The sequence below is a fragment of the Nocardia sp. SYP-A9097 genome (assembly GCF_009649815.1).
In the GTDB taxonomy this organism is placed as follows: Bacteria; Actinomycetota; Actinomycetes; order Mycobacteriales; family Mycobacteriaceae; genus Nocardia.
On sequence record NZ_WJIC01000011.1, the window covers coordinates 171,335 to 217,072 of the forward strand.

At 64.9% G+C, this 45,738-nt stretch carries 53 protein-coding genes and 4 pseudogenes (1 of these 57 running past the window's edge); 29 read left to right on the top strand and 28 right to left on the bottom strand.

Annotation, left to right across the window (positions count from 1 at the left end; genetic code table 11):
* Positions 1–529: the 5' portion of a molybdopterin-dependent oxidoreductase gene (locus GFY24_RS22830; protein ID WP_309231202.1), read on the bottom strand. The gene continues 206 nt to the left of window position 1, outside the view; only the first 529 of its 735 coding nucleotides appear in the window; the start codon lies at positions 527–529; the stop codon falls past the left edge of the window.
* 96 nt (positions 530–625) lie between these two features.
* Here GFY24_RS22830 and GFY24_RS22835 point away from each other — a divergent pair, with 96 nt between their 5' ends.
* The 4 genes from GFY24_RS22835 (at position 626) to GFY24_RS22850 (ending at position 2,902) form a co-directional block, all read left to right on the top strand.
* Positions 626–823: a hypothetical protein gene (locus GFY24_RS22835; RefSeq protein WP_153807103.1), complete on the top strand. Its 198-nt coding sequence runs from the start codon at positions 626–628 to the stop codon at positions 821–823.
* 58 nt (positions 824–881) lie between these two features.
* Positions 882–1,604 carry a hypothetical protein gene (locus GFY24_RS22840; protein WP_153807104.1) on the top strand — a complete coding sequence of 241 codons (723 nt, stop codon included), beginning with the start codon at positions 882–884 and terminating at the stop codon, positions 1,602–1,604.
* 153 nt (positions 1,605–1,757) lie between these two features.
* On the top strand, positions 1,758–2,402 hold the full coding sequence (locus GFY24_RS22845; RefSeq protein WP_153807105.1) for a DedA family protein: 645 nt from the start codon (positions 1,758–1,760) through the stop codon (positions 2,400–2,402).
* Between the two features lie 59 nt (positions 2,403–2,461).
* Positions 2,462–2,902, top strand: coding sequence for a T6SS immunity protein Tdi1 domain-containing protein (locus tag GFY24_RS22850; RefSeq protein WP_153807106.1), 441 nt, complete (start codon positions 2,462–2,464; stop codon positions 2,900–2,902).
* Positions 2,903–2,914: 12 nt separating this feature from the next.
* Here GFY24_RS22850 and GFY24_RS22855 read toward each other — a convergent pair whose 3' ends face one another.
* Positions 2,915–3,733: a class I SAM-dependent methyltransferase gene (locus GFY24_RS22855; protein WP_153807107.1), complete on the bottom strand. Its 819-nt coding sequence runs from the start codon at positions 3,731–3,733 to the stop codon at positions 2,915–2,917.
* A 75-nt stretch (positions 3,734–3,808) separates the two neighbouring features.
* Here GFY24_RS22855 and GFY24_RS22860 point away from each other — a divergent pair, with 75 nt between their 5' ends.
* A complete protein-coding gene (locus GFY24_RS22860; RefSeq protein ID WP_309231203.1) occupies positions 3,809–4,396 on the top strand; it encodes a TetR/AcrR family transcriptional regulator in 588 nt (195 codons plus the stop codon).
* Between the two features lie 70 nt (positions 4,397–4,466).
* Complete coding sequence (locus GFY24_RS22865) at positions 4,467–4,880, top strand: nitroreductase family deazaflavin-dependent oxidoreductase (RefSeq protein ID WP_153807109.1); 414 nt, start codon at positions 4,467–4,469, stop codon at positions 4,878–4,880.
* Between the two features lie 3 nt (positions 4,881–4,883).
* Here the strand turns inward: GFY24_RS22865 and GFY24_RS22870 are convergent, their stop codons facing one another.
* Genes GFY24_RS22870 through GFY24_RS22880 form a run of 3 tightly spaced genes read right to left on the bottom strand, consistent with a single transcriptional unit; the run spans position 4,884 to position 9,198 of the window.
* Positions 4,884–6,335: an NAD-dependent succinate-semialdehyde dehydrogenase gene (locus tag GFY24_RS22870; protein ID WP_153807110.1), complete on the bottom strand. Its 1,452-nt coding sequence runs from the start codon at positions 6,333–6,335 to the stop codon at positions 4,884–4,886.
* Between the two features lie 32 nt (positions 6,336–6,367).
* On the bottom strand, positions 6,368–7,711 hold the full coding sequence (gene gabT / locus GFY24_RS22875; protein WP_309231204.1) for a 4-aminobutyrate--2-oxoglutarate transaminase: 1,344 nt from the start codon (positions 7,709–7,711) through the stop codon (positions 6,368–6,370).
* Between the two features lie 50 nt (positions 7,712–7,761).
* Positions 7,762–9,198: a gamma-aminobutyraldehyde dehydrogenase gene (locus GFY24_RS22880; protein ID WP_309231205.1), complete on the bottom strand. Its 1,437-nt coding sequence runs from the start codon at positions 9,196–9,198 to the stop codon at positions 7,762–7,764.
* A 161-nt stretch (positions 9,199–9,359) separates the two neighbouring features.
* Between GFY24_RS22880 and GFY24_RS22885 the strand changes: the two genes are divergently transcribed.
* A complete protein-coding gene (locus GFY24_RS22885) occupies positions 9,360–10,868 on the top strand; it encodes a PucR family transcriptional regulator ligand-binding domain-containing protein (RefSeq protein ID WP_309231217.1) in 1,509 nt (502 codons plus the stop codon).
* 6 nt (positions 10,869–10,874) lie between these two features.
* Here the strand turns inward: GFY24_RS22885 and GFY24_RS22890 are convergent, their stop codons facing one another.
* On the bottom strand, positions 10,875–11,627 hold the full coding sequence (locus GFY24_RS22890; protein WP_153807111.1) for a TetR/AcrR family transcriptional regulator: 753 nt from the start codon (positions 11,625–11,627) through the stop codon (positions 10,875–10,877).
* A 103-nt stretch (positions 11,628–11,730) separates the two neighbouring features.
* Here GFY24_RS22890 and GFY24_RS22895 point away from each other — a divergent pair, with 103 nt between their 5' ends.
* Together GFY24_RS22895 and GFY24_RS22900 are read left to right on the top strand one after the other, a co-directional pair.
* The gene (locus GFY24_RS22895; protein WP_153807112.1) at positions 11,731–13,230 is read left to right on the top strand and encodes an APC family permease; all 1,500 of its coding nucleotides are present in this window, start codon (positions 11,731–11,733) and stop codon (positions 13,228–13,230) included.
* Positions 13,227–14,855, top strand: coding sequence for an amidohydrolase (locus GFY24_RS22900; protein WP_153807113.1), 1,629 nt, complete (start codon positions 13,227–13,229; stop codon positions 14,853–14,855). The genes GFY24_RS22895 and GFY24_RS22900 overlap by 4 nt, the downstream gene beginning before the upstream one ends.
* 154 nt (positions 14,856–15,009) lie before the next feature.
* Here the strand turns inward: GFY24_RS22900 and GFY24_RS22905 are convergent, their stop codons facing one another.
* The 3 genes from GFY24_RS22905 to GFY24_RS43005 form a co-directional block, all read right to left on the bottom strand.
* On the bottom strand, positions 15,010–15,204 hold the full coding sequence (locus GFY24_RS22905; protein WP_153807114.1) for a hypothetical protein: 195 nt from the start codon (positions 15,202–15,204) through the stop codon (positions 15,010–15,012).
* 652 nt (positions 15,205–15,856) lie between these two features.
* Positions 15,857–15,979, bottom strand: coding sequence for a hypothetical protein (locus GFY24_RS22910; RefSeq protein WP_194852985.1), 123 nt, complete (start codon positions 15,977–15,979; stop codon positions 15,857–15,859).
* 14 nt (positions 15,980–15,993) lie between these two features.
* Complete coding sequence (locus GFY24_RS43005) at positions 15,994–16,125, bottom strand: hypothetical protein (protein ID WP_255458715.1); 132 nt, start codon at positions 16,123–16,125, stop codon at positions 15,994–15,996.
* Between the two features lie 80 nt (positions 16,126–16,205).
* Here GFY24_RS43005 and GFY24_RS42190 point away from each other — a divergent pair, with 80 nt between their 5' ends.
* From GFY24_RS42190 to GFY24_RS22935, 8 genes and pseudogenes are all read left to right on the top strand, one after another.
* Entirely contained in the window at positions 16,206–16,442 is a 237-nt protein-coding gene (locus GFY24_RS42190) for an SDR family NAD(P)-dependent oxidoreductase (RefSeq protein ID WP_309231206.1), read from the top strand.
* Positions 16,421–16,723, top strand: coding sequence for a hypothetical protein (locus tag GFY24_RS43010; protein ID WP_255458716.1), 303 nt, complete (start codon positions 16,421–16,423; stop codon positions 16,721–16,723). Before GFY24_RS42190 ends, GFY24_RS43010 begins: the two co-directional genes overlap by 22 nt.
* Entirely contained in the window at positions 16,629–16,853 is a 225-nt protein-coding gene (locus tag GFY24_RS43795; RefSeq protein WP_375336082.1) for an SDR family NAD(P)-dependent oxidoreductase, read from the top strand. The genes GFY24_RS43010 and GFY24_RS43795 overlap by 95 nt, the downstream gene beginning before the upstream one ends.
* A pseudogene (locus tag GFY24_RS43015) lies at positions 16,807–16,947 on the top strand (SDR family oxidoreductase); the annotation flags it as partial. The gene GFY24_RS43795 and the pseudogene GFY24_RS43015, both read left to right, overlap by 47 nt.
* A gap of 68 nt (positions 16,948–17,015) precedes the next feature.
* The gene (locus tag GFY24_RS22920; protein ID WP_194852986.1) at positions 17,016–17,525 is read left to right on the top strand and encodes a hemerythrin domain-containing protein; all 510 of its coding nucleotides are present in this window, start codon (positions 17,016–17,018) and stop codon (positions 17,523–17,525) included.
* Positions 17,522–18,973 (top strand): MDR family MFS transporter, encoded by a 1,452-nt coding sequence (locus GFY24_RS22925; protein WP_153807117.1) that lies wholly within the window; start codon positions 17,522–17,524, stop codon positions 18,971–18,973. Before GFY24_RS22920 ends, GFY24_RS22925 begins: the two co-directional genes overlap by 4 nt.
* 573 nt (positions 18,974–19,546) lie before the next feature.
* Complete coding sequence (locus GFY24_RS22930; protein WP_153807118.1) at positions 19,547–19,798, top strand: hypothetical protein; 252 nt, start codon at positions 19,547–19,549, stop codon at positions 19,796–19,798.
* 81 nt (positions 19,799–19,879) lie between these two features.
* On the top strand, positions 19,880–20,260 hold the full coding sequence (locus tag GFY24_RS22935; protein WP_153807119.1) for a putative quinol monooxygenase: 381 nt from the start codon (positions 19,880–19,882) through the stop codon (positions 20,258–20,260).
* A gap of 150 nt (positions 20,261–20,410) precedes the next feature.
* Here the strand turns inward: GFY24_RS22935 and GFY24_RS22940 are convergent, their stop codons facing one another.
* Positions 20,411–21,856, bottom strand: coding sequence for an MFS transporter (locus tag GFY24_RS22940; protein WP_309231208.1), 1,446 nt, complete (start codon positions 21,854–21,856; stop codon positions 20,411–20,413).
* Positions 21,857–21,910: 54 nt separating this feature from the next.
* Between GFY24_RS22940 and soxR the strand changes: the two genes are divergently transcribed.
* A complete protein-coding gene (gene soxR / locus GFY24_RS22945) occupies positions 21,911–22,375 on the top strand; it encodes a redox-sensitive transcriptional activator SoxR (RefSeq protein ID WP_153807120.1) in 465 nt (154 codons plus the stop codon).
* Between the two features lie 355 nt (positions 22,376–22,730).
* On the opposite strand, the gene GFY24_RS22955 is transcribed toward soxR, so the two are convergent.
* Positions 22,731–23,618, bottom strand: coding sequence for a LysR family transcriptional regulator (locus tag GFY24_RS22955; protein WP_309231209.1), 888 nt, complete (start codon positions 23,616–23,618; stop codon positions 22,731–22,733).
* 132 nt (positions 23,619–23,750) lie between these two features.
* Between GFY24_RS22955 and GFY24_RS22960 the strand changes: the two genes are divergently transcribed.
* Positions 23,751–24,677, top strand: a complete 927-nt coding sequence (locus GFY24_RS22960; protein ID WP_153807121.1) for an SMP-30/gluconolactonase/LRE family protein — start codon at positions 23,751–23,753, stop codon at positions 24,675–24,677.
* 49 nt (positions 24,678–24,726) lie between these two features.
* On the opposite strand, the gene GFY24_RS22965 is transcribed toward GFY24_RS22960, so the two are convergent.
* Positions 24,727–25,617 (bottom strand): hypothetical protein, encoded by an 891-nt coding sequence (locus GFY24_RS22965; protein ID WP_153807122.1) that lies wholly within the window; start codon positions 25,615–25,617, stop codon positions 24,727–24,729.
* A gap of 98 nt (positions 25,618–25,715) precedes the next feature.
* On the opposite strand from GFY24_RS22965, the gene GFY24_RS22970 reads away from it, so the two are divergent.
* Entirely contained in the window at positions 25,716–25,970 is a 255-nt protein-coding gene (locus tag GFY24_RS22970; protein ID WP_153807123.1) for a hypothetical protein, read from the top strand.
* Positions 25,964–26,335: a hypothetical protein gene (locus tag GFY24_RS22975; protein ID WP_153807124.1), complete on the top strand. Its 372-nt coding sequence runs from the start codon at positions 25,964–25,966 to the stop codon at positions 26,333–26,335. Before GFY24_RS22970 ends, GFY24_RS22975 begins: the two co-directional genes overlap by 7 nt.
* Before the next feature lie 212 nt (positions 26,336–26,547).
* Here GFY24_RS22975 and GFY24_RS22980 read toward each other — a convergent pair whose 3' ends face one another.
* The 5 genes and pseudogenes from GFY24_RS22980 to GFY24_RS23000 all read right to left on the bottom strand — a co-directional run bounded on the left by GFY24_RS22980 (position 26,548) and on the right by GFY24_RS23000 (position 31,163).
* Complete coding sequence (locus GFY24_RS22980; RefSeq protein WP_153807125.1) at positions 26,548–27,075, bottom strand: ATP-binding cassette domain-containing protein; 528 nt, start codon at positions 27,073–27,075, stop codon at positions 26,548–26,550.
* A 91-nt stretch (positions 27,076–27,166) separates the two neighbouring features.
* A pseudogene (locus tag GFY24_RS43800) lies at positions 27,167–27,739 on the bottom strand (ABC transporter transmembrane domain-containing protein); the annotation flags it as partial.
* Between the two features lie 11 nt (positions 27,740–27,750).
* Positions 27,751–28,755: a cytochrome d ubiquinol oxidase subunit II gene (gene cydB / locus GFY24_RS22990; protein ID WP_153807127.1), complete on the bottom strand. Its 1,005-nt coding sequence runs from the start codon at positions 28,753–28,755 to the stop codon at positions 27,751–27,753.
* A gap of 33 nt (positions 28,756–28,788) precedes the next feature.
* Positions 28,789–30,228 (bottom strand): cytochrome ubiquinol oxidase subunit I, encoded by a 1,440-nt coding sequence (locus tag GFY24_RS22995; RefSeq protein WP_153807128.1) that lies wholly within the window; start codon positions 30,226–30,228, stop codon positions 28,789–28,791.
* A gap of 56 nt (positions 30,229–30,284) precedes the next feature.
* A complete protein-coding gene (locus GFY24_RS23000) occupies positions 30,285–31,163 on the bottom strand; it encodes a LysR family transcriptional regulator (RefSeq protein ID WP_153807129.1) in 879 nt (292 codons plus the stop codon).
* Between the two features lie 95 nt (positions 31,164–31,258).
* On the opposite strand from GFY24_RS23000, the gene GFY24_RS23005 reads away from it, so the two are divergent.
* The gene (locus GFY24_RS23005; RefSeq protein WP_153807130.1) at positions 31,259–32,455 is read left to right on the top strand and encodes an NAD(P)/FAD-dependent oxidoreductase; all 1,197 of its coding nucleotides are present in this window, start codon (positions 31,259–31,261) and stop codon (positions 32,453–32,455) included.
* Positions 32,456–32,776: 321 nt separating this feature from the next.
* Here the strand turns inward: GFY24_RS23005 and GFY24_RS43805 are convergent.
* The 4 genes and pseudogenes from GFY24_RS43805 to GFY24_RS23025 all read right to left on the bottom strand — a co-directional run.
* A pseudogene (locus GFY24_RS43805) lies at positions 32,777–32,860 on the bottom strand (integrase core domain-containing protein); the annotation flags it as partial.
* 5 nt (positions 32,861–32,865) lie between these two features.
* Positions 32,866–33,807 (bottom strand): hypothetical protein, encoded by a 942-nt coding sequence (locus GFY24_RS23015; protein WP_153807132.1) that lies wholly within the window; start codon positions 33,805–33,807, stop codon positions 32,866–32,868.
* A 219-nt stretch (positions 33,808–34,026) separates the two neighbouring features.
* On the bottom strand, positions 34,027–34,839 hold the full coding sequence (locus GFY24_RS23020; protein ID WP_153807133.1) for an SGNH/GDSL hydrolase family protein: 813 nt from the start codon (positions 34,837–34,839) through the stop codon (positions 34,027–34,029).
* Positions 34,840–34,871: 32 nt separating this feature from the next.
* Positions 34,872–35,351, bottom strand: a complete 480-nt coding sequence (locus tag GFY24_RS23025; protein ID WP_153807134.1) for a hypothetical protein — start codon at positions 35,349–35,351, stop codon at positions 34,872–34,874.
* A 156-nt stretch (positions 35,352–35,507) separates the two neighbouring features.
* Between GFY24_RS23025 and GFY24_RS23030 the strand changes: the two genes are divergently transcribed.
* The 3 genes from GFY24_RS23030 to GFY24_RS23040 all read left to right on the top strand — a co-directional run bounded on the left by GFY24_RS23030 (position 35,508) and on the right by GFY24_RS23040 (position 37,431).
* Positions 35,508–36,077 carry a MarR family winged helix-turn-helix transcriptional regulator gene (locus tag GFY24_RS23030; RefSeq protein WP_309231210.1) on the top strand — a complete coding sequence of 190 codons (570 nt, stop codon included), beginning with the start codon at positions 35,508–35,510 and terminating at the stop codon, positions 36,075–36,077.
* Between the two features lie 321 nt (positions 36,078–36,398).
* Positions 36,399–36,821, top strand: a complete 423-nt coding sequence (locus tag GFY24_RS23035; protein WP_153807135.1) for a nuclear transport factor 2 family protein — start codon at positions 36,399–36,401, stop codon at positions 36,819–36,821.
* A 301-nt stretch (positions 36,822–37,122) separates the two neighbouring features.
* Positions 37,123–37,431: a hypothetical protein gene (locus GFY24_RS23040; protein WP_153807136.1), complete on the top strand. Its 309-nt coding sequence runs from the start codon at positions 37,123–37,125 to the stop codon at positions 37,429–37,431.
* A 198-nt stretch (positions 37,432–37,629) separates the two neighbouring features.
* Here GFY24_RS23040 and GFY24_RS23045 read toward each other — a convergent pair whose 3' ends face one another.
* Positions 37,630–38,256 carry an NAD(P)-dependent oxidoreductase gene (locus GFY24_RS23045; protein ID WP_194852989.1) on the bottom strand — a complete coding sequence of 209 codons (627 nt, stop codon included), beginning with the start codon at positions 38,254–38,256 and terminating at the stop codon, positions 37,630–37,632.
* A gap of 137 nt (positions 38,257–38,393) precedes the next feature.
* On the opposite strand from GFY24_RS23045, the gene GFY24_RS23050 reads away from it, so the two are divergent.
* Entirely contained in the window at positions 38,394–39,161 is a 768-nt protein-coding gene (locus GFY24_RS23050; RefSeq protein ID WP_153807138.1) for an SDR family NAD(P)-dependent oxidoreductase, read from the top strand.
* A gap of 121 nt (positions 39,162–39,282) precedes the next feature.
* Positions 39,283–39,876 carry a TetR/AcrR family transcriptional regulator gene (locus GFY24_RS23055; RefSeq protein WP_153807139.1) on the top strand — a complete coding sequence of 198 codons (594 nt, stop codon included), beginning with the start codon at positions 39,283–39,285 and terminating at the stop codon, positions 39,874–39,876.
* A 78-nt stretch (positions 39,877–39,954) separates the two neighbouring features.
* Here the strand turns inward: GFY24_RS23055 and GFY24_RS23060 are convergent, their stop codons facing one another.
* Complete coding sequence (locus GFY24_RS23060; protein WP_153807140.1) at positions 39,955–40,587, bottom strand: TetR/AcrR family transcriptional regulator; 633 nt, start codon at positions 40,585–40,587, stop codon at positions 39,955–39,957.
* An 86-nt stretch (positions 40,588–40,673) separates the two neighbouring features.
* Between GFY24_RS23060 and GFY24_RS23065 the strand changes: the two genes are divergently transcribed.
* Positions 40,674–41,072 carry a nuclear transport factor 2 family protein gene (locus tag GFY24_RS23065; RefSeq protein ID WP_153807141.1) on the top strand — a complete coding sequence of 133 codons (399 nt, stop codon included), beginning with the start codon at positions 40,674–40,676 and terminating at the stop codon, positions 41,070–41,072.
* Positions 41,073–41,185: 113 nt separating this feature from the next.
* On the opposite strand, the gene GFY24_RS23070 is transcribed toward GFY24_RS23065, so the two are convergent.
* The 5 genes and pseudogenes from GFY24_RS23070 to GFY24_RS23090 form a co-directional block, all read right to left on the bottom strand.
* Positions 41,186–41,575, bottom strand: coding sequence for a transposase (locus GFY24_RS23070; RefSeq protein ID WP_153807142.1), 390 nt, complete (start codon positions 41,573–41,575; stop codon positions 41,186–41,188).
* Positions 41,576–41,657: 82 nt separating this feature from the next.
* Positions 41,658–42,981: pseudogene (locus GFY24_RS23075) on the bottom strand (IS256 family transposase).
* Positions 42,982–43,043: 62 nt separating this feature from the next.
* Complete coding sequence (locus GFY24_RS23080) at positions 43,044–43,277, bottom strand: hypothetical protein (protein ID WP_153807143.1); 234 nt, start codon at positions 43,275–43,277, stop codon at positions 43,044–43,046.
* Between the two features lie 316 nt (positions 43,278–43,593).
* Positions 43,594–44,040, bottom strand: a complete 447-nt coding sequence (locus tag GFY24_RS23085; RefSeq protein WP_153807144.1) for a hypothetical protein — start codon at positions 44,038–44,040, stop codon at positions 43,594–43,596.
* An 805-nt stretch (positions 44,041–44,845) separates the two neighbouring features.
* Positions 44,846–45,157: an EthD family reductase gene (locus GFY24_RS23090; protein WP_153807145.1), complete on the bottom strand. Its 312-nt coding sequence runs from the start codon at positions 45,155–45,157 to the stop codon at positions 44,846–44,848.
* A gap of 131 nt (positions 45,158–45,288) precedes the next feature.
* Between GFY24_RS23090 and GFY24_RS23095 the strand changes: the two genes are divergently transcribed.
* Positions 45,289–45,738, top strand: a 450-nt coding sequence (locus GFY24_RS23095) for a LysR family transcriptional regulator (protein ID WP_309231211.1), incomplete at its 3' end; no start/stop codon positions are given.

Here is a 45,738-nt window from a genome sequence, read left to right on the forward strand (position 1 = left end):
CCAATGCGACGAGCACATCATCGCGGCGCGCCTGGGCGAGAGTGAGGCTCTCGGTATAGGTGCCGTCGAACGAGATGAATCGCACCGCCGTCGCCGTGCTGTCGACTTTCGCGTGGTCCAGTAGGTCGGCCAATCGCACTCCGCTCCAACGTACTTCGGGTACCCGCCAGCCGGTGACGCATTGGAAGTCGCGGACCAGGGTGGTCTGCGGCATGGCTTGCAGTTCGGGGAGGGTAAGACTGTATGGGGTCCCGACCAATCCGGTGATATCGAGCCGATAGTTGCTCGCATCCCGCCGTGGCGCACCTCGGGTGACCGAATAGAAGCGGAAGGTATTGCCCACCGGCAACAGTCCGACCAGACCGGTCGGATCATGATTGCCGATCGGACCGAGCACCGCCGACAATCCGCGCTGAATCGACGCACCGCCCAGCACCCCAGCCGCCGCGGCGGCGAGCAATCCCAGCACCACCCGTCGTCCGACAGGCACGCCCGGATCCTCGAAGTCGGAAGCCTTGTCTGCGGGCACGACTCCACTATCCACGGTGTTCGGGTGCTCGCCCACCCTGGACGGTTACCGTTGAGTCGGAACCGCCCACAGGCGGTATGACTGAAAGGCCCCGCTATGCGCAGTCCCAGGCGAGTCGCGCTCGGCGTCATCTTCGCCCTACTCGGTCTGCTCTGGTCGCTCCAGGGCTTCGGAGTGCTCTCGGGCAGCTCGATGAGCAATACCGTCACCTGGTCGATCATCGGTCCGATCGTCTTCCTCGCCGGAGTCATCGGAGTGGTGCGCGGCTGGCGTGGCGGTACCCCTCGGCACTGAAACCATGTCGATACCACGGCGAGCCGCCGGTTAACCGTCGGCGACTATTCTCGCGATCATGATCGACCGCGAAATCGTCGACCGCATCGATCGCCTGGTGGGTGAGCAGCTCGCGGCATATGAGAATCGGTCCGGGTATGACGCGAATGTGAATCAGGAGCGGTGCCCGCGCTGCGGGCGCGAATGGCATGGATTGGCCATTACCGAGCGCATGGAACAGATGCGCCTGGTGCGTACCTTCGACGACAACTACCGGCACGCCCGCGACACCAGCCGGGTGCTGTGCCCGGGGTCGATGTTCGTCGGACCGACACCGCTGGAATCGGCGGCGCACACCGGATTCGATGTGCTCGCGGCCTGGCGGGACATGGTGTGGGCGGCCCGGGAGGCCGACCCGCGACGACCACATCTACCGGCCGAGCAGGCCGGCGGTACCGCACCCGCCGTCGGGGTAACCGGCGGATGCGATCGCGCGTCATGGCATTGCGCCCGCTGCGGGGCATGGGCGACCATCGTCGAGACCGTCGGTGCGGCAAACGCTTTCGCCAACGCACTACAGGGGTATGCCGCCCATATCGCGCGCACCCACGAGATCGAATTGGCGACACCCTTCGACGTCGAAGAATTCGCCGCCCGATTCGGACTGCCCGTGTACGGAGTCCTGTGGGATGCCGACCACACTGTGATCGGCAGCTACGGGCCGGGCGGCTCCACCTTCGAAGCCGACCACACCCCACGGGAATTGAAGGGCTTCGGCGCTATACCGCCCCCCGGCGCCTAGCGCACGAGCCCACTCGGAGGCGTGGTACGCGCCCAGGTTCGGGAAAGCGGAGATGCCGATGCCGGAGACCTGCTGACCGGGATTACTCGATCGGATTGGGGCTGTGGGCATTCGGTATCCGGCCCGGCGCGGGGACTGGGTACCGTGGCGGGCATGAACTCGCTGCTGCACCGGATCCTGGACATAGCCCCGGTGTGGGTCTACCTCATTGTCACCGCGCTGGTCTTCGTCGAGGACGCCATCTTCGTCGGCTTCGTGGTTCCGGGTGAGACGGCGGCGGTGCTCGGTGGCGTCGCGGCAAGCCAAGGGCACGTACAGCTTTGGGCCATGATCGTGCTGGTGGTGGTGGCCGCCATTGTGGGTGACAGCGTCGGTTACGAGGTCGGTAAGAAGGTCGGCCCGCGCCTGCTGGCCGTGCGCATGCTGGACAAGCATCGCGGCCGGGTCGAACAGGCCCAGGATTTCCTGGCCAAGCGGGGTGGCTGGGCGGTCTTCCTCGGTCGTTTCACCGCCTTCTTCCGTGCCATGATGCCCGCCCTCGCGGGCACCTCGAAGATGCCGTACCGCCGCTTCCTGGCCTTCAATGCCTTCGGTGGAATCGTGTGGGGCGCAACATTCGTGGTGCTCGGTTATATCGCCGGTAATTCCTACGAGCGGGTCGCCAAGACCGTGGGCCGCGATATCGCCATCGGTGTCGCGATCCTGATCATTGTCGGCCTGATCCTCTGGAAGCTGCGTGAGCGTCGCCGTGAGCGCAGCTTCGAAGCGGATTACGAGGCCGTCCACGAACTCGACTGAGCAGGGTCCGAGGGACACCACCTGCGGTGACGCCGGACCACTCTGGTTGGATAGGGCCAGTGACTAGCGTGCACTTCAAACTCGTCGGACCACATCACCTCGACCAGGTGATGCCCGCGTGGGCACCCCAGTTCCCCCAATTCGATCGTGTCGTCGGCTACACCGATCTCGGCCACGCCTTCCTCATGAGCACCCGCACCGGCGAATACGGCGTCCTGGACCCGTACTTCCCCGGCACCAAGGACTACGGCGTCTTCACCGATATCTCCGCCTTCGTCGACCGCGTCCTCTTCGACCCGGATTTCATCACCTATATCCTGCAGCCCAAACATGTTGTGGCCATTCGCCGCCGCCTCGGACCCCTGAACGACGAAGAGGTCTACATCGCCACCCCCTATCCGTTCCTGGGCGGTTCGGAGCATCCGGACTCGTATCATAAGGGCGGTGTCTGGGTCTTCTACGACCTGGTGGCCCAGGCGCACGGCTTCGAGAGCGAGTAGGCGCGAACGCGATCAGGCGAGGGTCGCGGTAACCACCACGGTCGCGTACCGCACGGTGCAGCTCCCGCCGAGCGCGTCGATCGCCGCTCCGACTTCATTCAAGACGACCCCGAGCGGTTCCGGCGCGAGCCGCGTGAGCCCGCCCTGCGTGGGTAGGACATCGAGCCATTCGGCCCGGGTGTAGGACTGCTCCCAGTCGAATCGCCACAGCTCCGGGTCGGCGAACAGCCCGGACGTGCGGATGCCGTCGGCGGCCCGATCGGTCAGCGCCGGATATCCCTTGCGGCCCAACCGCATTGCCTCGACCTTGAACGGTGACTCGGGTAGCACGCGCTGAAAGGCCGTGATGAAGGCGTCGGTGATCGCCGCCGGCGGCTCGGAGGCATTCCAGAAGGCGGCGAACCTGCCGCGGGGACGCAGTACCGCCGCAGCCTTTCCGGCCCCCACGACTGGATCGACCCAATGCCAGGCTTGCCCGGCAATGACCGCATCGAATTCCCGCCCGGCCGGATCCCAGGTCTCGAAGGTGCCGAGTTCGACTGGCACCCTCGTGGCCCGGGCGAATTCGGCCATGCGCGTATCGGGTTCCACACCCAGGACCCTGCACCCCGCCGCTAGAAATTGGCGGGCCTCTATGCCTGTTCCGCAACCGATATCGAGCAACTCCGGCCCGGGGCTCTCGGCCACGATGCGCGCCACCATGGCCTCGGGATAGTGCGGGCGGGTGCGGTCGTACCGTGCGGCGTCCACGCCGAATGATTCGGCGACCTGGCGGTGCAAATGTGGCTCCGGCCTGGGCTGACCCGCCGGTTCATACGGTATTGTGGGCATGTGCCCACTCTAGTGGGCACATGCCCACTCGTCAACGATGTCCGAACGAGTGCCTATGCGAGAGAAGGTTTTACGGTGCCGACCGGTGTAGCCCTGCGTGATGTCCGCGAACAACTGTTCGGCGCCGCCGAACGCGTGCTGCTGCGGGACGGGCCGGGTGGCCTCACCAGCCGGGCCGTCACCGACGAGGCGGGCTGCGCGAAAGGTGTACTGCACCGCCACTTCTCCGATTTCGACGATTTCCTCACCGAACTCGTCCGCGACCGCATCACCCGCCTCGGCCACGATGCCACCGAACTGCGCGAATCCGCGGGCTCCGGCACGGTCGACGCGAACCTCACCGATGCGGTGAGCAAGGTCTTCGGCCCGGTCGGGGTGGCCATTGTCAGCCTGATCATCTTCCGCGACGAACTACGCACCCGACTACGCCGCACCCGCCCGATCGGCGTGCCGCTGCTCTCCGAAGCGACCGTCATGATCGCCGACTACCTTGTCGCCGAACGCGATCTGGGCCGCCTCACCCCCGAGGCCGATATCGACACCCTCGCTCCGACCCTCATCGGCGCGGGCCATCTCCTGTTCGCCGACCGAACCAGCGCGCCACCGGAGTCGGCCACAGTTCGCAAGATGGTCACCACGGTGCTGTCCACCGTCACCACTTGATCTGCCGCACACGGAATTTCGCGCCCATGCCGCAGGTTGGTGCGTGGGTAACCACGAGAGGACGGGTGAAATGAACGCATTCAACGAGAGCGTGATCGAAGAGTTCCGCGCCAATAACGGCAAGGTCGGCGGCCCCTTCGAAGGCCGCGACAATATGGTCCTCATTACGACGACGGGCGCGAAATCCGGTCGCGCGATCACCAATCCGCTGGTGTATGTCGCCGATGGGGAGCGCATCGCGATCATCGCATCGAACGGCGGCGGGGACAAGCATCCGGCCTGGTATCACAACCTGCGCGCCAACCCCCAGCTCACGGTCGAGCTGGGGACCGAAACCTTCACCGGCGAAGCCGAATTCGTCACCGGTCCGGAACGCGCCGAACTGTATGAGCGCATGGTCGAACTCATGCCCCAATTCGACGAGTACCGGCGCAATACGACCCGGGAGATCCCCGTCGCCGTGGTTCGCCGGCAGTCGGCGTAGTTCTCAGAGGGCGATGTACTTGGTTTCGAGGTACTCCTCGATACCCTCGGTCCCGGCTTCGCGGCCGAGCCCGGACTCCTTGATACCGCCGAACGGCGCGGCCACATCGGAGATGATGCCCCGGTTGATGCCCACCATGCCCGATTCCACGGCATCGGCCACGCGGAACGCGCGGTCCAGCGACGTGGTGTAAATGTATGCGGCCAAACCGTATTCGGTGTTGTTGGCGGCGGTCACACCCTCGGCTTCGGTATCGAAGCCGGTGATCGCCGCGACCGGGCCGAAGACCTCTTCGCGCAGAATGCGGGCATCGGCGGGCACATCGGCGAGCACGGTGGGTTCATAGAACCAGCCCTCACCGGGCAGGCTCGCGCCACCGGTGGTGACCTTCGCGCCCTTGGCCACGGCGTCGTCGACGAGTTCGGCGACGGTGTCGAGCTGATTCTTATTGATGAGCGGACCGACCTGCACACCCTCGAGATACCCGGGGCCGATCTTCAACGCGCGCATACGTTCGGTGAGCCGCGAGGTGAACTCGGCGCGCACGGTGTTGTCCACGTGGAATCGATTGGCGGCCGTGCACGCCTCACCGTTATTGCGCATCTTGGCGAGCATGGCCCCGTCGACGGCCGCATCGAGATCGGCATCGGCGAAGACCACGAACGGCGCATTGCCGCCGAGCTCCATCGAGGTGCGCAGCAGTCGCGAAGCCGATTGCGCGACAAGGCGTTTGCCGATTCCGGTGGAACCGGTGAAGGTGACCTTACGCAGCCGATCGTCCTCGAACATGGGATCGGTGAGCTGCGCGGCCCGCGAGGTCGGCAGAATGGAGAGCACTCCGGCCGGGAGCCCGGCCTCTGCGAATACCTGCCCCAGCAGCAGCATGGTCAACGGCGTCTCGGCGGCCGGCTTGACCACCATTGTGCAGCCGGCGGCAAAAGCCGGGGCGATCTTACGAGTTCCCATGGCGAGCGGGAAGTTCCACGGCGTGATCGCCAGGGTCGGCCCGACGGGCTGCTTGGTGACCAGAATTCGCCCATTGCCCGACGGCGACGGCGTGTATCGGCCGTTGATGCGCACCGCCTCTTCGGCGAACCAGCGCAGGAATTCACCACCGTAGGTGACCTCACCCTGGGCTTCGGCGAGTGGCTTACCCATTTCCAGGGTCATCAGCATCGCGAAGTCATCGCGCCGCGCCATCACGAGTTCCCATGCGCGGCGCAGGATTTCGGCACGTTCGCGGGCCGGTGTGGCGGCCCAGGCCGGCTGAGCGGCGGTGGCCGCGTCGAGGGCGGCGGCCCCATCGGCGGCACTGGCATCGGCCACCTCGATCAGTACTCCCCCGGTGGCGGGATTGTGTACCGGGAAGGTACGTCCACCCTCGGCGGGTGTCTGCACCCCGCCGATCCACAGTTGGGTCGGCACCCCGGCCGGTAGCGCTGCCACGTCGGGCATTCTCGAATCTCCTAGCTCGAAGTCGTTGGTTCTCAGGCGATTTCCGCGCGCAAGGCGTCGGCGAGCACGGTCAGCCCGTCGATGAACAGCTCATCGCCGATCACCAGGGGCGGCAGCAGCCGGATCACATTGCCGTAGGTGCCGCAGGTCAGTACCACCACGCCCTGCGTGAGGGCGGCCGCCGCCACGGCCTTGGTCAGTACCGGATCCGGCAATCCCGTGCCGGGCTTGACGATTTCGATGGCGAGCATGGCACCGCGCCCGCGCACATCACCGATGACACCGGTCTCCTCGGCCAGCGCCCGCAGTCGCGGTAGCGCGATCGCCTCGATTTCCCGTGCCCGCGAGCACAGGTCGAGCTCCCGCATCTGTTCGATGGTGGCCAGCGCGGCCGCGCACGCGATGGGATTGCCGCCGTAGGTGCCGCCGAGTCCGCCCGCGTGCACGGCGTCGAGCAGTTCGGCCCGCCCGGTGACCGCCGCGAGCGGCATACCACCGGCAATACCCTTGGCCATGGTGATCAGGTCCGGCACCACGCCCTCGTGCTCGCAGGCGAACCAGGCTCCGGTGCGGGCGAATCCGGTCTGTACCTCGTCGGCGATGAAGACCACGCCATTGGCGGTCGCCCACTTCGACAGCGTGGGCAGGAATCCCGGTGCGGGCACGATGAATCCGCCCTCACCCTGAATGGGTTCGATGATCAGCGCCGCCACCGTCTGCGCCCCGAGTTGGGTTTCGATGCGCGAAATCACCTGCTGCGCGGCCTGTTCACCCGTCAGTGTCGATTCGTCACGGTACGGATAGGACATGGGCATCCGGTAGATCTCCGGCGCGAACGGTCCGAAGTTCGTCTTGTACGGAATCGATTTCGCGGTGAGCGCCATGGTGAGGTTCGTCCGACCGTGATACGCGTGGTCGAACGCCACCACCGCACTGCGCCCGGTGGCGAGCCGCGCGATCTTGATGGCGTTCTCCACCGCCTCGGCTCCGGAGTTGAACAGCACCGTCCGCTTATCGTGATCGCCGGGCGTGAGCGCGGCCAGCTCCTCGGCCACCCGCACATAACCCTCGTACGGGGTGATCATGAAGCAGGTGTGCGCGAAATGCGTGGCCTGTTCGGAAATGGCCGCGGCCACCGCCGGATTGGATGCTCCCACGCTGGTGACGGCAATACCGGAGCCCAGATCGATGAGCGAATTGCCGTCCACGTCCACGATCACCCCGCCGTCCGCGTCCGCGGCGTACACCGGCACGGAGGAGCCGACCCCGGCGGCCACGGCGGCCTTACGGCGTTCGGCCCACGCGGCCGAAAGCGGCCCGGGCAGCGCGGTGCTGAGGGTGCGCTGCTGCGGCAGACGGTAGGCGATCTCGGTCACGGTAGTGAACTCCTGGTCGAAAGGTGAAGGGCTGGTGGGGAAATGGCGTACTAGTGGGCGCTCATGACGTGCTTGATCCGGGTGTACTCCTCGACGCTGTACACCGAGAGGTCCTTGCCGTATCCGGACTGCTTGAATCCGCCGTGCGGCATCTCGGCCACCAGCGGGATATGGCAGTTCACCCACACCGCACCGAAATCCAGTGCGCGGGTGAGCAGTTCGACGGTGCTGTGATCGCGGGTCCAGACACTGGAGGCCAAGCCGTAGCGCACACCATTGGCCAGCTCGATGGCCTCGTCGGTGTCGCGGAAGGACTGCACCGTCAGCACCGGCCCGAAGGTCTCGTCCTGCACGATCGAATCATCCTGGCGCACATCGGTAATCACCGTCGGCGCGACGAAGAAGCCCTGCTCCCCCACCCGCTGCCCGCCGGTGCGCACCTTGGCGTGACCCGGCAGCGCCGCCAATTTACCCATGACGGTGTTGAAGTGGTTGATGTTGTTGAGTGGACCGTAGAAGGTCTCCGGATCATCGGGCAGGCCCGTTTTGAGGGTCTCGGCGCTGCGTACCAGCGCGTCCACCAGCTGATCGTGAACGGATTCGTGCACCAGTACGCGGGTGGCGGCGGTGCAGTCCTGTCCGGCATTGAAGAACGCGGCCATGGCGATATTGCTTGCGGTGGCGTCGATATCGACATCCGCGAACACCACCGCGGGTGCCTTACCGCCGAGCTCGAGGTGCGTGCGCTTGAGTTGGGTGGCCGCCGCACCGGCGACCGCGATGCCCGCGCGCACCGATCCGGTGATCGACACCAGGCCGGGCGTCGGATGGTTCACGATCGCCTCGCCGGTGCCGGCGTCACCGAGCACGACGTTCAGAACACCGTCCGGCAGAATGCCTTTCGAGATCTTCGCCAGCACCAGTGTGCTCTCCGGCGTGGTGTCGCTCGGCTTGAGGACCACGGTGTTTCCGGCCGCCAGCGCCGGCCCGATCTTCCAGATGGCCATCATGAACGGGTAGTTCCACGGCGTCACCTGCCCGACCACGCCGATCGGCTCGCGGCGCACATGCGAGGTGAAACCCTCCATATACTCCCCGGCCGCGCGACCCTCCAAAAGCCTTGCGGCCCCGGCGAAGAAGCGAATGTGATCGGCGCTCACCGCGACTTCTTCGGCGGCGATAATGGCCTTGGGCTGCCCGGTATTGCGGGACTGCGCCTCGACCAGTTCATCGCTGTGCGCCTCGATGGCATCGGCCAGCTTCAGCAGTGCGGCCTGGCGCGCGCCGGGCGTGGTCTTGCCCCAGGTCTCGAACGCGCGCGCGGCGGCGGTCATGGCGGCGTCCACATCGGCGGCGTTGGAGATCGGGGCCTGCCCGGTCACGCTTTCGTCGACCGGGCTCACGAGGTCGAGGGCGGCGGTGCCCGACGACGCGACGAACTCGCCGTCGATGTAGTTCTGGAGCACGGGACTCGATGCTGAGGTCACTGTTCATCTCCCGGAGGCGCGGTGTGCTGTTGTCGTGCGTGTTCCCGACAGTGTGCGCCGTGACTCGCCGGTAGGTGAGTGCCGAAACGGTTATCGCGGGGGCGTGTCTTCGACACTCTGTACACTCGCAAATCTGCGAAAGGAGTTACGTGTCCGTACCGGTGAGTTGGGTCCTGTCCCAGCCTGATCTGGCGATTCCGCTGCGCGGAGGGGCCGCGGGCATCGGCCGGACCATCGATCTGGTCATTACGACCGAACTGGAGAACCCTTTCCGCTGGCTCTCGGGCGGCGAACTGGTACTCACCACCGGCATGCGCCTACCCGCGGCGGCCGCCGACCGTGCCACCTACCTGCGCAGACTCAATGAACGAGGCGTCGCCGGAGTCGGTTTCGGCATCGGTCTCACCCATCCCGAGATCCCTGACGACCTGATCAAGGTCGCCGACGATATCGGCATGCCGCTCTTCGAGGTTCCGCTGCCGACCCCGTTCGCGGCCATCGTCAAACGCGTAACCGAGCGTTCGGCGCAGCTGCAATACGACGCCCTGCTGCGTGCCTCGCGCGCCCAGCCCCGCATGACCCGCGCCCTGGTCCGCTCGGGCGCGCGGGCCATTGTGCGTGAACTCGCCACCTCGCTGCGCGCGACCGTGCTGGTGCTCGATGCCGAAACCCGGATCACCGATGTGCATCCCGATGCCCCCGATGACGAACTGCTGCACACGGTGCGCACCACACTGGGCTCGGATCCGGCCGCGGCCAGCGGTGTGCACACCGTGCACGGCCAGTCGATCACCCATCAGCGCATCGGGGTGGGTGGCCGCGTGCACGGCGATCTGGTGGTGGTCAGCCCCGTACCGCTCAGCGCGGTCGATCAGATTCTGCTCGGTCACGCGAATTCGCTGCTGGCCTTGGATTTCGAGAAGCCGGCGCGACTGTGGGAGGCCCAGCACCGCTTGAACAGCACCGTGCTCGGTCTGCTGTTGAGTCATGAGGCGAATCTGGCTCCGGCGTGGACGCATCTGGCTCAGGCCGCCGATGCGGCCGGGCGGATCCGGGTGCTCGCCGCCGACTGCGACACCTTGGACGCGGTCGACGATATTCGTTCGGTCGCCGAGAGCATGGCGGTGCGCTCGGGGCATCCGCTGTTCCTGCATCTGCTCGACCGCTGTATCCGGTTGGTGCTGCCCGGGGTCGCGGCCGTGGCCTTCGCTCGTGAACTGGCCGCCGACCTGTCCCCCGGTACCAGCCGGTCGGTGCGCTTCGGCTTGAGCGGCGAGCATCCTCTGCCCGAGCTGGTCACTGCCGCCGACGCCGCGGCCCTGGCGGCTACAGCCGCCGAACGCGGGAGCGCGCCGTCTGAATTCGGTGCTCTCACGGGTAGATCACTGCTGTCCTTCGACTCCACCCGCCAGGTACTGGACACCCTGGCCAAGACGGTGCTGACCCCGCTCACCGATCACGACTCCGCGCACGGCACCGATCTGCTCAACTCGCTGCGCGCCTATCTGGAGGCGAACGGTCAGTGGGAGGCCGCGGCCGCCGCGACCGGCGTGCACCGGCACACGCTGCGCAAGCGCATCGCCACCGCTCAGGACCTGCTCGGCTGCGATCTGGACAGCGCTCGGGTGCGCGCGGAGCTGCTGCTGGCAATCCTGGCGGCCGGCAACTGAACTCGATCAGGCCGCCGGATCGGGCCGAATCGTGGTCTTGGCACGAGATTTACGAGGTCGTAACACCTGGAGTCGGGCAGCGGCGGCATCGAGAAACAGTTCGAGGGCGTAATCGTAGGAGTTGCAACGCATTTCGTCCCGCAGCAGCGGCGCTACGGCAGCCAGATGCGGATAGGTTTGCGGAGAGAGTGCTGGATAGGTTTCATCCCAGACCCGATACTCCGCCTCCCGGGCCGCATCGGGCAGTGCGGTCCAGCATGCCTGCTGCGCCGCGCTGGCCATGCCCTGGTCGACCAGGGCGTGATACAGCCGCACCGCCTCGTCGTCCGGGAAGCCCGCGTCGCGCAGGACACCGACGATGGTGTTGATGGATTCGACCTCTTTGCGCCGTCCGGTGGTGCGATACATGGTGAGTGTGGCAACCTGCGGGCAGTCCATATATCCATCTCGAATGCGGTGACCAATAGCGCGAATATCCTGTCGCCAATCCCCAGTGGGCACATACCCCGCTATCGCTCGCCCGATGAGCTCGTCGGCGACCGCGAGCAGCAGGTCGTCGGTGCCCGCGAAGTACCGATACAGTGCTGAGGGATCCGCGCCCAAGGCCGCGCCGAGGCGGCGCACCGAAAGGCCGCCCGCGCCGTGCTCGCGCATCATGCGCAGCGCGGTCTCGACGATCAGCTCCTCCGAGAGCATCGCTCCCTGTTTGCTGGGTCGGTGCCGCTGGCGTGGTTTTCCGGGGGTCCGAACGTCGCTCATGAGAGGGAAGCTTATGTCAACACTATTGACATAAATAGACGTTGACATTTCTTATATTGCTCACCCCTCATGTGCGCGTCCCCACTTTCGGAAGTTGAACTGCATGACCAACACCCCAATGCGTAGGTCACTCGGCGTTCTCGACAATGTCGTCATCGCCGCGTCGAGTACCGCGGCCACCACCAGCATCGGCATCGGCCTGGGCCTCACCGCGGGCATTGTCGGCCTGCATCTGCCGATCATCATGCTGCTGGCCATCGTGCCGGTGGCCTGCATCGCCGGCGCGTATGCCCGGCTGAACCGGGTCGAACCCAATGCGGGAAATACCTACGTGTGGGTCGGCCGCTCGCTGAATCCGTGGCTCGGATTCCTGTGCGGCTGGGTCATGACCGTGAGCATGGTGCTGTTCCTGGCATACACCACCACCGTCACCGGATCATCGATTCTGGCGCTGGCCGGTCAAGCCGGGTTGCACAATATCGGCGGGCTCGAACTCACCCCCGACTCCACCCTGCAATCCACCCTGGTGGGTCTGGTCGTGTTGGTCGCCGCCGTGGTGACCGCTATTGTCGGCGTGGACCTGGCCGCCAAGGTGCAGAGTGTGCTGCTGGTCTTCGAATACGTCGTGCTGCTCGGTTTCTGCGGCTACGGCCTGTTCGTCGGCACCCAGCCGTTCAGTCTCGACTGGATCAATCCGTTCGACATCCCGTCCAGCTCGGCGTTCGTGCAGGGCATTGTCATCGCGGTCTTCTGCTACTGGGGTTTCGATTCCGCGTTCAGCATGACCGAGGAGTGTCACGACAGCCGTACCTCCGGCCGCGCGGGCGCGTACACGCTGATCCTCATGCTGAGCCTGTTCGTATTGGCCTCCTTCGCATTTCAGCGTGTGCTGCCGCTGGACGACATGGCCGACCACGGTGCCGAGGGGCTGGTCTACTTCGGTAACGCACTGGCCACTTCGCCGCTGACGTTGTTGCCCATGATCGCGCTGACCTTCTCCGCGGTCGCCTCCCTGCAATCGGGTGTGCTGCCCACGGTGCGTGGTATGTACGCCATGAGCCGGGATCGCACGCTGGGTCCGGTGTGGGCGCGGGTGCACCCGCGCTATGGCACCCCGGCCGCTGGAACTCTGCTGCTCGGTGCGCTCGCGGTGGTGGTGTGTGTGGTGGCACTGGCGATTCCGAAGGTGCCCGACCTGATCTATGCGACGGTCAACGCCATCGGCATCGTCGTCGCGCTCTACTACGCCGCGACCGCGCTGGCGGCGGCCTCGCGATTCCGCGGATTGCTGCGGGGCGGTCTCCGTGATGCGCTGGGGGCGGTCATCCTGCCGATCATCGGCGCGATCATCTTGCTCACTCTGGCGGTTTTGATGTGCCTGGACTACGCGACCGGCACCGATCATTACGAGGTCGCCGCCGATAACGGCTGGTTCATCCTGTCCGTACCGCTGGTCATGATCCTCTCCGGTATCGCGGTCGCCGCCTGGGCCAAATGGGTGCGGCGATCCCCCTACTTCCTGCGCCCCGAGCGCGGGACGCTGGTCATCGAAGAGCCAGCCCTGCCCGAATCGACTCTCTCGTTGTCAGGAGCAACTGAATGACCCACGCCGAACTGGTTTTCACCGGCGGCACCGTCCTCACCATGGACTCGGCGCGCAGCCGCGCGACCGCGGTCGCCGTCACCGGTGACCGCATCACCGCCGTCGGGCACGCCGAGGTGCGTGAATTGATCGGTCCGCGAACCGAAGTGGTGGATCTGGCCGGGCGCGCGTTGCTGCCCGGATTCCAGGACGCGCATATTCACGCGGTCTCGGCGGGTGTGGAACTGGGTGCGTGCGATCTCACCGGCACGGTCGAGTTGGCTGAATACCTGCGGCGGATCGCCGCGTACGCCGCCGAACATCCACGGCGGGAATGGATTACCGGTAGCGGCTGGTCCATGGAGAGCTTCCCGGGTGGACTGCCGACCCGCCAGCAGCTCGATGCCATCGTCCCCGACCGCCCGGTCCTGCTCTCCAATCGGGACCACCATGGTGCCTGGGCCAATACCCGGGCGCTCGAACTGGCAGGCGTCACCGCCGATACCCCGGATCCGGCCGACGGCCGCATCGAACGCGAGGCCGACGGCACCCCGTCCGGGATGCTGCAGGAGGGCGCGATTCACCTGGTCGACCGGGTGGTGCCGCCGATCACCGACAAGGATCGGATGGCCGGGCTGCTGCGGGCGCAGGCCCATCTGCACGCGCTGGGCATCACCGCTTGGCAGGACGCGTACGTCAGCGCCGACGGCGGCCCGACCGATCACGCCGCAGCCTACTTCGAGGCCTCGGAGAACGGGACGCTGACCGCCCGGGTCACCGGCGCACAGTGGTGGGAACGGGAGCAGGGTGCCGAGCAGATTCCGGCAATGATCTTGCGCCGCAAGCAATTCCGGTCCGAGCGATTCCGCCTCGACACCGTCAAGATCATGCAGGACGGTATCGCGGAGAATTACACCGCCGCCATGACAGTCCCGTACAAGGACCGGCACGGCTGCTGCACCAGCAATGCCGGACTCAGCTTCGTGGACCCGATCGCCTTGCGCGACTACGTAACCGAACTGGACGCACTCGATTTCCAGGTGCACTTCCATGCCCTGGGTGACCGCGCGGTCCGCGAGGCCCTCGACGCGGTCGAAGCCGCACTCGTGGCCAATGGCGCGCGCGGCAATCGCCATCACCTGGCACACCTGCAGGTTGTGCACGCCGACGACGTTGCGCGCTTCCATCGACTGGGCGCGGTGGCGAACCTGCAACCGCTGTGGGCCGCACACGAGGCGCAGATGGATGAGCTCACCCTCCCGTTCATGGGTGGTGACCTGGCCGAACGGCAGTACATGTTCGGCGATCTGCAGCGAGCCGGGGCCACCTTGGCGGCCGGCAGTGACTGGCCGGTCAGCGATGCGAGTCCGCTGGCGGGTATCCACGTCGCGGTCAACCGCAGGCATCCGGGTTCGGATAAGCCGCCGCTGCTGCCGGAGCAGCGACTGGATCTGATGACCGCCCTCGCCGCGTATACCGCCGGTTCGGCATATGTGAACCGGCGCGACGACACCGGCACGCTCCGCGTCGGCGCCCTCGCGGATCTCGTTGTGCTGGACAGGGATCCGTTCGAACACCCGCTGTCGGACATCGCCGACACCGAGGTCGCCCAGACTTACGTCGGTGGCGCGCGCGTCTTCGGCTAGCCCGAATTCGCGGGGAGGTGCCGCAGCGCGGCGGGCACGGTGCTAAAGTCTGAGGCATCAGTCGCCCGTCGTGCGCGGCAATCCCCCCTTTCTTCGGTAAGAATCAAAGTATCTGTAACCGACGGTTACAGATACTTTGGTCTGAGGAAGTTCTTCAGACGAGTCTCAGCGGTGGCGCGGCTTCGCCGGTCTGCTTGGGTTTCAGCCACAACAGCACCGAGGTGAGGTAGGACTTCGCTTCGCAGGTGCGTTCACACTCGACGTGCAGCGCCATCAGTGCCTGCGCCTCGTCGTAGTCCGTCACCGGATCGGTCGGCATCACATGGCTGACAACGGGATTCGGATTCATGAGACCCACCGATCTACGGTCGCCTTCGGATTCTGTGGGGCCGGGGAGCAGACACCGGCTTGCAATACAAGCTGTCCGCCACTGACCAGTTTGCTTCTCGCCTGTGCCCGCGCGCGACATGTGGTGACCTGACATTCCATGTGCTCCTGCATCATTCGATGAGCGCGCGCGGTTGTCAGGGTCTCTTCGGGTACTGCGCCGTGGTCTAACGGTGGAAGGCCGAACATCCTCGGTCACCTCCCCAATGGGTTCGATGTCGGATATGTCTGGGTGGTCCGCGATGTCCGGTAATCAGTTGGGGCACTTGGCGTTTCCCGTCCGCCGGGGATAGACATCAGTACACTCGCACTGATCGCGGTTTGGAAGATTTCACGGCGAGATTTGGCCGAGTTTCTTCCAAAATTCCAGGGCGGGGCGGAAACTGATTCCAAACTGGGAACATCCGATAGCGAGGCTGAGAAGTGGCAGCTACGGGTACCACACTCCCCAGAAGGATGCTCGGTCGTGCGCTGAAGAGACTCAGAGAGGCCGCCGGGAAGCGGCATTACAGCGCACTCGCTCTGACTGAAGTCAGGCCGACGAGCTGGCGTTCGCGGTCCACCAGGTCCGGCGGCTGCCCGACAGATTCGGCGTTGCCGTCTCGCGAAGCCGATCAGGGATCGGCGAAGGCCTTGACCAGTTCGGACAGTCCGCCGGCCACGCCGAGATCGTCGCAAACTGCTTCCAGCAGAACGATTTTCGACTTGAACTGGTGGTAGACCGTGGCACGGGCCACGCCCGCGCGCTTGGCTATCGCGTCCAGCGTGAATCCGGTGAGCTATCGGCCTCACCCAGCACTGCCCGGGCGGCATCGAGAACCTGCCAGCGACTCTGCTCGATCTGCGCGGTGCGCTTCCCCAGGTTGTTTTGACGCGGACTCATGGCCTTGACAGTATCCGGTGAACCTGATTTATTCATACACACGGTCTAACTAAATTAAACGGCCGCGAAAGGACAGTCGCGTGACTACTCCGGACCTTGCAGTAATGGCCAACCACCCGGATCTGGCGGGCAAGACCGGCGGCTCCCGCGGAATCGGCGCGGCCACCGCCGCCGCGCTGGCCCGCAACGGTGTCGCCGTGGCCGTGGTGGGCCACGACCAGGCCGCGCTCGACGGCGTGGCGACCGCGATCACCGATAAGGGCGGGCAAGCCCTGGCGGCCCCTCCCAACTCGACTTGGACCGGGTACGCGCCCTGATCCTGGATCGATTCGGCGGGGTCGACATCGTGATCGCCTTCGCCGGCGGCTACAGCCAGCCGGTGCCGACGATCCAGGAGACCGCCGAACATTGGTGGTACGTGGTGGATTCCGATCTCACGGCGACCTTCCTGCATCTCGACATTCCTGCCGGAACTGACCGAGCGCTACGGCACTGTCGTCACCATGCCCTCGGCGGGCCGGCAAGCCAGCCGCGGCGCGGCCGCGTACACCGCGGCAAAGGCGGGAGTCGTGGGGATGAGTCGGCATCTGGCCAATGAGCTCGCGCCCCAGGGTGTTCGGGTCAATTGCGTGGCGCCCGCCACGATCGAGAACGAGCGGTTGCGCCTACGAACAGCGGCAGCAGCTGGCGGGCAGCTACCCGCTGGGACGGCTCGGCACATCCGATGACGTTGCCTCCGCAGCGCTGTTCCTGGCATCTGCCGCGTCGTCGTGGATCACCCGCATCACGCTCGATATCGCGGGCGGCTCGGTCATGCCGTGAGCGCTTATCCCTGATCCGAACTCCCAGTTTTGCCCAAAATAGTCGCACAAGAACGGTTTCAGATGACCATGAACGACCACAGACCAACCACCACAATCGATCTCTTCGGAATGTATCCGGCCCACGACGCGCGCATGCGCTACCTGATCCGCCTCACCGCCACCGTCGCCGAGGATCGCCTCGGTGAGCCCTCGGTGCGAGTCGGATGGGAGACGTTCCTGCGCCAGCTCGACCGACATCACAGCACCGAGGACGCCGCCCTGTGGCCGCTGGTGCGCACCGCGGTCGAGGATCCGGCAGACCTGGCGATCCTCGACGAGATGGAGGCCGAACACGAGGGCATCGAGGAATTGCTGTCCAAGATGGAAGCCGGAATCGCCAATTCCGCTGGCGGCCTGCAGTTGCGGTCCGATGTGGATGCGCCGGCCGCGGCGCTGGATACGCACTTCACCCACGAGGAACAGGTAGCCCTGCCCGCTCGTCGACCGCACCGTCGGCGGACCGGGGTGGGCGGCATTCGGCGCGGAAATGCGCAAACGCAACGGGCTTCGCGCCGTGATTGGGAGACAGCGCGATGACACAGGCTCCGCCGGCACCGACCGGCTTCGACCCAGCCCTGCGCAAACTGGTGATCGTAGTCGTGCTCGGCGCGATCATGACGATCCTGGACGCCACGATCACCAGCGTGGCCGTCAATACTCTCGGTACTCAGTTCAATACCTCGCTCACGGCAGTCCAGTGGGTGCTGACCGGATACACCTTGGCGCTGTCGGCGAGCATCCCCTTGTCGGGATGGGCGATAGCGCGGTTCGGCCCGAAGACGATGTGGATCGTCTCGCTGCTGCTGTTCATCATCGGATCGATTCTGTGCGGAATGGCTTGGAATATCACCACGCTCATCGTGTTTCGTTTGCTGCAGGGCTTCGGCGCGGGCATGGTCATGCCGATAGGGCAGACGATGCTGGCCCGCGCTGCGGGACCCGCCCGGATGGGGCGCGTGATGAGCGCGGTCGCGGTTCCCGCGATGCTCGCCCCGGTGCTCGGCCCGACGGTCGGTGGTCTGATCCTGGGGCACCTGTCATGGCGGTGGATGTTCTACATTAACGTTCCGCTGTGTGCGATCGCGGTCATCGCGGCGATTCGGCTGCTGCCGGGCGACCCGGTCCGCGACCGCGGCGCCAAGCTGGACATTCTCGGATTGGCGCTGCTGTCACCAGGTTTGGGCGTGCTGGTGTATGGCGCCTCGCTGGCGGGCAGTGGGACGAGTCTGGCCGATATCCGAGTCCTCGCCGGCGTGCTGACCGGAATCGTTCTGGTCGGCTGCTATATCTTGCACGCGCGCCGCATGGGCGAGGCCGCGCTCGTCGATGTCCGGTTGCTGCGGGATCGGAACTTCGCCGCGGTCAACGCGATGATGTTCATTTACATCGGTACCCTGTCGGGTCTGATGGCGTTGCTGCCGTTGTATTTTCAGTCCGTCGACGGCGATACCCCGCTGCGCTCCGGCGCTATGGTCGCGCCCCTCGGGCTCGGCGCCATCGCCACCACGCTGATCACCGGCAAGCTCAGCGACAAATACTCCCCCCGATTATTGATCTGTATCGGACTGCCCGTGGTTCTGCTCGGCATGCTCGGTCTCACCCGGGTCGGGCCGGGCACCGGCGAAATCCTGTTCTTGGCAATACTATTCGTGATCGGCCTCGGACACGGCATGATCATGCCCGCGGCGATGGGCGCCAGCTACCAGACCCTGCGCCACTCCGAAATCCCTTCGGCCACAACCGCTACCAACGTCGGCGTGCGCGCGGGCAGCTCATTCGGTGTCGCGGCGCTGCTGGTGCTGATCCAGCGCAATATCGAGCATCGGGCCCCCGGTGCCTTCACCGGAACCCCCCGAACCGATCAGGCCACCCAGGCCTTGGCCCACGCGTTCACCCAAACGTACTGGTGGGCACTCGCGATCGGAGTTGTCGCGGTCATACCCGCGCTGATGCTGCCGCGGCGCCGTGGCCTCGCGAAACCATGACTCCGCCTCATCCTCCACACCTTGCGCCCGCAGCAGGCAGTGCGAACAGTCGTCATCGTCTGAAAACCCCTCTGTTGGAATGGAAAGCGCTACCAACCATTCCAAGATCATTGTCCCGTAGACAGCTACATTCTCCGGTGCCGCAGATCGGAGGGGCACAACGCGATGCGTTCGGACGGGCCCGGCCTACGATGAGCGGCCGATAATCTGAGCGGTGACAGAATCGTGGGATGACGGCTGCAGGATCAGGCCGCCACCAAAGACTCTCGACATTCCTGGCGTCCCGCGGCGACGCCGCGTTACGACTGGTCAACTGGCTGGCAACCGATCTCCGAGGGGATCCGATACCGAAGTAGTCCAGAGTTTCCCTCCCCAACCGGTCCGGAAATCGGCTTGTCAGAGCCTTGCCATCAGGCCGATCCGGGAGCGAACCGTAGGTCATGCCTCGGGTGGTCAACCGTCCTCGGCCGACCACAGGTACCGCCGCGAGAAGCGCGTCGCCGAAACACCTCAAACCCTTCGATGGTAGCCATCGAGCGAAGCTGTTGACCGACAAACGAACTCGATCCTGCAATGACATGCCCGATCGGCGCGCCATTGTTCGAGCTGCACCGATCGAGGCTCGGCTGCTCCTACGGCGGCGATCGCAGCCGTCCGGATGTTGTTGATCGGCTTTGTCCGGCAGGAACTGATCACTCTCGCCCGCAGGATGCCGTATTGCAGCTCCGTGAAATGCAGAAACAGAATCAGGGCCTCGAGATCGATATGGATGCGGTGATCGTGGCGGCCCGCTACGTTAGTGAGCCACCGCCGGAATACCAATGAACGCGGAGGATGAGGGGCCCAGGCAGGTCGAGATGATCTCGGGCAGTTGATCTTCCGACGCCGAGTGGGTGGAATGCGGTGATGAGCTTCTTCGTGCGAGTGCGTTTCGACGTCCGGGATGGCCGACAGGCCGAGTTCGAGGAGGCCGCGCTCGCGTTGCGGGCGCAGGCGCTCGAGGAGGCCGAGACGCTCAGGTATCGGTGGTTTTCCACGGTGCCGGGTAGTTATGTGGCGATCGAAGAATATGTCGATTCGGATGCGGCCATGGAGCATAACGAGCGTGGCGCGAAGTGGCTGGAGCAAATCGGGGAATGTACGGAGCTGGTTTCCGCCGAGATCTACGGGCCGATCGGGGCCTGGGTGCGGGAGTGGGCTGCTACTCGCCCGCAGGTGACGCTCTTTCCGGACTTCCCCGGCGATGGGGATTCGACCCGCGCGGGGGCCGGTGGAGGACCGGCGTAAGAAGGTCCCACTCACCGCACCTCGGGTCTCTCGGAATCGGGTGGGTGTGCGACATTTCGCCGTGGCTGGTGGAATGCGCTTGTGCCTGTTGTCGACCTGGCAGACGGTGCCGCATATGGCGGTGCCTTTCTTCTCGGCCTCGCCGAATCGTCAAGCACGAGAACGGAACCGTGTTGCCATGAAGGTGGTGACGACACCGAGCGCCGTGAGGACTGTGATGCCGATCGTCATCAAGCGGGCCGAATCGACGGGTGAGGCATCGCCCAGGCGGAGGAGCGTGCCCGCGATGGCCGAGGTGACGGTGTAGGAGATCAGTTGGGTGGTGTTGAGGGCGGCGGCCGCCTTCGCGCCCTCGGCCGGATCGGCGGTGCTGCTCATCGCCGCCACGCTCAGGTGTGGGAAGGCAAGGCCGATTCCGGCGCCGGCAAGGAAAAGGGCGACGCCCCAAGCGATCATGCGTGGAGTCGATGCGGTGTCGGCCTGGAGCAGGCCGTAGGCGATCAGCCCACCGGTGAGCATCAGCGGCGCGAGCAGGATCACTCGGCGGGCTGATCGCGCGGCGAGACCGACGCTGAAGGTCTGGGCGAGCACCCAGCCGACCGAAAGCGCCGCGCCCAGCAGGCCCGCGACGAGCGGCGAGAGGCCACCGAGTTGCTGACCGAACAGGGGGACGAAGTTCTCGGTCATCACGCCCGCGCAGAGAGCCGCGACGGTCAGGTAGATCCACTTGAGTGAATTGCCTTGTGCGTAAGTAAGTTTCGGCAGCACACTCACTCGGCCCCGTTTCTCGGCCACGAGGAACCCGGCGATCAGCGCCACACCCACACCGAGTGTGATCGCGGTGGGCGCTCCCGGTGACACCGCGGAGCTGAGACTGAACGCGGCGGCTGCCGAGGTGAGCAGCGCGAGTGGAAGCATCGGAATCGCCGTCCGATCGGAGGCGGAACCGCCACCGCGCGGCAGCGCCCAGAGGGTGAGACCGGCCAGGACAACCGCGACGACCATCAGCAGCACAAAGGCCCAGCGCCACGCGCCGAACTCGGCGAACAGCCCACCCGTGGCCGGTCCGACGAGTGTACCCACGCCCCACATGGCCGACATCAGGCCGGCGGCACGCGCCCAAAGATGTTCCGGCAGAGCGGTTCTGATGACCGCATAACCGAGGCCCGCCAGCAGGCCGCCGCCGAAGCCCTGAATGACCCGTCCCACCAGGAGTATCTCCATGGCCGGGCTCGCCGCGTTGATCGCGGCACCGGCCGCGAACACCAGGAACCCGGTCAGGTAGGCCTTCGCACCACCCCAATTCCCGAGGATCCGGCTGACCAACATGGAGGCTATAACGGCCGCCATGAGGAACCCCGTTGCGACCCAGGCGTAATACCGATCGCCGCCGATATCGCCGACGATCGAGGGCAGCAGCGCGGCCGTGAAATACAGGTTCATCGCGTAGAGAGCAATGCCACCGGCCAGGATCGACACCACCATGGCGTGACGGCCCGAGAACAGTTCCGACCAGCTTCCGACGCCGTCGGCGCGAGGGCGATCCTCCGGCGGGTTTGCTGCCTTCACACTGGTGTTCAAGGGATTTCGCGTCACGAGAAGCTACGCTAGAACTTAAAGTCATGTTGAAGTCAAGCGAAAGTGCACTTCATGAAACGAACTCCGAGCGATCTGCTGACCATCGGCGATCTCGCCGAACGAGCGGGCGTGGCGACCTCGGCGGTGCGCTTCTACGAGGAGCAGGGGCTGATCACCTCGATCCGCACCTCGGGCAATCAGCGCCGCTATCCCCGTCACGTGCTGCGGCGACTCTCGCTGGTGCTGTTCGCCAAACGGCTGGGCATCCCGCTCGCCGAGGTCGCCGAGGCATTCGCGACCCTGCCCGAGGACCACATGCCGAGCAAACGCGACTGGAATCGCATTTCGCGCCGCTGGAGCGACCACCTCGAAGCGCGCCGCCGCGAACTCGAACGACTTCAGCGCGAACTCACCGACTGCATCGGCTGCGGCTGCCTCTCGCTGCGCCGCTGTTACGTCCTGAACCCCTCGGACAGCCTCGCCGAACAGGGCGCCGGACCACAGCGACTGCTGCACCCCGATCCCGAAACGTTCTGACCGAACCGCAGCTACCGCGTCCGGACCATGTAGGTCTCATGGGTGCCCCGCTGCCCCGGCTCCACCCGGACCTGCTCCAGGGCAACACGACTCGCGTCCACGCCTTCGAACAGTCCGCCGCATGCGCATCGACAACACCTGGTTCGACGGCGACCCGACCGCGATTTTAGGCGGTTGACAGCCGGATACGACTGGTCCCGGACCGAGCCGAGAACGTGGACCGCGAAACGCACGTCGTGCGGTACCTCTCGAGTGGTACCTCGATTGGGATCGACTCCTACTGGTTGCATCGATCCTGTCGATAGTCGCCGAGTTGGGGCTGTCCCCGCAGTCCAGCAGGTCAATTCGACGCTGATCATTCCTTATCGAGCATCGCCGGAATGTCGAGAATGGTGAGGAAGGCGGTCGCCGCGGGCGTGCTGCCGACACGGCTCCAGACGATGTACTCGACGCGTGCCGGCGCATCGGTGACCTCGATGGTTGTCACGCCGGTGAGATGGGGCACGTAGGCCGAGGGGAGCATGGCGATGCCCAGGCCCGGACCGACCAGTCGGGCGATGAAATCCGCACTGGTGACCTCGAAAGCGACGTCACGGCGGAGGCCGGCGGCCGCGAAGGCTTGGTCGGATTGGACGCGTCCGGCTGTCCCGGCGGGGAGATCGACGAATACCTCGGACGAGAGCGTGCGCAGATCCACCGCGGGCTCGTCGGCGAGCGGATGGTTCGGCGCGACCACCGCGACGAGCCGATCACGGGCGAGTTCATGGACAGCGACACCTTCGGGCCGCGATGTGGTCGGCAGGCCGAGAAAGGCCACATCGATGGCTCCCTGCTCGACCAGGCCGACGAGGTCCTCACTCGCACCCACCCGCAGGCTGATGCGCACGTACGGGTGCCGCTCGCGGAAATCGCGCAGCGCGCCCGGGATGTCGACCGCGGCGACGGTGGGGATCAATCCCACGGCCAGCCGTCCGCGTACCTCGCCGATGGCCTCGGTGACCTCGGCGGTGGCTCGCTCGGCGGCCTCCAGGCACTGGCGCGCGGCCGGCAGGAACGCCGCGCCGGCCGGGGTCAGCCGCACTCGGCGGCTGGTGCGCTCGAAGAGTTTCGCGCCCAATTCCCGTTCCAGGCGCGCGATTTGGTGACTGAGAGCGGATTGGACGACGAGGCATCGTTCGGCTGCGCGGGTGAAGCTGTTCGTCTCGGCGACGGCGATGACATAGCGCATCTGCTGGAGCTCCACTGATCAATCATGAATCACGATCGATGAGGTGACAATCATGTATTGGACTCATTGATTGCGTATGGGTGAGATTGAGTATGTGAAACGTCCAGCAGTACATCGTGCTTCTGATAGCTCCGAGGGAGCGATGCGATGAAGCGGTTCGCTGTCGCGCTCGCGCTCGCCTGCCTCGGCGGCGCGGCACTGGCCCCGGCGGCAACGGCGGACGGCCCCATGTTCCCCACCACGATCAACCTGCCCGCCGGGTTCCGGCCCGAGGGCATCGAGATCGGGCCGCTCCCGGTGGCCTATTTCGGCTCGCGCGCCGACGGTTCCATCTTCCGGGTGGATCTGATGACCGGGCGGGGCGCTCTCCTGAGCCCCGGCGCGGGAACCGAATCGCTCGGACTCGAACTCGACGATCACGGTCGGCTGTTCGTCGCCAGCGGCGCAGGGGGCGACGCCCGCGTCCTGGACGCCTGTTCCGGCGCGGTCCTGGCGACCTACCGACTCGGCACACCGCCGGACACATTCGTCAACGACGTGACAGTCACGCCCACAGGCGCGTGGTTCACCGACTCGCGCTCGCCCGTGCTCTACCGCCTGCCCCTCGATCCCGGCGGTGCTCTGCCTGCGACGGTGGAGCGAGTCCCACTGTCCGGAGATATCGACTACGTACCGGAAGCGTTCAACGCCAACGGAATTGCGCGCACACCCGACGGCACCGGGTTGATCATCGTGCAGTCGGTGACCGGCCGGCTATTCCGCGTCGACCCCGCGACGGGCGCCACACAGCGAATCGATCTCGGCACCGAGACGGTGCCCGACGGAGACGGCCTGCTCCTGCGCGATCACACACTCTTCGTCGTGCAGAACCGGTCCAACACCATCGCCGTGATCGCCCTCGACGACGCGGGCACGAAAGGGACAGTCGCACAACGCATCACAGACCAGCGCTTCGACACTCCAACGACCGTAGCCGAGTTCGGAGATCGCCTGTACGTCCCGAACGCCCGCTACACGACGACACCGGTGCCGACCACCTCATACAACGTGGTCGCGATCGAACAGCCGAGGTGACGGCGCCGCGCTCGAACATCACGAAGCCGAACTCGAGATTCGCCGCGTCTCAGCGGAAATCGCGTGTTTCGGTGCGCAGGGGGATACGGCGCAGGGTCGTGTCTATCGGCCCTCCATCGAATTGGCCGATGAGGTGCAGCCCGGTGTCGGACAGCTGTGTATATCGCAGTGTCCATCCGCCCACGCGCAGCACCGATTCCGTTGTCGCGACGGTCAAATCCCGGGTGGTGAGCTCGCCGTCGTCACGGACGAGGACCAGGCGCTGGGAGGCGGGACGGTCGTCGATCGCGAACCGTACCCAGCGGGGACCGTCGCCATGGAATTCGTCCACCGCCCATACGCCATCGAGCGGGGAGAGTCGTTCGGTGTAGTCGTAATAGGTCCGGATGCCGTTGGCTCCCATGAACAGTACGACCAGGACAGCGGCCACCGAGTGGGCGGCGGTGCCCACCAAGCGAATTCGCCGGCGATCGGCACGGGGCGGCGGTAGCGCCGCCGAATCCCGGTTCCGGAACAACACATCGATCAGCCCTGACCACCACGGCACCGATACCGCCAAGGCCATGGCCAGCATGAGCAGCGGCGGGGCGATCACCGGAACGTCGTAGGCGATATTGAGGATGCTCACCTGGATCAACGCGACCATACAGACCAGCGCGCCGAGCAATACGGTGCGCCGGAAGATCAGCAACAGCCCGCCGATCACCTCTACCGCGCCGGTGATGACCGTATAGGGCGTGGAGGTCGCCATGAATTTCCACAGCATCCCCGAGGAGGAGGATTCGCCCAGCGGCACCAACATCTCCCCCGGCAGCGTGAAGACAATGAACTGCGTCGGAATCACTTTCACCATGCCGAAGCCAATCATGGTCAGCGACAGCACAACTCGGATCACCGAGTGCACCACTCCCGCGGCCGACACGAGCCCTGTTCGATTCACGACCGCCAATGTAGCGACCGAATATGGAGATCCGGTGCAGGCAGCTTATGGCGAAGGATGACAGGAATCATGCTTGGATCACTGCTAGGATTCGCAATATGAAGGCTAATACTTCGCTGAGCCTGGACGGCACGGTATTGGAGCAGTCCAAGGAAGTCGCCGCGCAGCTGGGCATCAAACTGTCCGCCTTCGTGGAATCGGCATTGCGGGACAAGCTGCTGGCCAACTCCGCCCGGATCGCCGCCGACTATGAGCGAGCGCAGGGGCGGGACACCGCCGAGCACTTCGCCGAGGTCGAAGCCGAACGCGCCGCCATGGCCGAGGCGATTCGCGCTGACGGCGCGGCGTGGTAACCGCCGCCACGCCCGCGCACGGGGAACTCTGGCATTACCTGCCCACCATCGCCGGGCGGGAGAAGCCGTCATCACTCGGGGGCGATCGGGTGCTGATCGTCTCCCGCACCGCAGCCAATGCGATTCTGCCGACCGTGCTCGCGGTTCCGGTGGAGCTCACGCCGAAAATGCCCGGACTGGCCGTACCCTTCTCCGATGCCGACCCGCTGCCCGGATTGTCCGCCGTCGTTTACCGGATCACCCCTGTGTACCGGCCATGGCTGCAAGACCGCATCGGTGTCGTCAGCGAATCAACCCTGCGCCAGGTGGTCGGCGCGCTCGTGGGATTGGTCGCGCCCGACACCGTCATCTCCCCCGAACGCTGATTTGTTGCCGATCGATGTGCTGCGCCGATGAACAAGCACACCACTACCGGCAAAGACCGATTCAGTCGGCACCCGCGGCAGGTAGTCGCCGAAGGTAAGCCCGATTCGCCTGTGCCACCGGCCAGTACGCAACGTCACCAACGGCTACAGGCTGATTTCCAACTCGCCCCCGGATCTGCGGCCGCCGGTTCCCGGATCGGCCCGAGCGTCAGTCAATCGGAGAACGAATGGCTGGTCGCGAACAGATCGGATGTGTCGTCCATCGAGTGGATCTCGTCGGCGGCGGACTGGACAGCCAAATCATGGGTGATCAAGACGGTGGTGCGATTACCGGTAGCGAAAAGTATGTCGCGGATCAAATGGTCGGCAGTAACGGAGTCCAGGCCCTCGGTGGGCTCGTCCAACAGCAATATCGGCGGATCGGCCAATAATGCGCGGGCCAATAGCAGGCGCTGGCGTTGACCCCCGGACATCGCGGCACCGCCCGCGCCGACTTCAGTGTCCCAGCCACTGGGCAAAGACTCGATCCAGTCGAGCAGGCCAGCCTGACGTGCGGCCTCCCAGAGATCGTTGCGACTGGCGTCCGGCTTCGCGAAGCGCAGGTTCGCGCGAATACTCTCCTGGAACACATGTGCATCCTGGGTCATGCCGGTCATGAGGCGACGCACCTGATCGCCTGGCAGCGAACGCAGTTCCACACCGCCGATGGTGATGCTGCCCTCGTACTCGAGAAACCTCATCAATACCGCCAGCAATCCGTCGCACGATTTCGACCTGATGATGCGCGCGCCCGAAGGCCCGCAGTGTGGGCAATCCGGTGACGACGTCGAGGAAATGGCCGCCGAGCCGACCCAGCAGCGCCCACTGAAGTTCGGTGCGTCGCCGAGTATGCAGGCCGACCATCGCACCGAACACCGGGATGAGCGGCAGCGTGACAGCGATGATCACCGCGGAGGACCAATCGGCGAATACCAGCCTGCCCAGGATGAGCGGTGGCACGACGACGGCAGCGGTGAACTTCGGCAGATAACCGGTGAAGTAGGGGTCGAGCGCGTCCAATCCGCGAGTGACCAGCGCGATCAACTCACCGTGACGTTCACGACCCAGCCGGAACGGACCCAGTCGCCCGATATGGCCCAGCAGGCGATCGCGCAGGTCGGCCTTGACCTCGGCCGCGGCGCGCCGAGCAAGCACCGTTTGTCCCCACACCAGCCCGGCGCGGGCGACGACCACGGCGGCAAGCGCAACCAGGGTCGTCGCCGACGCGCCCGTGAGCACTCGCGCCAGCAGATCGGCCTGCAGAATGATGGCTACCCCTGTCGCGGTGGCCGTTCCCGTCGTCACCACCAGGTGACGTCGCATCGCGGGTACCTCACGCAGTAGACGTCGCTCTGTCGGTTTCATCAGGCGCCGTCCTAGAAGTAGCTCGGTGTGCGATACCCGACGCGGTCGCGGAACAACCACCAACTCCACATCTGGTACGCCAAAACGACGGGGACGATCACGGCGCCGAATGGCAGCAAGGTCACAAGCGTGTCATGGCTGGCGGCGGCCCTGGCCACGGTCAATCCCGAACTCTCACTCACGGTGGACACCAAGGCGTAGGGGTACTGACTCGCACCGACCAACGGAACCGGTAGCAACACCGCGACGGAGGTGGCTGTGAACGCGAGCCCCCACCGCTGACCGTTCGCGGCAATCCGCCCGGCCTGTAGGGCAAGGATCAATGCGCCGGCCAGCGTCAGCGCTATCGCCGGTTCGGTCACCGCAGCACGACCGGAGATGAACACGGTGATCAGCACCGTTAGTGTTGCCGCGCTCAGCAGCGGGCGCGTCAGATGACGGGCCCTCCGAGCCACATCGCCGCTACTCCGCATCGACAGGAAGGTCGCCCCGTGCGCGGCCAAAAGCAGCACACTGCTCAGCCCGGCCAGCACAACGAACGGGTCGAAGACGTCCGACATGCCCAGCGCGACGGCGCCGTCGGTCTGTAACGGAAGACCATGCAGAAGCAGTCCGACGACCAGTCCCCAGCCTGCCGCCGGAAGCAATCCGCCGAGAACGATCAACACATCCCACAAACGCCGGACCTGATGGCCCTCGATCCGGCCACGCAGCTGGACCGCGGCCTTCCCGACAACCAATCCCAACAGGATGATGACAATCAACAGGTACAAACCCGAGATCAACTCGCCCTCCAGGAAGGGAAACGCGCCGAACAGCACACCGGCGAAGGCGACCAGCCAGACTTCGTTGCCGAAGAAGAAAGGGCCGAGGGTGGCGCGCGTCAGCCACTTCGTCGGCTCATCCCGACCCACCAAGGGATACAGCATCTGCGTGCCGTAGTCGTAGCCGGCGAGCACGAAATAACCGCCGAGCATCAGGCCGAGTACGACCAGCCACCCAATTTGCAGACTCATATGAGGCTCCTGAGAAATTCTGCTGCCACGGACTCAAAGGGCCGGGATCGGATCATCTGCCAGGCGCAGATGAATCGGTTCGACCGCGCCGAGTTGAGTCGCATCAGGGCCGCGTCGAGCAAACCGTGCGATGAGCAGCCAGTTCGTGATTGCGAGTGCGACGAAGACGCCGATGAATGCGGTACAAGAGGCCCACATGCTCGCCACGGACACATGTGAGACGGCCTGGTCGACCGTGAGTTCGCCGTACACCAGCCATGGCTGCCGCCCGGTCTCACGGAATACCCAGCCTCCGATGGATGCGATGAACGGCAGCGGGATGATCGCGACCAGCGACCAAGCCGCCCACGGCTGGTCGGCGATTCGTTTCCCGAGCGCAAGGAGCGCGACGACGAATGCGAGGGACGCTAGGTAGATAATCCCCTCGTTCGGTCCCGGTGTGCCGTACAGCAGCGACCCGACGTATTTAGCCAGCACCATCGGATAGGCAAGCACCACCAGCACCGCGATTACACGGAACCGCAGCAGCCACTTGCGAAAGACCACCAGCGCGGCGATGAGCATGATGAGCGAGACGATCTCGGCGACATACAACATGACGTACTGACCGATATTCATCCAACTCGGCGGAATGTAGTTCCGCTCGCCGTGCTGGGCCACCAGCTCGCTCTGCAACTCCGCCGCCCGCGATCCGCCTTCGAGCACGGCGAACTTCATCGGCTGGGTTCGGCGCAGCAGGGGATACTGCGCCACACCGATAAGAAACACCGGAAAGCTCATGATCGCCGCGACGCCGACCCCCAGCCGCAGCCACACGGTGAAAAACCTCTTATCGGCGGTGCGTTCGGCGACGTGGTAGGCACTCACCCCGGCTATGAATATCCCGCCGGTGAACAATGCTGCCACCGTCACGTGTGCCAGTGCCAGAACTGCGTTCGGATTGGTCAGCACCGCGCCCAGATCGGTCAGATAGGCCACTCCGTCCCGGACTTCGTATCCCACCGGATGTTGCATGAAGCCGTTGGACACGAGAATGAAATAGGCGGAAGCATAGGCGGTGACCGTGACCACCCAGATCAGGGCGGCGTGCAGCCCAGGGCGCAGGCGACCCCAGCCGAAGATCCACATACCGAGAAATGTCGACTCCGCGAAGAACGCGACCAAGGTCTCCAGCGCGAGAGGTGCTCCGATGACGTTGCCGGCGAACTTACTCAGCCCGCTCCAGCCGAGCCCGAACTGGAATTCCATAACGAGCCCGGTAACAATGCCCAGCGCGTAGTTGATGACGTAGAGCTGTCCCCAGAATCGTGTACTCCGCTCCAGGGCCGCCCGGCGCAGTGGGTCCCGGGCGCAGACGGCGGCAGTGTGCGTCACCGCTACTACGGGGACCAGTCCAAGCGTGAGAATGACGAAAATCCAGTGGACGCCGGTCGTCCCGGCGAACTGTAGTCGAGCCAGATCCAGTACATCCATGAATGGGACGCTAGGAGCCACAGCTCATAACATCCACAACCAAGTTAGCCATAAGTTCATACCTCAATCGACATGATTGAGGCGGAATCGCGCAGTCGCTGCGCTGCCGCCGACAGGTAGGCGTCGTCTCGCCACACGACGCTCAGGACCCGCTCGCACCCCGGGTCGTCCACTCGTAGCCAGGCCATCGGGGTGTGTTGCGCGATCCGCCGCGAGGCGGCCGGTACCAGCCCGATGCCGAGTCCAGCGCTGATCAGCTCGCCGGTCGCGCCCGGCTCATCGGCCTCGCACACAATGACCGGCCTCAGCCCCTCGGCACTGAAAAGACGGTCCAGCAGTTCCCTCGGCCAATAACCCGGCCGACAGGTCACCCAGGATTCACCGGCCAATTCGGCGATCGCCACCCGGTCTCGCACGGCCAGCGGATGCGCCAGCGGAACTCCGAGCAGAACATCTTCACGCAACAATCGGACAGACCGCAGCGCGGGGCCCGCGAGGGGCTGTGAGGCGAAACAGAGGTCGACCTCCCGATCAGCGAGTCTGCGCGCCATCTCGTCGGCATTGGACTGAAACAGTCGGATGTCGACGCCTGGATGCTGTACCCGAAACCTTGCCAGCAGCCCGGCGATCGTTATCAGGGTTTCCGCAGCGACCGCCACGCGCCCCCGATCGAGGCCCGCGAGATCGGCGAGTTCTCGGCGCGCATCATCCAGTTCGCTCAATGCGCGGTCTACCCGCCGCAGGAAAGCCGAGCCAAACACATTGAGTCGCACCTGCCGCCCTACCCGATCGAAGAGCGGGACGCCCAGCTCCTTCTCCAATCGCGCGACCGTCCGGCTCACCGACGGTTGCGCGACGAGCAACTCGTCAGCGGCCTGGCTGACGTGCTCGCGACGGGCAACTGCCTGGAAATATCTCAATTGCAGCAGATCCATGAACCCCTCTGTCCTGTTTTCATGCGCTTTCGAATATGAAGTTATGGCATATCAAGTCTTGGAAGGCATGAGTCGTGCGGGGTTAGCGTCCGCCTATGAACTCGACCGAACCCATCGTCATCGTCGGAGCCGGGGTGGCCGGCGCCACCGCGGCGCAGACCATCCGCACAGAGGGCCATACCGGCCCTGTCGTTCTCATCGGCGACGAACCCGAACTGCCCTACTGGCGACCGCCGCTATCCAAGGGCCTGCTGGCCGGACACGCGGAACCCGAGCACATCGCGGTCGCCACCGAAACAGGCTGGACCGAGTTGAACGTTGATGTGCGGACCGGAGTGAGCGCGGTCGAGTTGGACCCGGCGAACAGAACACTCGGATTGGACGACGGCTCGCGCTTGCGCTATAGCAAACTTCTCCTCGCGACCGGCGGACGGGCACGGCAGGTGGCCAGCATGCCCGGCGCGTGCACACTGCGTACCCAGTCCGACGCGCTCGCCGTGCGCGGGGAATTGGCAGGCGCCCCATCGGTCCTGGTAATCGGCGCCGGTCTGATCGGCCTCGAAGTGGCCGCAACCGCGCGGTCCCTCGGCTGCGATGTCACCGTCATCGAACTGGCCGGTATGCCGCTGAACCGTGTCGCGCCACCGTTGATCGGCGGTATCTTCGCCACTCTGCACCGACGCAATGGCGTCGACCTCCAGCTCGGCGTTCGGCTGCGCTCGGTGGTCAAAACACCCGATGGAATCGTGGCCACCGCCGAGGATGGCCGTACCTGGTCAGCCGAGGTGGCTGTCGCTGCGCTCGGCATGATCCCTGAGACGGGGCTCGCGATACGCGCGGGGCTCGCGGTCCAGGGCGGCATCGTCGTCGACGAACACTGCCGCACCTCGGCTCCCGCGATTTTCGCGGCGGGCGACGCAACCGCGCAATCCCACCCACTGCTCGGCACGCGGTACCGGATCGAACATCTCAGCAACGCGATGGAACAGGCAGCCGTTGCCGCACTCAACCTGCTCGGCATCGAGACGCCGTACGCACCCGTACCGTCGGCTAGCTCCGAGCAATACGGCACTCGCCTCGAGATCTGCGGGTGGCCCGACGCCGCCGATATCTTCGACGAGCGGGGCTACACCGTCCGTGGCGAGCCGACCAGCTTGGACTTCTCCGCATTGTTCTGGACCGAAGATCGTCTGGTCGGGGCAGCCTGCGTCGGCCGTCCCGAGGAATTCGAGCAGCTCCGCGAGATAGTCGCGAAGCGCCCCAACATCGACGAGGTTCTGGCCACTCTTTGATGGTCGCGGCCGAGGTGCGCGCGGCGCACCTCGGCCGTCCACACCGCGACACGGCGCACAGCGGAGAACAAGGCCGCACTATATGGACGCCGGGCTCGCACCTGTGGGCCTGTTATTCCCTAACCGCGACGATTTGGAACTGAAATTTCACGCGGCAGCTCGAGAATCTCCCACCGCAGGATCGGGCGAGTTTATTCGCGCCTCGAGTCGCGGGTTTGATGAATTCGCGACCGACCGACGAAAAGTTGCTGACCATATTATACGGATTTGCCGCATGTACGAATCGAAGTATCGGCGACGACGTCCGCGAACGACTGGGCGGCATTCGTCGTGCAAGCGGCCATTGAACGATTCGATGTAGCCGTTTCGCCCGGGCTGACCGGGTGGGATGAACGCCAAACTGACAATGATCAGGGTTGTGCCCACCACTCCCGTATTCCCGGCTTCACTCCGAGGTAGTGCCATGCGGGACTGTCGTCAACCTTGTGAACCTCTATCCCGGTGCGGCTCAGCATGGCACGTTCCGCCGGGCCGGCCACGGTGCTCCTCGAATCGCTGATGGTGGTCGAGACGCCGCCGGTGGGGATGTACATTTCGGGGCTGCCGATGGTTGTTCGCAGATTGTCGATATGGTCGTCGGCCGCGCTTGGAAAACTCTCATCAGGCAACAGGACGACGGGGCCGCCGTTCTTTCGAGCAGCACCTGCCAGTTGTTCGTTCGCTGCTTGTAATTTCAGTAGCGTTTCGTCGTCAACGGCGACCGTCCAGGTCTTCCACCAGCCGGTCTTGACTGTCAGTAGCCGCTGACGCGCGGGCGCGCCGACCGGGGCCTGCGCGGCCCGGGCGTTCACCGGTTCGGTCAATGACCGGCTGCGAACGAACGTGTTGTTCCGGGGTGGCCATCTCCGAACCCACGGCGCGCCATCCAGTTCCAATCCGTCGCGGGTGGGGCCTCCGAATCGGACATCGTCAGGTCTGACGATGTTGTATCCGCGATCCACGCCGTCGTTGAAGTACTTCCCGCTCGCCCAACGCATCATGTGCGTGATATCGCCGACGGGATAATCAATGACCAGTACAGGTCGGTTGGGTCTCTGCTCAGCGCGCCACTGTCGACTGATCACCTGGGAGGCCCGGAATGTCAGCTCGCGGTCAGGGATAAAGTCGCTGACCGCAACGGCCTCGGTACGCTGATAGCGGTTCGCGCCGATCATGTCGGTAGCAGTAAATTTCCCGGCACCTCCGCAAAGTGTTCCCGCGATCCCGACGAATCTCGCTGTGCTCGCGCTGGAATCCCTGCCGAAAAGGTCGAACAGTACATCGGGGACCGAGAGTCTCCAGTGGGCGAGCACAGCGTCACCTCGAAGTCAGGATGCCCGCCGCGGTGATCGGCACGCATTCGGTTGGATCGTTCACCAGTCGACCAGGCAGGCTCGATCGGAACCGAGTTCGCGAACCATGCCCATTGGTTGTCCGGAGCGGCACCAGCGGGGGCGGCGCCTACCTGGACGGTGAGAAACGTTGCGGGAGGAGAGCAGCGGGGAGGATGGTGTATCGCATGGGTGTGTACCTCAGTCCAGTTGTTCGAGTTCGGCGAGTACGGTGCGGGTCACGATGACCTGTCCGGCGGGCGTGAGATGGAGACCGTCGGATTCGAACAGGCGTCGATCAGGGGTAGGGCGGGTGGGGGTGAGAATGTCGATGACCGGTTCGGGTCGCGCGCGCAGCGCTGCGGCGGTCTCGACGTGATCCTTTGCCTGCCAGCCGATCCCGGCGGCTTGGAACGGTCTGAATTCGGCGGCGAGGGTTTCGTCGGTGTCGGTGGGGGTGAGCCAGACCCAGCGCGCATCGGATGCCTGGAACCGCAACAACTCGAAGTTACGTGTGGTTTCCTCGGCGCTGACCACGCGAGCCCCGTTGGTCCCTAGTCGTTGGGCGTCGTTTGCGCCGAGCTGGCACAGCACCCAATCCGGGCGCTGAAACCGCAGTGCGCCAGAGCTTTTCAGGGTTTGGGTGGTGGTCGCTCCGGTGATGGCGAGATTGGTGAACACAATGTCGTCCTCGGGCCGGTGCAATTGCACCAGGTGCCGAAGTATCTCGAACCACGACAGCCGGTCCGCTGTGCTGCTCTCCCCCAGAGCGAGCACCCGCGACCGCGGCGCGAACGGCAACCGGTGCACCTGCTCCGCGATGCCGGGTTCGGTGAGCAGATCCGCGGCAGCGGCGCGGGCCTGATTGTCGAGTTCATCCAGTAGTGCACGGTATTCGTCGGCCTCGATCCCGAACAACGCCGCGACGTGCGCCGAGTCGATGCCGTTGAGATAGGGCAGCGACAGCTCGGGTTTCTGATAGCGGACCAACTTGGCGGTGAGTTCAGAGGTCATGACAGCTCCTGTGTAGGTGGACGGGATAGCGGTTACGAACGGCCGAGGCGAAATCCGACGATGATCAGCCACACCATGCCGGTGAAGCGGGCGATCGGCAGCGCCACCGCGGCGGCAGTGAAGGTCAATGCGGCGGTGGTAAGCATCGCGATGAAGGCGATCGCGAGACCGGCACGGATAAGCCAGATCGGGAGAACCTTCTGCGGTATCGCGCTCAGGGTGATACCGGCGATGAGCAGCCCTGTGGTCATCACGTCCGCCGGCCCGCCGGTCAGGAAGGCGAAAGTGTGCAGTGCGCGCACCGTGGCCGGATCCGCGGTCACCTCGGGCACCGTCAGCACCCAGCTGATCGTGCCCGAGCTCAGCAGGAATACCGTCGCGAGCCCGCCACCCAGTGCGGTGAGAGCGAGACCGAAGCCGTCGGCGTGGTGCCGTAAGCGGGAGACGGTCACTGCCACGTAGAGCGCGAGCGGAATGGCACTGGCGTACTGCAGTACAGCGCCGGTGCGCACAGCTGTGGGGTGGTCGCGGAAATAAGACAGCGCATCGGCGGCGGTTCCAGCGGACGGGCTCTGGTAGGGGATACGGGTGAAACAACCATATCAATCCATTCTCACGAGTGAATGATTCTCCCAATCGAACGATTCACTTATGTGTACGATAGCCTGGTGCCCGATGCCAAGCAAGAGGATGGGCAGACAGTGCCGCCGGCTCGCCCGATGCGGGCAGCAGGGTTCCTGCTTGCCCAGCTGGGCGGGTTTGCGGGACAGCACTTCGCGGAACGGATCGCTGAGATCGGCCTGACACCGCCGGAGGTCGGGGTTCTGCGGATGATCGCGGCCGAGCCTGGGCGCAGCCAACGATCACTTGCCGAGCACCTGGGCGTGGTGCCCAGTCGAGTGGTGGTCTTGATCGACCCCCTTGATCAAAAGGGCTGGATCGAGCGCCGCCGCAGCTCGACCGACCGCCGCAACCACGAATTGCACCTCACCCCGGAAGGGGTGAAGCGGCTCGCACGCATGGCAGCGCAGGCGGTCGCCCACGAGAACGAGTTCTTTTCAGGACTCACCGACGACGAGTACGCCCAATTGGCCGATCTGTTGGCAAAGCTGGCTGCCACGCATGGCCTAACCCCTGGCGTCCACCCCGGATTTCGCACGCTCAGCTTCGCTGTGTGCCAGACCGCGCCCGGCACCGTAGCCTGTGATGTTCCCAGTGCCGCAGGCGAAGACGAGTAGAAGTCCACAGTCCAGGAGCACCTGCGAATTCTCCCGCAGGTCGCGTGGCGTCCTTGGATGCATCGTCTGCCCGTGAGGGCTGGGCAGTCCGTTCGGCAACGGTCATCGGGTCGAGGCTCGCTCCGAGGGGCGTATGGGAAGAGTGCCTTCGTCGGCAGGCCGCTGGAATGCGGTGCAGGCAGCGATCAAGTACGAATCCAGGCCGGGTGCCACCAAGGCCACGCGCCCGGGTAGTGGTAGTTCAATATGGCCGCACAACCGCCAACGTTGGCAATAGTCAGTCCCTTGCTGGAAGCGTGTCAGCAGGTTTAAGTTCGCAATATGTACCACGCTATCGTGCGACTTATAGTCCGGAAGACATGGCGACGCGTTGGTGCCGGCGATTTTGGCGCGGCCGTTGAGATGGCCGCGCCGGATGTCCGGTTCCGCTTCCTCGGGGACACTCCGCTCGGCGCGGATGTGCGCGGACAGCAGGCATTCCGGGACTGGTTCGACCTCCTCCAGCAGCACCTGCCCGGAGTCCGGCTACAGCTCGAGGATGTCGTGGCCGGCGGCTGGCCCTGGAACACCAGGGTCGCGGTGCGCCTGCGGGTCAGCAGTACGCTCAATGACGGAACCCCGTACCGCAACACGGCAATTCAATGGCTGACCCTGCGCTGGGGTCGCATGACCGATGACTTGGTGCTGGAAGACACCCTCACCCTCGACGCCGCTCTACGGCAACAGAATTCGCTCTCCCAGTAGATCGAGAGTCCGGCGCATCGCCAGCATATCGTGTCGGTCGATCATCGGCATCGACGCAAACTCACGAACGTCGGCAGCGCTTGCGCAGGTGACCAGTCGGCCGGCAACTGTGGACTATGACACTTTGCTGAAATGCAGCAAGGGGCACTGGCCGATCGATTGTCGAATGAGTTCGTCACTGAAGCCGGTACCGCGGATCTGCTTGCACCGGTTGCCGTTCGCGCCGCAGTCGCGGGTAGTCGCTCTTGGCGAGAGCAGCACATCGGACCGGGCTGTCCGGTCCGAGATATCGCGGCACCTGGTGCAACTGCAACGCCCCGAAAACGGCATCGTGTTCACCAATCTCGCCATCACCGGAGCGACCACCACCCAAACCCCGAAAAGCTCTGGCGCACTGCGGTTTCAGCGCCCAGACTGGATGCTGTGCCAGCTCGGCGCCAACGATGGACAACGCCTCGGCACCGACGGAACCGCCGCCGGAATCGGCTGGCAGACAAAGGATCACGCCGAGACCGCCGCAGCGCCGCGCGCGCGAGCCGAACCGGTCATCGACGTCCTCACCCCACCCCTTACTGACGAACAGGTCGCCGGAGTCGTCCTTTCGAACTGACCGCAGGCCGCGACGTCGACCAAACTTCCCAGCGGACGACTCTGAGAACGCGCCGCCGTTGCGCTTGTTCAGCAGCGGCTAAGTGTCGTTGCCGGTCGAAGGTTCGTCGACTGGCCCCGAAAGCCGATGCCCGCCCAGAGGCGGGCGTGGACCCCGCAGCAGGATCCACGCCCAGCGCTCCCATGAGACCCACCTGTCCTAGCTGGCCATCTCGACCCGCTGACGATAGGTGGCCGGTTCTGCGAGGTTACGCACGATCCAGTCCGCGACATCGGCCCGGATCGCCGTCCCAGCCTTGTCGAGATGTCCGCCGATCGATACTTGATAGGTCGAGGTCGGCTCACCGTCTTTGAGCATCGGCACACGCACGATCGTCCAATCGAGCCCTGAATCGACAACTATCTCCTCCATCCGGGCCAGGTCGGCGTGGATTTGGCCGTAGACGCGGGTCGCCACCAGGTGTGTCATATGGCGCTGTATGAACGGCAGGTGATCGGTGGACAGACCTGCCGACGACATCACCATGAGGCGACGTGTTCCAGCGGCCTGCGCCGCGGCGACGATATTGCCGAGCCCTTCGGAAAACACCGTGGTCGCGCCACGTCCCTGCACGCCCAGCGCCACCGTGACCGCGTGCTGTCCGGCCATAGCCATCGCCAGATCTGCCGCATCGCGTACGTCCCCACGCGTTGCGATCAAACCGGGCCGCGCCGCGATCCGGCTCGGGTTCCGAGCCAGCGCGGTAACGGTATGGCCATCCTGTAACGCCCGGTTGACCAGCAAACCACCCGTGCGACCTGCGGCGCCTACCACCAGAACATTCATCAACTCACCTTTCGGTTGTCCGGCACCGTCCGACCGATGCGTCATATTATTTCGTCGGATAGTGTGTATGAATAATTCTAGCCGCTGCGGCACCAGGGCACCGGGACACCCGGAGCCCTCAAACACGAGGAGACCCGATGACCGCTCAGTACTCAGATCTGAAAGATCGCGTCGTCGTGGTGACCGGCGGATCTCGTGGTATCGGGGCCGCCGCGAGCCGAGAGTTCGCGCGACAAGGAGCAAAGGTCGCGATCATCGGCCGAGATAAGACGGCTCTCGGAATTGTGGTTGCGAGTATCGAAGAGAGCGGTGGCTCAGCGCTAGCGGTTCCGACCGACTGCACCGACGAAACAGCGCTAGCGGAGGCGGCGACAACCATCGCCGACAACTGGGAACGACCCGTATCCGTTCTGCTCGCGTTCGCGGGCGGCGACGGCCGGCCGACCCCCATCATCGACACAGAACTGAAACGTTGGCGTGCCACCGTCGATGACAACCTCACCGCGACCTTCCTGACCGTACGAGCGTTCCTGCAGCCCATGGTGGACCAGGGATATGGATCGATCGTCACGATGGCCTCCACCGCGGGGCGGTTACCAGGCGGGGCGAGCGCGGCCTACGGAGCGGCGAAGGCGGGCGTACTGATGTTCACCCGGCAGCTGGCACTGGAGACCGCCGGCCACCAGGTCCGAGCCAACTGCCTTGCCCCCGGCGCGATTCGCACCGAACGCACTGCCACCCAAATGTCGGCCGACATCCAACGCCAGGTCGCCGCCGCGCACCCACTCGGCAGGCTCGGCGAGCCCATGGATGTTGCGCAAGCGGCGCTGTTCCTCGCCTCAGATGCCTCCTCATGGATTACCGGCCAGACGATCGACGTCAGCGGCGGGCGAGTGATGATTTGACGAACGCGCATCGCAAGCTGCCAGAATTGCCGTTGCCGGGTAGTCCGGCGCTGACCAGCAAGAAATACAGACGCAACTGCGCCCGAGACACGACGAGCGGCCGCGCAGGTGAAAGGCAAAAATGAGTCCCAGGCCCTACGACATGGGCCGCCGCCGCGAACTGGTGGACGACACCCGTGCCCGCATCCTGCAAGCCACCCGCGATCTGCTCGTCGCGGAAGGGACGGTGGCCATGAACTCGATCGCGCGTCGCGCCGATGTCTCACGAGCCACTGTGTACTACCAGTTCGGCACGAAACTCGGCCTGCTGGAAGCACTGTGCGATGACCTTGCCGAACGTGGACGCATGCAGCGCCTCGCCGAGGCGTTCTCTCAGCCCGACGCTCGCGTGGGCCTCCGCATATTCGTCGAGGTCATCGCGGGCTTCTGGGCGGTGGATCGAGACTGCACGCGTCGCCTGCGAGGGCTCGCTGCTGTCGATCCCGACGTGGGCCAGGTCATCGCGGCCCGCGATGAACGACGCCGCGCCGGCGCCGCTGTTCTTGCAGCACGACTCGGCGTCCGCCCGGAATTCAGCTCGATCCTCTACACCTTGTCCAGTTTCGAAGTCTTCGATTCCCTGGCTGCCGACCAACCCATAACCACCGCTACCGCAACGATCCAAGCGCTACTCGACGCCTCGTCGACACCGCCACCGACTGAGTCTCCCGACTGACTTCTCGCTCCAACCGTGCACGCGTACAGCGCGGCTCATCGAACACGGGTCGATCATGCAGGTGTAGCCGGAGTGGCTCTATTGGCCTTCAAGGTATCCGGCCAACCCGCGACCGAGCATGTCGACCGCCTGTCGGCCCTGAGTAAGTACGTCGTCGACCAGGCATGGGCCGCGGTAGCCGTCGAGTACCGCCCGATGGAGGTATTTCTGCATGGCGCGGAGCACGCCCACCATGGCGTTGGCCACGACCCCCGCAGCGATATCGGTATCGGCCTCGCCCGCCAGCACGCCAGCGAGGCGGTCAGCGCTGGCCTCGAAGAGTTGCCTTTGACGAGCTTGTAAGACTGCGCTGGCGTCGATAACGCGGGCAATGGCTGCGAGGTGTTCCATCGCCTGTGGGTCTTCGGAGTCCAGCATGCCGCGAGGTTGGACGACGAAGTTGCCAAATGCCTCGTACGGCGACATACCGCGTGGGCGTTCCTGGATCGCCAGCAGCAGAGCGGCGCCGAAATCGTCCATGCCACCGAAGATCAGGTCGTCCTTGGTGCCGAAGTAGTTGAAGACAGTCTTCTCGGAAACATTTGCGATGCGGGCGATTTCAGCCACCGTGACGACATCGAAGCCCCGTTCGGCGAACAGTCCCGTTGCGACCTCGAGGATGTGTTGCCTGGTCTGGAGCTTCTTGCGTGCCCGTAATCCAGCTTCGGTCATAAGGGTGACGGTAGCAAGCACTTGACGTACAGTCACTATATTTTTATAGTGACTGTACTTATTTCATTCCGTCTGAGAGCAGAGCGATGACAACCACAGAGGACATTCTGGAGCTGGGCGCGCGTTGGGCCGCTGCGGAAGAACGCGCCGACACCGTCGAACTCGATGCCATCACGACCGACGATTTCACGTTGGTCGGTCCACTCGGCTTCGTTCTGGACAAACAGCAATGGCTTGCGCGCTACCTCACCGGCAGTCTGGTCACCAAGTCACTGACCTGGCATGACGTAGCCGTACGTAACTATGGCACCGCTGCCGCAACGATCGGCACCCTCACCCAGGAGGCCCAATTCCAGGGCAACGACGCCAACGGATCGTTCCGCGGCACTCATCTCTTCGTCCATGACGGTGCACGCTGGGCACTGGCCGGGTTGCACCTGTCCCCGATCAATACCATGCCGTTCCAGCCTCAGCCGCCGCGCTGAGTACAACGCCCAAGATCGCACCGGACCGTCTCCGCCGAACATAGCTTCACCCGTGTCAACAACTCGCCAAGACTGGTTCTGGCCCACTTTTCGTGATCGGCCCGTTGGATCATTCAGTTGCTCAACAGGATTCGCTTTCTCAGTAGGTCCGGCTTGGCGCGACCGAATATCTGGCGTTTGATCATCTTGATCCGGTTGACGTGGCCCTCGACCGCTCCGCTGTTCCAGGGCAATGTCAGGCCAGCGGTGACGGCGTCGAGGTCTTGACGCAGGCCGCGGACGAAGGACGCCAGCGCGGGCTGCTTGTCGGCGTCGATGGCGTTCATCCAGCCTTCGAGCTCGCGTCCGCGAAGTTCACACAGGATGGTGGCGAACGCGCGAACATGGTCGGCTAGGGCGGCAAGGGCAGGGCTGGCAGCCAAGATCGCGTCCAGGCGCTGGCTGTATGCGGGGGCGAGATTGGCAGGGTTGGTCATGAGCCAGCCGACGACTCGCCTGACCACGGGCGGTGTGACTGGTGGACGGGCAACAGGTTCTTCACCAACTCCACCAGAGATATTGTCAAGACCTGTGGATCGGCGAGTTTCAGGCGACCTCGGTTCCGGTGGTTTCGGCTGGGCCGGTTGATGATTCGGGTGTGATGTCGCGGGGGCGTTCGAGGAGTTGGCCCTTGTGGAACAGGGCGCCGTTGCGGACGAGGGCGACCAGCTCGGGTGCGTTGACCTTGCGCCAGCGGGCCTGGGCAGCTTCGATGAGCTTGTAGGCCATGGCGATTCCGGCCGCGCGGGAGCCCGGTCCCTTGGTGACCTTCGTCCTCAATCTGACTGTGGCGAAGGTGGATTCGATCGGGTTGGTGGTGCGCAGGTGGATCCAGTGCTCGGCCGGGTATTTGAAGAACTCGAGCAGCACGTCGAGATCGTCGACGATCTTCGCGACCGCTTTCGGATACTTCTTGCCGTAATCGATGTCGAACGCTTTCACCGCGAGCTGCGCCTTGTCGATGTCCTCGGCATTGTAGATGTCCTTCATCGCGGAGACCGCACCCGGATGCGCCGATTTCGGTAGCGCGGCAAGAACATTCGCCGATTTGTGAAACCAGCAGCGTTGCTCTCGCGTCTGAGGGGAACACATCACGCAGCGCTTTCCAGAACCCGAGCGCACCGTCACCGACCGCGAGCACCGGGGCGGTCATGCCACGGCGGCGGGCATCACGCAGCAGATCGGCCCACGACTCGGTCGATTCCCGATACCCGTCGGTGAGCGCGACCAGCTCCTTACGGCCGTCCGCACGCACCCCGATCATCACCAACAGACACAGTTTTTCCTGCTCCAGGCGCACTTTCACGTGGATCCCGTCGACTCACAAATACACGTAATCGGTGCCCGAGAGGTCCCGGGCGGCGAAGGCCTCGGACTCGTCTTGCCACTGGCCGGTCAGCCGGGTGATCGAGGCCGCCGACAGTCCGGCACCGGAGCCGAGGAACTGCTCGAGAGCCGGGCCGAAGTCCCCGGTGGACAGCCCGTGCAGATACAGCAGCGGCAACACCTCGCTCACCTGCGGCGGCTTCCGTGCCCAGGCGGGCAGGATCGCCGAGGAAAACCGTTGCCGCTCACCGGATTCCGGGTCGACACGGCGGTCGTTGACCCGCGGCACGGTCACTGTCACCGCGCCGGCGGCGGTCAACACCTGGCGTTCGTTGTGGTAGCCGTTGCGCACCACCAGCTTTCGGCCGTCCTCGTCGACCTCGCTTGCGAACCGCTCGACATAGGCGGCGACCTCGGCCCGCAACGCCGCTTCGAGCATCTGGCGAGCGCCTTCGCGCACGATCTCGTCGATCGGGGAACGCGACTCCCCGGTCGCCGCACCGCCTGGATTGGACTCGGCGCCGCCGTCGATTATTTTGAGCATGGGACGTACCTTCCCGCCCGGCGTTGGCGCGCCAGGACTGATCAAACCCGTTGATTCTCAGATCATCCGGGAAGGCACTCCTTCCCGGTCATCCACAGGTTTTGATCATTGCTCCAGACGTCGAGATAGTCCTGCCAAAACCCGAACGCAGTCAGGGGATCCTTACCGTAGTCCTCCTCATCCGCGCCCAGCGCCTTCGCCATCCCAGCTGCACTGTCCAAGCATTCGGAGACCCACTGCGGAAGCGCCTGCCACGCTTGCTCGATCGTGAGCACGGGCTGTGTCGATCCGGTCAACTGCTGTTCCCTCCCTGCCGAACATCACTCGTTCCGCCATCCGCCAGGTGGGCGACGCTTCACCGTAGCCACTTGCGCTCAATTCGGCATGTGCGTGCGTCCGCCTTGCCCCGAATCGCCACGGTCAGTTGATCTTCTGGTGTGCCGCGCTGGCCGGTTCGGTCAGCGCGACTCGCGGCATGAGCGGATGCTCCTGACAAAGTGTCCGAAAACCCTTGCGGGTATTCGGACACCGCCCTTCTCGGGCGTCGCCGATTCACACCACGAAGGTGTGAACGTCGGTTCCCACGCCTTTCTGGCCGGTTTTCACCGTTGGTTACGCACTCGCACTGTGACGTCCCCGCGCAACGGCGAGCAGCATTGTCAGGACAGGGAACACTACCCAGACCACCCACGCTGTCAGCACGATCTCGGGCGGATTCGGCGGCGTCTCACGTTCAATGGGCAAGCTCCCTGGCGGGACGAGGACATTCGAATACCAGACGGACAGCAGGACGAAATCCAGGATGAACAGCAAGCAGCCGCCGATGATCGCCATGGTCCGCCCGGTAATCGCGCCGGTCACCAGCGTGGAGGCCGCGGCTGCGACGACGATCGCTTTGATCACGAGGAGGACGTTCTGTACGGCGGGCTCAGGGTCCTCATCGGGTATGCCACCGATCACGCCGAACAGCAGCGCCAAGCCGTACAAGGGGATCAGTCCGGCGGCGACCAAACCACCAAGTCCCGCAAAAATCCTCGCCGGTATGTCTGCCGATTCCATCAGGTGAGTTAACCAGAGCGATATGGGGATTCGCGGTGAAGAGTTCGGTCTCGAGTCATGATTGGCTCGTCGCCCATTGGGAGCGTGCCGCGTTCGGATCACTCGGTGAACCCTCACCGTTAGGTACTTCAGACGACGTCGGATCGTTCTCAGCCATTTGATGACCCTTCATCTCGTGCAGCTGAGAGAAGCCTCAGTTGACGAAAGAGCTTTTCTGGCAACGGATTGCACGCGAGTGCGCTCGAGGTCGGCATGAGCGCGCACTGCTGGCGGCCGTGAAGCGCTCTGCCCGTTGATCTTCCCGAGGTGCGACGCCAGCCGGTTCAGTCGGCACGGAAAGCGGCATGACAGGATGCTTCGCGCTGCAATGCTTCTCGCGAGGAGCCGCTAGCCTGCAATCCTGTTTCCGGGATCAGTGGAGGCGCTCACGTTTACGGCCCTGGGGGTGGTCAGGTATTCGATCGGTTCTGGCAGGCAGCAGCTGCGTCCAGGATCAGCTCGGAGAACTCCGTTGGCCGCGCGAGTGGGAAGTAGTGCCCGGCGCGGGGAATGACAAGCGGCCAACCGCGGCAGCGACCGCACGCCGGTCCGGTCCGTCGCCACCGGGTCGTCGTCGGTGACGGCCGTGGGCTGCCGCCCCGGCCGTCGCGCCGCACGCGCGCATCAATCACAGTGACATCCGGCCAGGACATCGGCCCACGTTTGACGCTCAACGAACCGGCAACCGGGAACGGCGTTCCGCCGATAGCCGGGACCTGGCCGCAACGGCACGCTCCGAACGCGTCCCGGAGCGTGCCGTCCTGCCTCAGCTGGTGCCGTCCTGCACCGGATAGTGGATGACGACCACACCGCCGGTGGCGTAGTTGACGACATCGGCGGCCGCCCGCTGGCCGTGCGACGACGCGCGCGACGCGGCCATGGCGGCGGCGTCAGCGAAGTCGGCTTCGAAGACCGCGAAATACGGCGCTTCTCCATTGGTCGCCGCCACGTCGAAGCTGTAGCGCCACGCAAGCAGGCCGGGCCAATTCATGACCAGCGGAAGGTGGTTGTTCACGTAGTAGTCGCGGAAGTGGTCAGGGTCGGCGGGCTTGGGATATAGGACCACCAATTTATGCATGACTGCCTCCTGCATATACCGCGGTCGGTTGAATCGTCATATGCGCAGGTTAGGGGTTGATGTGTGGTCGAGGGAAAGACCGGGACGGGATAGACTCAGAACGGATCGTTATCAATCGAGGGGGAGGGCATGTGGCGCCGGATACGGTGAGCCTGCGGTACTTTCTGGTGCTGGCGCAGGAGTTGAACTTCACCCGCGCGGCCGCACGGATCGGTATCGCGCAGCCCGCACTCAGTGCCCGGATGCGCCGATTGGAGGCGGAACTCGGTACGAGCCTGCTGGTTCGTAATACGCGTAGCGTCGTATTGACCACGGCCGGTGCGGCTTTGGCGGAGTCCGCGCCGCCCGCGCTGGCGGCGCTGGACCGGGCATGGGACACCGCCCGGAATGCGGGGGCCGGTGAACTGGGCACGCTGCGCATCGGATACAGCCTCAGCGCGGGGGCCGGGACGGCACCGGCCCTGGTGGACAGGCTCATTCGCAGCAGCCCGGGACTCGAGGTCGGCGCGGTCCCGATGGCGACACCGGAGATCTCCCCCGCGGTCGCCGACGGCCGCATCGATGCCGGGATCACCCGCGGT

What these genes read in the sequence shown, in the direction of transcription:
- GFY24_RS22980 (WP_153807125.1), bottom strand. Translation starts at nt 27,075, where the DNA reads ATGAGGTTTCTCGAGTACGAGGGCAGCATCACCATCGGCGGTGTGGAA.
- GFY24_RS22930 (WP_153807118.1), top strand. Translation starts at nt 19,547, where the DNA reads ATGACATGCCCGATCGGCGCGCCATTGTTCGAGCTGCACCGATCGAGG.
- GFY24_RS23060 (WP_153807140.1), bottom strand. Translation starts at nt 40,587, where the DNA reads ATGACCGAAGCTGGATTACGGGCACGCAAGAAGCTCCAGACCAGGCAA.
- GFY24_RS23050 (WP_153807138.1), top strand. Translation starts at nt 38,394, where the DNA reads ATGACCGCTCAGTACTCAGATCTGAAAGATCGCGTCGTCGTGGTGACC.
- cydB (WP_153807127.1), bottom strand. Translation starts at nt 28,755, where the DNA reads ATGAGTCTGCAAATTGGGTGGCTGGTCGTACTCGGCCTGATGCTCGGC.
- GFY24_RS23020 (WP_153807133.1), bottom strand. Translation starts at nt 34,839, where the DNA reads ATGACCTCTGAACTCACCGCCAAGTTGGTCCGCTATCAGAAACCCGAG.
- GFY24_RS23055 (WP_153807139.1), top strand. Translation starts at nt 39,283, where the DNA reads ATGAGTCCCAGGCCCTACGACATGGGCCGCCGCCGCGAACTGGTGGAC.
- GFY24_RS22835 (WP_153807103.1), top strand. Translation starts at nt 626, where the DNA reads ATGCGCAGTCCCAGGCGAGTCGCGCTCGGCGTCATCTTCGCCCTACTC.
- GFY24_RS22960 (WP_153807121.1), top strand. Translation starts at nt 23,751, where the DNA reads ATGAAGCGGTTCGCTGTCGCGCTCGCGCTCGCCTGCCTCGGCGGCGCG.
- GFY24_RS22920 (WP_194852986.1), top strand. Translation starts at nt 17,016, where the DNA reads ATGAACGACCACAGACCAACCACCACAATCGATCTCTTCGGAATGTAT.
- GFY24_RS22995 (WP_153807128.1), bottom strand. Translation starts at nt 30,228, where the DNA reads ATGGATGTACTGGATCTGGCTCGACTACAGTTCGCCGGGACGACCGGC.
- GFY24_RS22890 (WP_153807111.1), bottom strand. Translation starts at nt 11,627, where the DNA reads ATGAGCGACGTTCGGACCCCCGGAAAACCACGCCAGCGGCACCGACCC.
- GFY24_RS43005 (WP_255458715.1), bottom strand. Translation starts at nt 16,125, where the DNA reads ATGAGTCCGCGTCAAAACAACCTGGGGAAGCGCACCGCGCAGATCGAG.
- GFY24_RS22900 (WP_153807113.1), top strand. Translation starts at nt 13,227, where the DNA reads ATGACCCACGCCGAACTGGTTTTCACCGGCGGCACCGTCCTCACCATG.
- GFY24_RS43795 (WP_375336082.1), top strand. Translation starts at nt 16,629, where the DNA reads ATGCCCTCGGCGGGCCGGCAAGCCAGCCGCGGCGCGGCCGCGTACACC.
- GFY24_RS22870 (WP_153807110.1), bottom strand. Translation starts at nt 6,335, where the DNA reads ATGCCCGACGTGGCAGCGCTACCGGCCGGGGTGCCGACCCAACTGTGG.
- GFY24_RS23045 (WP_194852989.1), bottom strand. Translation starts at nt 38,256, where the DNA reads ATGAATGTTCTGGTGGTAGGCGCCGCAGGTCGCACGGGTGGTTTGCTG.
- GFY24_RS22845 (WP_153807105.1), top strand. Translation starts at nt 1,758, where the DNA reads ATGAACTCGCTGCTGCACCGGATCCTGGACATAGCCCCGGTGTGGGTC.
- GFY24_RS22970 (WP_153807123.1), top strand. Translation starts at nt 25,716, where the DNA reads ATGAAGGCTAATACTTCGCTGAGCCTGGACGGCACGGTATTGGAGCAG.
- GFY24_RS23065 (WP_153807141.1), top strand. Translation starts at nt 40,674, where the DNA reads ATGACAACCACAGAGGACATTCTGGAGCTGGGCGCGCGTTGGGCCGCT.
- GFY24_RS23000 (WP_153807129.1), bottom strand. Translation starts at nt 31,163, where the DNA reads ATGGATCTGCTGCAATTGAGATATTTCCAGGCAGTTGCCCGTCGCGAG.
- GFY24_RS22895 (WP_153807112.1), top strand. Translation starts at nt 11,731, where the DNA reads ATGACCAACACCCCAATGCGTAGGTCACTCGGCGTTCTCGACAATGTC.
- soxR (WP_153807120.1), top strand. Translation starts at nt 21,911, where the DNA reads ATGAAACGAACTCCGAGCGATCTGCTGACCATCGGCGATCTCGCCGAA.
- GFY24_RS23090 (WP_153807145.1), bottom strand. Translation starts at nt 45,157, where the DNA reads ATGCATAAATTGGTGGTCCTATATCCCAAGCCCGCCGACCCTGACCAC.
- GFY24_RS22865 (WP_153807109.1), top strand. Translation starts at nt 4,467, where the DNA reads ATGAACGCATTCAACGAGAGCGTGATCGAAGAGTTCCGCGCCAATAAC.
- GFY24_RS22935 (WP_153807119.1), top strand. Translation starts at nt 19,880, where the DNA reads ATGAGCTTCTTCGTGCGAGTGCGTTTCGACGTCCGGGATGGCCGACAG.
- GFY24_RS23085 (WP_153807144.1), bottom strand. Translation starts at nt 44,040, where the DNA reads ATGGAATCGGCAGACATACCGGCGAGGATTTTTGCGGGACTTGGTGGT.
- GFY24_RS22840 (WP_153807104.1), top strand. Translation starts at nt 882, where the DNA reads ATGATCGACCGCGAAATCGTCGACCGCATCGATCGCCTGGTGGGTGAG.
- GFY24_RS22905 (WP_153807114.1), bottom strand. Translation starts at nt 15,204, where the DNA reads ATGAATCCGAATCCCGTTGTCAGCCATGTGATGCCGACCGATCCGGTG.
- GFY24_RS23035 (WP_153807135.1), top strand. Translation starts at nt 36,399, where the DNA reads ATGTACCACGCTATCGTGCGACTTATAGTCCGGAAGACATGGCGACGC.
- GFY24_RS23005 (WP_153807130.1), top strand. Translation starts at nt 31,259, where the DNA reads ATGAACTCGACCGAACCCATCGTCATCGTCGGAGCCGGGGTGGCCGGC.
- GFY24_RS22855 (WP_153807107.1), bottom strand. Translation starts at nt 3,733, where the DNA reads ATGCCCACAATACCGTATGAACCGGCGGGTCAGCCCAGGCCGGAGCCA.
- GFY24_RS22925 (WP_153807117.1), top strand. Translation starts at nt 17,522, where the DNA reads ATGACACAGGCTCCGCCGGCACCGACCGGCTTCGACCCAGCCCTGCGC.